General features: G+C 68.4%; 47 protein-coding genes and 1 tRNA gene. 22 read left to right on the top strand and 26 right to left on the bottom strand.

Annotated elements, in window-relative coordinates:
• The 5 genes from BLR03_RS24545 to ssd form a co-directional block, all read right to left on the bottom strand.
• A partial coding sequence (locus tag BLR03_RS24545; RefSeq protein ID WP_217639817.1) for a polysaccharide lyase occupies positions 1-1,219 on the bottom strand: 1,219 nt, incomplete at its 3' end.
• Between the two features lie 355 nt (positions 1,220-1,574).
• On the bottom strand, positions 1,575-2,186 hold the full coding sequence (locus BLR03_RS20365) for a type II secretion system F family protein (RefSeq protein WP_254788614.1): 612 nt from the start codon (positions 2,184-2,186) through the stop codon (positions 1,575-1,577).
• A 13-nt stretch (positions 2,187-2,199) separates the two neighbouring features.
• Positions 2,200-2,907, bottom strand: a complete 708-nt coding sequence (locus BLR03_RS20360) for a type II secretion system F family protein (RefSeq protein ID WP_368086988.1) — start codon at positions 2,905-2,907, stop codon at positions 2,200-2,202.
• A 239-nt stretch (positions 2,908-3,146) separates the two neighbouring features.
• The gene (locus BLR03_RS20355; protein WP_091256055.1) at positions 3,147-4,484 is read right to left on the bottom strand and encodes a TadA family conjugal transfer-associated ATPase; all 1,338 of its coding nucleotides are present in this window, start codon (positions 4,482-4,484) and stop codon (positions 3,147-3,149) included.
• Positions 4,484-5,590, bottom strand: a complete 1,107-nt coding sequence (gene ssd, locus BLR03_RS20350; RefSeq protein WP_091256053.1) for a septum site-determining protein Ssd — start codon at positions 5,588-5,590, stop codon at positions 4,484-4,486. Before ssd ends, BLR03_RS20355 begins: the two co-directional genes overlap by 1 nt.
• Before the next feature lie 136 nt (positions 5,591-5,726).
• Here ssd and BLR03_RS20345 point away from each other — a divergent pair, with 136 nt between their 5' ends.
• Together BLR03_RS20345 and BLR03_RS20340 are read left to right on the top strand one after the other, a co-directional pair.
• Positions 5,727-7,481 (top strand): bifunctional 3'-5' exonuclease/DNA polymerase, encoded by a 1,755-nt coding sequence (locus tag BLR03_RS20345; RefSeq protein ID WP_091256070.1) that lies wholly within the window; start codon positions 5,727-5,729, stop codon positions 7,479-7,481.
• A 150-nt stretch (positions 7,482-7,631) separates the two neighbouring features.
• A complete protein-coding gene (locus BLR03_RS20340; protein WP_091256051.1) occupies positions 7,632-7,880 on the top strand; it encodes a YegP family protein in 249 nt (82 codons plus the stop codon).
• Between the two features lie 54 nt (positions 7,881-7,934).
• Here BLR03_RS20340 and BLR03_RS20335 read toward each other — a convergent pair whose 3' ends face one another.
• From BLR03_RS20335 to BLR03_RS20325, 3 genes are all read right to left on the bottom strand, one after another.
• Positions 7,935-8,615: an NUDIX hydrolase gene (locus tag BLR03_RS20335; protein ID WP_091256049.1), complete on the bottom strand. Its 681-nt coding sequence runs from the start codon at positions 8,613-8,615 to the stop codon at positions 7,935-7,937.
• Entirely contained in the window at positions 8,612-9,379 is a 768-nt protein-coding gene (gene nth / locus BLR03_RS20330; RefSeq protein ID WP_091256068.1) for an endonuclease III, read from the bottom strand. The genes BLR03_RS20335 and nth overlap by 4 nt, the downstream gene beginning before the upstream one ends.
• A gap of 93 nt (positions 9,380-9,472) precedes the next feature.
• Positions 9,473-10,867: a hypothetical protein gene (locus tag BLR03_RS20325; RefSeq protein ID WP_091256048.1), complete on the bottom strand. Its 1,395-nt coding sequence runs from the start codon at positions 10,865-10,867 to the stop codon at positions 9,473-9,475.
• Between the two features lie 445 nt (positions 10,868-11,312).
• On the opposite strand from BLR03_RS20325, the gene acs reads away from it, so the two are divergent.
• The 3 genes from acs to BLR03_RS20310 all read left to right on the top strand — a co-directional run bounded on the left by acs (position 11,313) and on the right by BLR03_RS20310 (position 14,295).
• Positions 11,313-13,319: an acetate--CoA ligase gene (gene acs, locus BLR03_RS20320; RefSeq protein ID WP_091256067.1), complete on the top strand. Its 2,007-nt coding sequence runs from the start codon at positions 11,313-11,315 to the stop codon at positions 13,317-13,319.
• 194 nt (positions 13,320-13,513) lie between these two features.
• A complete protein-coding gene (aroQ, locus tag BLR03_RS20315; protein WP_091256046.1) occupies positions 13,514-13,990 on the top strand; it encodes a type II 3-dehydroquinate dehydratase in 477 nt (158 codons plus the stop codon).
• A gap of 2 nt (positions 13,991-13,992) precedes the next feature.
• A complete protein-coding gene (locus BLR03_RS20310; RefSeq protein WP_091256044.1) occupies positions 13,993-14,295 on the top strand; it encodes a DUF2332 family protein in 303 nt (100 codons plus the stop codon).
• 8 nt (positions 14,296-14,303) lie between these two features.
• Here the strand turns inward: BLR03_RS20310 and BLR03_RS20305 are convergent, their stop codons facing one another.
• The gene (locus BLR03_RS20305) at positions 14,304-15,488 is read right to left on the bottom strand and encodes a MarP family serine protease (RefSeq protein WP_091256042.1); all 1,185 of its coding nucleotides are present in this window, start codon (positions 15,486-15,488) and stop codon (positions 14,304-14,306) included.
• A 219-nt stretch (positions 15,489-15,707) separates the two neighbouring features.
• Between BLR03_RS20305 and BLR03_RS20300 the strand changes: the two genes are divergently transcribed.
• Positions 15,708-16,385: a Crp/Fnr family transcriptional regulator gene (locus BLR03_RS20300; RefSeq protein WP_011693220.1), complete on the top strand. Its 678-nt coding sequence runs from the start codon at positions 15,708-15,710 to the stop codon at positions 16,383-16,385.
• Positions 16,386-16,658: 273 nt separating this feature from the next.
• Here BLR03_RS20300 and BLR03_RS20295 read toward each other — a convergent pair whose 3' ends face one another.
• Genes BLR03_RS20295 through BLR03_RS20285 form a run of 3 tightly spaced genes read right to left on the bottom strand, consistent with a single transcriptional unit; the run spans position 16,659 to position 18,347 of the window.
• Positions 16,659-17,570, bottom strand: coding sequence for an NUDIX hydrolase (locus tag BLR03_RS20295; protein WP_091256040.1), 912 nt, complete (start codon positions 17,568-17,570; stop codon positions 16,659-16,661).
• A 16-nt stretch (positions 17,571-17,586) separates the two neighbouring features.
• On the bottom strand, positions 17,587-18,189 hold the full coding sequence (locus tag BLR03_RS20290; RefSeq protein ID WP_091256039.1) for a RidA family protein: 603 nt from the start codon (positions 18,187-18,189) through the stop codon (positions 17,587-17,589).
• Positions 18,190-18,191: 2 nt separating this feature from the next.
• On the bottom strand, positions 18,192-18,347 hold the full coding sequence (locus tag BLR03_RS20285) for a Sp36 family protein (RefSeq protein WP_009359196.1): 156 nt from the start codon (positions 18,345-18,347) through the stop codon (positions 18,192-18,194).
• Between the two features lie 37 nt (positions 18,348-18,384).
• On the opposite strand from BLR03_RS20285, the gene BLR03_RS20280 reads away from it, so the two are divergent.
• The 5 genes from BLR03_RS20280 to BLR03_RS20260 all read left to right on the top strand — a co-directional run bounded on the left by BLR03_RS20280 (position 18,385) and on the right by BLR03_RS20260 (position 26,012).
• The gene (locus tag BLR03_RS20280) at positions 18,385-20,679 is read left to right on the top strand and encodes a transglycosylase domain-containing protein (protein ID WP_091256037.1); all 2,295 of its coding nucleotides are present in this window, start codon (positions 18,385-18,387) and stop codon (positions 20,677-20,679) included.
• A 3-nt stretch (positions 20,680-20,682) separates the two neighbouring features.
• Positions 20,683-21,630, top strand: a complete 948-nt coding sequence (locus BLR03_RS20275; protein WP_091256035.1) for a metallophosphoesterase — start codon at positions 20,683-20,685, stop codon at positions 21,628-21,630.
• A 403-nt stretch (positions 21,631-22,033) separates the two neighbouring features.
• A complete protein-coding gene (locus BLR03_RS20270; RefSeq protein ID WP_091256033.1) occupies positions 22,034-23,857 on the top strand; it encodes an ABC transporter ATP-binding protein in 1,824 nt (607 codons plus the stop codon).
• Entirely contained in the window at positions 23,854-25,749 is a 1,896-nt protein-coding gene (locus tag BLR03_RS20265; protein WP_091256032.1) for an ABC transporter ATP-binding protein, read from the top strand. Before BLR03_RS20270 ends, BLR03_RS20265 begins: the two co-directional genes overlap by 4 nt.
• A gap of 186 nt (positions 25,750-25,935) precedes the next feature.
• Positions 25,936-26,012, top strand: a tRNA-Pro gene (locus BLR03_RS20260).
• 224 nt (positions 26,013-26,236) lie between these two features.
• Here the strand turns inward: BLR03_RS20260 and BLR03_RS20255 are convergent.
• Positions 26,237-26,455, bottom strand: a complete 219-nt coding sequence (locus BLR03_RS20255) for a hypothetical protein (protein WP_091256030.1) — start codon at positions 26,453-26,455, stop codon at positions 26,237-26,239.
• A gap of 130 nt (positions 26,456-26,585) precedes the next feature.
• Here BLR03_RS20255 and BLR03_RS20250 point away from each other — a divergent pair, with 130 nt between their 5' ends.
• Positions 26,586-27,851, top strand: a complete 1,266-nt coding sequence (locus BLR03_RS20250; protein WP_091256028.1) for a helix-turn-helix domain-containing protein — start codon at positions 26,586-26,588, stop codon at positions 27,849-27,851.
• Between the two features lie 68 nt (positions 27,852-27,919).
• On the opposite strand, the gene BLR03_RS20245 is transcribed toward BLR03_RS20250, so the two are convergent.
• Positions 27,920-28,900 carry a phosphoribosylaminoimidazolesuccinocarboxamide synthase gene (locus BLR03_RS20245; protein WP_254788613.1) on the bottom strand — a complete coding sequence of 327 codons (981 nt, stop codon included), beginning with the start codon at positions 28,898-28,900 and terminating at the stop codon, positions 27,920-27,922.
• Positions 28,897-30,207: a phosphoribosylamine--glycine ligase gene (purD, locus tag BLR03_RS20240; RefSeq protein ID WP_091256064.1), complete on the bottom strand. Its 1,311-nt coding sequence runs from the start codon at positions 30,205-30,207 to the stop codon at positions 28,897-28,899. Before purD ends, BLR03_RS20245 begins: the two co-directional genes overlap by 4 nt.
• 538 nt (positions 30,208-30,745) lie before the next feature.
• On the opposite strand from purD, the gene BLR03_RS20235 reads away from it, so the two are divergent.
• The 3 genes from BLR03_RS20235 (at position 30,746) to BLR03_RS20225 (ending at position 33,990) form a co-directional block, all read left to right on the top strand.
• Positions 30,746-32,335 (top strand): molybdopterin-dependent oxidoreductase, encoded by a 1,590-nt coding sequence (locus BLR03_RS20235; protein WP_091256027.1) that lies wholly within the window; start codon positions 30,746-30,748, stop codon positions 32,333-32,335.
• Positions 32,336-32,371: 36 nt separating this feature from the next.
• Positions 32,372-33,388 carry an asparaginase gene (locus tag BLR03_RS20230; RefSeq protein ID WP_091256025.1) on the top strand — a complete coding sequence of 339 codons (1,017 nt, stop codon included), beginning with the start codon at positions 32,372-32,374 and terminating at the stop codon, positions 33,386-33,388.
• Between the two features lie 182 nt (positions 33,389-33,570).
• Complete coding sequence (locus BLR03_RS20225) at positions 33,571-33,990, top strand: sterol carrier family protein (protein WP_091256023.1); 420 nt, start codon at positions 33,571-33,573, stop codon at positions 33,988-33,990.
• Positions 33,991-34,007: 17 nt separating this feature from the next.
• Here the strand turns inward: BLR03_RS20225 and BLR03_RS20220 are convergent, their stop codons facing one another.
• The 3 genes from BLR03_RS20220 to BLR03_RS20210 all read right to left on the bottom strand — a co-directional run bounded on the left by BLR03_RS20220 (position 34,008) and on the right by BLR03_RS20210 (position 36,000).
• Entirely contained in the window at positions 34,008-34,631 is a 624-nt protein-coding gene (locus tag BLR03_RS20220) for a dihydrofolate reductase family protein (RefSeq protein ID WP_091256022.1), read from the bottom strand.
• A gap of 127 nt (positions 34,632-34,758) precedes the next feature.
• The gene (locus BLR03_RS20215) at positions 34,759-35,520 is read right to left on the bottom strand and encodes an SDR family oxidoreductase (protein ID WP_091256020.1); all 762 of its coding nucleotides are present in this window, start codon (positions 35,518-35,520) and stop codon (positions 34,759-34,761) included.
• Positions 35,521-35,652: 132 nt separating this feature from the next.
• The gene (locus BLR03_RS20210) at positions 35,653-36,000 is read right to left on the bottom strand and encodes a hypothetical protein (protein ID WP_091256019.1); all 348 of its coding nucleotides are present in this window, start codon (positions 35,998-36,000) and stop codon (positions 35,653-35,655) included.
• Between the two features lie 63 nt (positions 36,001-36,063).
• On the opposite strand from BLR03_RS20210, the gene BLR03_RS20205 reads away from it, so the two are divergent.
• On the top strand, positions 36,064-36,981 hold the full coding sequence (locus tag BLR03_RS20205) for a CHAD domain-containing protein (protein ID WP_091256017.1): 918 nt from the start codon (positions 36,064-36,066) through the stop codon (positions 36,979-36,981).
• A 46-nt stretch (positions 36,982-37,027) separates the two neighbouring features.
• On the opposite strand, the gene BLR03_RS20200 is transcribed toward BLR03_RS20205, so the two are convergent.
• Both BLR03_RS20200 and BLR03_RS20195 read right to left on the bottom strand, forming a co-directional pair.
• Positions 37,028-37,336, bottom strand: coding sequence for a hypothetical protein (locus BLR03_RS20200; RefSeq protein ID WP_091256016.1), 309 nt, complete (start codon positions 37,334-37,336; stop codon positions 37,028-37,030).
• Between the two features lie 252 nt (positions 37,337-37,588).
• Positions 37,589-39,478 carry a glycoside hydrolase family 15 protein gene (locus tag BLR03_RS20195; protein WP_254788612.1) on the bottom strand — a complete coding sequence of 630 codons (1,890 nt, stop codon included), beginning with the start codon at positions 39,476-39,478 and terminating at the stop codon, positions 37,589-37,591.
• A 160-nt stretch (positions 39,479-39,638) separates the two neighbouring features.
• On the opposite strand from BLR03_RS20195, the gene BLR03_RS20190 reads away from it, so the two are divergent.
• The 3 genes from BLR03_RS20190 to BLR03_RS20180 all read left to right on the top strand — a co-directional run bounded on the left by BLR03_RS20190 (position 39,639) and on the right by BLR03_RS20180 (position 42,502).
• Complete coding sequence (locus tag BLR03_RS20190) at positions 39,639-40,520, top strand: aldo/keto reductase (RefSeq protein ID WP_091256014.1); 882 nt, start codon at positions 39,639-39,641, stop codon at positions 40,518-40,520.
• Between the two features lie 50 nt (positions 40,521-40,570).
• Entirely contained in the window at positions 40,571-41,329 is a 759-nt protein-coding gene (locus BLR03_RS20185) for a DUF72 domain-containing protein (protein WP_091256061.1), read from the top strand.
• 105 nt (positions 41,330-41,434) lie between these two features.
• Positions 41,435-42,502 carry an App1 family protein gene (locus BLR03_RS20180; RefSeq protein ID WP_175460632.1) on the top strand — a complete coding sequence of 356 codons (1,068 nt, stop codon included), beginning with the start codon at positions 41,435-41,437 and terminating at the stop codon, positions 42,500-42,502.
• 36 nt (positions 42,503-42,538) lie between these two features.
• Here the strand turns inward: BLR03_RS20180 and BLR03_RS20175 are convergent, their stop codons facing one another.
• Positions 42,539-44,068, bottom strand: coding sequence for a GH1 family beta-glucosidase (locus tag BLR03_RS20175; RefSeq protein WP_091256011.1), 1,530 nt, complete (start codon positions 44,066-44,068; stop codon positions 42,539-42,541).
• 116 nt (positions 44,069-44,184) lie between these two features.
• On the opposite strand from BLR03_RS20175, the gene BLR03_RS20170 reads away from it, so the two are divergent.
• Positions 44,185-44,760 (top strand): TspO/MBR family protein, encoded by a 576-nt coding sequence (locus BLR03_RS20170; RefSeq protein WP_368086987.1) that lies wholly within the window; start codon positions 44,185-44,187, stop codon positions 44,758-44,760.
• A 17-nt stretch (positions 44,761-44,777) separates the two neighbouring features.
• On the opposite strand, the gene BLR03_RS20165 is transcribed toward BLR03_RS20170, so the two are convergent.
• From BLR03_RS20165 to BLR03_RS20155, 3 genes are all read right to left on the bottom strand, one after another.
• On the bottom strand, positions 44,778-45,167 hold the full coding sequence (locus tag BLR03_RS20165) for a hypothetical protein (protein ID WP_091256009.1): 390 nt from the start codon (positions 45,165-45,167) through the stop codon (positions 44,778-44,780).
• A gap of 95 nt (positions 45,168-45,262) precedes the next feature.
• On the bottom strand, positions 45,263-45,670 hold the full coding sequence (locus BLR03_RS20160) for a J domain-containing protein (protein ID WP_091256007.1): 408 nt from the start codon (positions 45,668-45,670) through the stop codon (positions 45,263-45,265).
• Positions 45,671-45,736: 66 nt separating this feature from the next.
• Positions 45,737-46,165, bottom strand: coding sequence for an Hsp20/alpha crystallin family protein (locus tag BLR03_RS20155; protein ID WP_272914140.1), 429 nt, complete (start codon positions 46,163-46,165; stop codon positions 45,737-45,739).
• Positions 46,166-46,303: 138 nt separating this feature from the next.
• On the opposite strand from BLR03_RS20155, the gene BLR03_RS20150 reads away from it, so the two are divergent.
• Positions 46,304-46,591: a MerR family transcriptional regulator gene (locus BLR03_RS20150; protein ID WP_091256005.1), complete on the top strand. Its 288-nt coding sequence runs from the start codon at positions 46,304-46,306 to the stop codon at positions 46,589-46,591.
• 23 nt (positions 46,592-46,614) lie between these two features.
• Here BLR03_RS20150 and BLR03_RS20145 read toward each other — a convergent pair whose 3' ends face one another.
• A complete protein-coding gene (locus tag BLR03_RS20145; RefSeq protein WP_091256004.1) occupies positions 46,615-47,397 on the bottom strand; it encodes a phosphatase PAP2 family protein in 783 nt (260 codons plus the stop codon).
• Positions 47,398-47,745: 348 nt separating this feature from the next.
• On the opposite strand from BLR03_RS20145, the gene BLR03_RS20140 reads away from it, so the two are divergent.
• Complete coding sequence (locus tag BLR03_RS20140) at positions 47,746-47,955, top strand: hypothetical protein (protein ID WP_091256002.1); 210 nt, start codon at positions 47,746-47,748, stop codon at positions 47,953-47,955.
• Between the two features lie 104 nt (positions 47,956-48,059).
• Here BLR03_RS20140 and BLR03_RS20135 read toward each other — a convergent pair.
• On the bottom strand, positions 48,060-48,935 hold an 876-nt coding region (locus BLR03_RS20135; protein ID WP_091256000.1), incomplete at its 5' end, for a D-galactonate dehydratase family protein.

The raw sequence follows: 48,935 nt of genomic DNA, 5'->3' as shown, positions 1-48,935 counted from the left end.
GTCCGGCGGAGAAGTTCAGGTTCGACGCATTGGGCCGGGCCGCACCGGACGCGTACGCGGTTACGAAGCCCAGGGACTTCGCCTGGGTCACCGTCAGGTTGAACACCACCGCCGCGACCGAGGCGGGGATTCCGTTGGCCCCCGCGACCTGGAAGGAGACCGCGGAATTCGCGCCGACTGCCGAGGAGTTCCTGGTGTCCAGGAGCCGGGCCGGCGAGAGGCTCTTGAAGGAACCCGCCGTCGCCGGCGTTCCGGTGACGTAATAGCCCGTCACGTCAGCGATCAGCTGGGAGGACCCGGAGGAACTGTTGAACAGGGTGACCTTGCCGTCGGCCCCGACCGGGACGGTGACCAGGTTCGGCACCGTCTGGCCGGCGGAGAAGTTCAGGTTGGACGCGTTGGGCCGCGCGGCGCCGGAGGCGTAGGCCGTGATGAACCCGAGGGACCGCGGCTGGGTCACCGTCAGGTTGAACACCACCGCCGAGACCTTCGCCGGGATCCCGTTGACCCCCGCGACCTGGAACGACACCGCGGAATTCGCACCCACCGGTGTGCTGTTCCGGGTATCAAGGGCCCGGGTGGGAGCGGTGGGGTTGAAGGTTCCGGGAAGCTGGCCACCGGCCTTGCCGGCTTTGATGACGACGTCGTCAATGTAGCTGTCGCCTGCCTGCCGTCGGTGCTCTGCGCCGAGCTGCATCTGGGTGACCGCGGTGAAGCCCGTGGCGACCTGCTTGCTGGAATAGAGGAGCTGGCCGTCGAACCACACCTCAATGGTGGAGGAGGCGCCGTTGGGGATGACGTGCATGACCAGGTGGTGCCACGTTCCGAGCGGGACGTTCACTTTCATCGGGGTGTAGCCGAGCGTGCCGTCGGGCGCCGCTACGCGCAGCCACAGGGGGCCGGCGCCGCCGTTGGAGCGGTAGACGTCCACGAACCGGGTGGCTCCGTTGAAGAACCGGAACATGGGGACGTTGTTGCCCGCGACGCCTTCCTTTGTGACGTTGAACCATCCGTCGGCGTAGACTTCATTGCTGCCGGCTGGAAGCGGTGCGGCAAAATTGGCCAGGGAGCCAGCATCCGTGGTCACGTGAACATAGGCTGAGCAGCGGCCCGAGTGTTGTTCAGCCGAGGAGACGTCGGCTGTCCCGGTCCCGGCCGTGACGGGGGCGTTGAAGCCCGAAGCCGTGATGCTTCCCGACTCGAAGTTGGTCGCAATCACCGCTGTGCCCGGGTATTGGTTGGTTGGTTGAGGCGCCCCCGGCTGACAAGTCGGCGTTGCGGCCGAGGCCGGACCGGCCCCCACCGCCGAACCCGCCATCACCAATAGGCTCAGCGCTGCAATCACGCCCGCCCTTTGCAATCGAATCATTGATCTGCCCCCCTGCGTGGCTTTCACTCGATACGAAATCCCAGAAACCCTGGGGATTCGAGGCGCCACAGAAGCGCTGTGAGTAGCCGACGCACGAGACCGCTCATACTCCGACGGTGCCTGCCCCCAAGGTATCCCCCAGCAACTTGAATAAACCTTGGACCAGCGGCGATACGGTGTCGGGGCCGCCGGCCGCCCGCGGGCATCAGGCCGGGAGCAGCCCCAGGAGCACGGGCACGACGCCGAGGCAGACAAACGCCGGCAGGGAGCACAAGCCCAGCGGCACGACCAGCTTCACGCCTAGCGCCGCGGCACGCTGCTCGGCAGCCCGGTTCCGTTCGCGGCGCAGCCGGGCCGCTTGGGCATAGAGGAGGGCCGAGGACGGGGCGCCCGTGAGGGCGGCGAACGTGAGGGTGTCGCGCAGAGCAAGAAGTTCGGACGCCTGGGCACCTGAACCGTGCCATGCCGTGTCCCAGTCCGCGCCAATGGCAAGGGCTGACACCACCGGCCGCAGCTGCCGCCCGAGTTCCTGCGGCACCAGGGCGGCAATGAGTTCCAGGGACCGGCCCAGTCCGGCTCCCGCCTCCAGCATGGCGCCGATGAGTTCCAGCATCATGGCGGTGTCCCGCAGACCCGGATAGCCGGGATGTCCGGGCTGGCGGCCGGCTGGAGTCCCCCGACGCCGTCCGGACCCGTCCGCCGGGGCCAGAAAATGACGCCGGAGTCTTCGGCGGACGCGGCCGGAGTCTGCGAGGACCATAATGGCTGCACCGGCAAGGCTGGCGGCCACCACGACTCCGGTGAGGCCGAGACTCACGGCGGCAGTGGAGTCACGAGTGCGCTCCCGCCGCGGCGCGGACGAGCTTCGAAGACCACATCCGGCCGGCGGCGGTCAAGACCACCCCTGCGGCCAACGCCAAGAGGCCCCACGGATTTCCCAGGAGCGTCGCCACCGGGTCCACTCCCAGCAGCAAGCCGAGCCCCAAACCCGACGCCGGCAGCCAGGTCAGCAAGCGGACGGTTGCCCGGGGCCCCGCCAAAGCCGTCTGCCGGGCACCTTCGGCGTCGTCCTCCGCCTCAAGGTGCCCGGCAAAGCGCGCCAGCACGTCAGCCAGCGGGCAACCGCTGGCCTCCGCGGTGTCGAAGCATGCGGCGAGCTCGCCCCACACCCGGAGGTCGCGCCCGGCCCCGACGCTCACGGCGCCGCCAAGGGCGGCTCCAGCGCCGGGCCGTTCGCCTGCCGCCCCGCCGGATACCGCACGACGGATCGCCACGGCCACAGAGGACCCGCCCAGGGCGGCCGCACGTGCGGCCGCGAGGACTCTGAGGGACTCCGAGTCAAGTACCAACCCGGACATGACTTGGGTACCGTCGCGGCCCGCGCCGCGGACCGAGGCGTCGACAGCTCTGTTGACCGCGGCCCCTTGCTCAGCAGCGTCCCCGCCGTACAGCACCCACAGTTCATCCCACAGCCGGGCGGGGGTGCGTCCGCCCTTCAGCAGCGCGGCCAGCTGCTGGACCACAACCGTCGTAGGCACGCCCCCCGCCCCCGCGGAGCCTCCAGCCAACACACGGCCGAGACCTGGGACGGCTCTCCGGCCACGACTGCGCAGGCCTGTTGACCGACCCGGGCTCGGAAGGCTGGATGGCTGCTCTCGGGGCGGGAAACTCCGCGGGCCGGCGCCGTGCAAGGCCTTGCGGGTGCGGTGGCCTGCCGCACGCGGGGAGGGAAAGGCCAGCCACAGGGCCAGGATCAGGACGATGATCAGGAGCGCCGTCATCGCGGGGTCCATGACTGCGGGTGTTCGGCTCCCGAACCCGGCGGGCGTGCTTCGGGCGCCGAGCGAGCCCCGGCGTTGGTTCCATCGGCTACTGCTGGATCCAGGCCGAGCCTGTCCGCCAGCCGCGGCCAGGCCGGACCGAACCGGGCCCGGTCCCTCAGTACTTCCAGTGCAGCGGTGACAGCCAGCCCGGATTCCTGTGCTTCCATGATTCCGATGCTCGTGACCTGGCGCCCGGTCCCGCTCCGCTCGACATGCACGACGGCGTCGATCGCACTCGCCACCTGCAAGCGCACGGCGTCCTGGCCCATGCCGGCGAGCGCGCCGAGCGCCGCCAACCGGGCAGGGACGGCCGCCGCCGCATTGGCGTGAATCGTCCCGCCGCCTCCGGTATGCCCGGTATTCATGGCCGACAGCAACTCCCGGACCTCCGCTCCGCGGCATTCACCCACCACCAGCCGGTCCGGCCGCATCCTCAGGGCCTGACGAACCAGTTCGCCCAGGTCCACGGCACCCCCGCCTTCCAGGTTTCCGTGCCGGGATTCCAGCGAGACGACATGCGGGTGCACCGGATTCAGTTCCGCGGCGTCCTCAATCAGGACGAGACGTTCTCCCGGGCCGCACAACCCCAGCAGCGTCGCCAGCAGCGTGGTTTTCCCCGAGCCGGTGGCGCCGCTGATGAGGAAACTCAGCCTGCACCCGACCATCCGTTCGAGCACGGACTCGACGAGCCCGCCGCATGCCCCGGTCCCGAACATGCCCTTGCGCCGCAGCTCGGGCATTGTAAAGACCGAAGTCCGGCGGATTCGCACGCTCAAGAGGGTCCCGACCGTGGAAATCGGCGGCAACACCGCATGCACCCGGTAACCGCCGTCGAGCCTGACATCGACGCACGGCGAGCTGTCATCCAGGCGGCGGCCGCCGGCTGCCACCAGCCTCGTCGCGAGAGCCCGGATCTGCGGTTCCCCGGAAAAGAGGACGGGCGCCTTTTCCAGGCCGTTGCCGCGGTCCAGCCAGACCGAGTCCGGTCCGTTCACAAAGATGTCCGTCACAGCAGGATCCCGGGTCAGCGGCTGCAGGGGACCCAAGCCACTCAGCTCCGCGCTGATGCTTTCCACAGCTGCCAGGGCGCCGGCCGTGCCAAGCAGCCGTCCGCTTGCCTGGACGGCCGCCGCTACCCGCGACGGGGTCACCGGAGCGGGATCGGCCATGACTGACTCGCGCACGGATTCCAGCAACGTCGGGTCCAGAAATCCCTGCGAGCGGCGGCGGCCCGGCGGCCGCCAGGTGGGCCGTTCCGGTTCGGCGGGGTCCGCGTCCGAATGAGCGCTCATCAGACGTTACCCCAGTCCAGATCAAGGAGCCCGGCGGTCAGACGGCGGACCGAGCGCTGCCGGCCGGCTTCCAAGAGGCGGCCGAGTTCCGTGGCCGCCGCCAGACCCTTGATTTCCGGCATGATCCCGTGGAGGGGAAGCCCAACGGACTCCGCAATCAGAGGCGCATCCAAGGCGGCGCCGGGACTGGCCCGAACCACCAGCGCCGTATCTACCGGCGGAAGCTCCTGCGCCAACCTGGCTGTGGCGACGGCCGCCCGCAGCCGGGCCGGCGCCACGACCACGATCCGGTCGCATTCCCAGGCGAAGGACCGCAAAGCCTCCCGTCCCCGGCCGATGTCCAGCACGACCAGCTCGCTGCCCCGCCGGGCGGCGTCGAGAACCACGGCCACCGAGGTTGCGTCCACACCGGCTGCACCGTCCCGGGTGCCCGGCCACGACAGGAAGGAGAATCCCCCGGCCCTCGGGAGCGCATCGTCGAGCTGGGCGGGATCGATACTGCCGCTCGCCCCGGCCAGATCCGGCCAGCGGAGCCCGTGAGCGTCCTCGGCGGCCAACGCCAGTTCCAGGCCGCCGCCCCAGGGGTCGCCGTCGATCAGCACCACCCGCGCCCCGAGCCCGGCGGCCGCCTGCGCGACCCAGATGGCGGCGGTCGTTGCCCCTGCACCGCCGCAGCCGCCTGTCACGCCAACAACGAGTCCGCCGGCTTCCGGCGCGCGGGACCGGCTAAGGTACTCCGCCAGCCAGGCGGTGGCATCCGGCAGCACGGCGACGCGTTCAGCCCCGATGGCGGCGGCCAGTTGCCACAGGCCGTCGCCGTCCTCCTTGACTCCTACGAGCACCGCCGGCGCCCTCCTTCGAAGTGGCAACTCCCGGATGTCGCTGCCAACCAGCACGGCGCCCGCGGCGTCCCAGAAGGGCGCGGCTTGGGCCACGTCCCGGGCTGTCCGCAGGTGGCCCCCGGCAGCGGCGACAATGCGCTCCACCTCGCCGCGCAGCACATCGGCGCCGGTGACGAGCAGAGTCTCCGCGGACTCTCCGGGAATCCACGGTCCCCCGTCCTGCGGGGGCGACGAGTCCGGGCCGGGTGGCTGGTGCCTGTTCATGCTGCCACTGTGCCGGTCCGGGAAGCACAGCGTAACCGCCGTCGTCAGCTATGTGGACAAACCGGGCACGGCCCCCTGCAGCCCCCGCCAGGCAGTGCGCACCGAGCACGCCCCGGAGCAGGGCAGAATTGACACTATGTACCTCCTGCTTGCCGCCCACGCCGACGGCGCGGCTATCCAGGAACTCACGGCCGATGGCCTCCCCGCACCGTCCAATCCGCAGCCACGGGTGGTCAGCACCGACGACCTCGCCGGCGTCGTCCGCGGGCTTGAAAAGCGGCGCCCGCGCTGGATCTGGCACCGCACGCAGGACTGGTATCCGTCGCTGCTGCGGGCCGGCGTGGAGCTCGAGCGCTGCTACGACCTGACTTTGTGCGGTTCGATTCTGGCCCACTCGGAGTTCACCGCCCACACCGGCTATGCCCGGGCGGCGGAGAAGCTCACACAGGACGATGAATTGCACCAGCCGCCGCGGGCCCTGCAGCCTCCTCCCCCGCCGCCGGAGCAGGGTGCACTCTTCGATGCCCCGGCCAGGAGCCAGCGCCCCGGTCAGTCCCTTGAGGATCTCCGTGCCGAGTATGCAGCCCAGCAGGAGGCGCTCCGCCAAGCGGGAGGCGTCCCGGCAACTTCCCCCGGTTCGGCCGGCGGTTCGGCCGGTGCCCCCGACGCCAACCGGCGCCAACGGCTCCAGCTGCTGCTCGCGGCCGAATCCGCGGGCGCCCTGATCGCCGCCGAAATGCAATATACGGGTGTGCCCTGGCGTGAGGAACTGCACGAGCAGATCCTCGCGGACCACCTCGGTCCCCGCCCGGCTCCGGGCCAGCGCCCCGCCAAACTCGAAGCGCTCACCGCCGAGCTCAGGCAGCTGCTGCGCTCACCCGCGCTGAACCCGGACTCGCCGCAGGAGCTCATGCGCGCCCTGCACCGCAACGGCATCGAGGTGAAGACCACCCGCCAATGGGAGCTGAAGGAATCCAGCCACCCCGCGATCGAGCCGCTGCTGGCCTACAAGAAGCTGGCCCGCCTCCACACGGCCAACGGCTGGGTGTGGCTTGATGCGTGGGTCAAGAACGGCAGGTTCCAGCCCGAGTACGTGGTGGGCGGCGTGGTGTCGGGGCGGTGGGCGTCGCGCGGCGGAGGGGCGCTGCAAATTCCGCGCCAGATCCGCGGCGCCGTCCACGCCGATCCCGGCCACAAACTGATCGTTGCCGATGCCTCGCAGCTGGAACCGCGGGTGCTTGTGGCGCTCGCGCAGGATTCCAAAATGGCCGAGGCCGCCCGGGACAAGGACCTCTACGCTGGCATCGCGGCACAGGGTTTCGGCGGTGACCGGGCAAAAGCCAAGGTGGCCCTCCTCGGGGCAATCTACGGCGCAACCACGGGCGAGTCCGGGCGCCTGATGCCCCAGCTCGCCCGCACGTATCCCCGCGCCGTGGGCTTCGTAGAGCAGGCTGCCCGCGACGGCGAAGCCGGAAGGACCGTCACCTCGCGCCTGGGCCGGAGCAGCCCGCCGCCGTCGGATCGCTGGCTGCGCAGCCAGCACTCCACTACCGCGGAAGAACAGCGCCGGGCGGATTCGATCGCCCGCTCCCGCGGGCGATTCACCCGGAACTTCGTGGTGCAGGGCTCGGCCGCCGACTGGGCTGCCTGCTGGCTGGCGGAACTGCGACGGCGGCTGCGCGACCTGCGGTCGGACGGGACCGCCGCGGCTGAACTGGTCTTCTTCCTGCACGATGAAGTGATGGTGCACTGCCCCGATGGCGCCGTCGAGGACTGTATCCGGGCGATCGAGGACTCAGCAGCTGCCGCCAAAGAGCTCTTGTTCGGCCGGATTCCGGTGGAATTTCCAGTCAGCGTGGCGGTCGTGGACTCGTACGACAACGCCAAATGAGTGACCTCGGACACCCTCCGTAACGTACCCGTCGGTAGCGTTGTGTGGGCTCCATCACCCGGCTAGGCTCGAAAAGTCCGGCGGATTACCGTTCTTTCCGCCGGCTATTGCAACGATGCAAGGAATTGGGGAGGCACAGATTTGGCTGGCATGTTTGAAATCGCACAAGCTGGAGACAAGGCGTATTTTTTTCGGCTGACGGCACCGGATGGAACGGTCGTCGCCGTTTCGCCGCTGTTCAGCTCCATCAAGAGCGCGGCGGCGGGCATCACCGCTGTGCGTGAGAACGCCGCGACCGGTCTGATTGTGGATCGTTCCAGCACTCACCGGCGAGCCGCCAGTCATTCGGCAGCGGTGGCCCCTGGGGTCCTGGTGAGCAGCGGCGTGGGGGCCAGCTAGCGGATCAACCGGCAGGCCGGTGTTGTACGGGGTGAACGTATCGCCAGGCGGGACTCACACATCGATCCCGTACAGCCGCGCGCGGTCCCAGGGAACTGCCCAGTCCAGCTGTTCGAACAACTGGTTCAGAATCATCCCGGTAAACCCCCACACGACCACGCCGTTGACGGTGAACGCGGGGCTCTGGAACGTCTGGCCGGCCCGGCTGACCGTGGCCATCACCCGGTTGTCCGGATCCAGCAGATCCCGGACCGGAACCCGGAACACCTGCGCGGATTCGCCGTAATCCACCACCCGGACGGGCGACTGGGCGGCCCACCAGGCCAGGACCGGGGTGACGAGGAAATTCCCCCGCGGCAGGGCCAGCTCGGGCATCACCCCGAGGACGTCCACACCCGCCGGGTTCAGACCCGTCTCCTCTTCCGCCTCTCGAAGGGCCGCGGCGACCACCGACTCGCCCGGATCGATGCCCCCGCCCGGAAAGGCGACTTGTCCTGGATGGTCATCCAGGGTCTGCGCCCGCTGCAGCAGCAGAACGTCCAGATCGGCCGGAGCCAGCAGCTTCTCGGACACCGCCGGGACGTTGTCCAGCGCGCCGAACAGCATCAGCACGGCGGCTTTGCGAACCCGTTCGCCGGGCTCGACGGCGAGTTCCCGCCAGCGAGGATCCGGCGCGGGCGCCGTGCCCGCCACGACGGCGGCAACGAGGTCGACGAGGTCCTGGCGCGCGGTCACGGCTGCTTCCTCTGCGATTCCATCCGGATTTCGGCGGCGCGGTGCGTCTCGGCCAGCAGCCGGGCCAGCAGTGCCTCCTGCCCCGGGGCGAGCTCGTACTTCAACAATTTCCTGGCCTTCTCAGGGTCGGTCTCGCCGGCGCCGTAGCTGGGGCACCAGTTCGCGACCGCGCAGGCGCCGCACGCCGGCTTGCGGGCGTGACAGACGCGGCGGCCGTGGAAGACGACGCGGTGCGAGAGCATGGTCCAGTCCTTCGGCTCGAACAGTTCGGCGACATCGGACTCGATCCGGACCGGATCATCCGCGTCCGTCCAGCCAAAGCGCCGGGCCAGGCGGCCGAAGTGGGTGTCCACGGTGATGCCCGGAATGCCGAAGGCATTGCCCAGCACCACGTTCGCGGTTTTCCGCCCGACGCCGGGCAGTGTCACCAGGTCCTCCAGCCGGCCCGGCACCTCGCCGTCGTACTCATCCACGAGCCGGTTGCACAGCGCCAGGAGGTTCCTGGCCTTGGCGCGAAAGAAGCCGGTGGGCTTGATGATGGCCTCGAGCTCGGCCGGTTCCGCCTCCGCCATCCGCCGCGCGTCCGGGTAGCGCGCGAACAGCAGGGGCGTGATCTGGTTGACCAGCACATCCGTGGTCTGGGCGGACAGCACCGTAGCCACCACGAGCTCAAACGGGCTGCGGAAATCCAGTTCCGCGTGGGCATAGGGGTACTGTTCCGCGAGGGCCCGACTGATCCGGCGGGCCCGGCGCTTGAGCGCCAGGAGGGACTCCGACGCGCGCGGGGCACCGGGCTTGGTGCCGCCGGGGGCCTTGCCGCCGGATTCCTTGGTGCCGGATTCCGTGGTCACGGACGGCTAACCGCGTTCGATGTTGCTGAGGTCCCGCAGCACGCCGAGCCGCCCGTCCGTGTGCTGGACCAGGAATTCGTTGCCGCGGTCTTCAAGGGCCAGGACCCAGCCGCCGGGCTCGATGACGAATGCCGGGGCCCCGGTGCGCTCGTCGACGGCGGTGCGGGGCTGTGCGACGGCGAACCAGAAGGCCTCGTGCACGGGGTGGACGTCGTCCTCGGCGGCGCGGCTGGCGGGATCGACGGTGGCTCCGATGGGTTCCTGCGGCCGGACCTGTTCCTGTGGCCGGACCTGAGGATGGACCGTGGTGGGGGCGCTGCCGCCGGCGGCAGCCGGAACGCCGGCGGCCTGGGTCTGGTCCGCGGCGGCGCCGGTGGAAGCGGCCTGGGCAACGAAAGGAGTCGACGCAGCAGCACCGGCCACGACGCCGGCGGCCTGGGTTTGTTCCGCGGCGGACGCCGGCTCAGCGGAGGGAGCCGGCTTCGGGGACGGAGCCGACGCTGATGTGGCGGAAACCGCGGATGGCGCAGCGCCAGCCGTGCCACCCGCGCCAGCGGGCGGTACGACGCCGGAAATCTGGGTTGCCGGCGCGCTGGAAGCCGCAGCGCTCGTCGCTGCAACGGACGCTGCCCCCGCCGAAGCTACGCCGGGCGACGGTACAACCGGTGAAGGTGCTGCCGGCACGGCGGTCTGGCCGGCGGTGGCAGGGCGATTGTCCCAGCCTGCGGCCGCCCCGGAGGCGGCCGCCTTGGATTCGCCGGTTCCCGCGGCACCCTTGGCCGGTTTGGGTGCCTTCGGCGTCTTGGGCGCACGGGGCTTTTGCACCGGCGCAACTGCTTCACGAGCCACCACGTGGGCAGTCGCTTCCTCCCGGCCCAGGAAGTCGCCGGCAAAGAACGGGATCCAGCGGGCCAGGACCGTGGCCGCGAAGAGACCCACGGCGCCCAGGAGTGCTATCAGCATGCTCGGCACGAAGGCCCCGGCCGCGGCGAGAAAGAAAAAGGCGAGCGTAAAGGACGCCACGACGGACGCGAACTGATCAATCGACAGCGATCCGACCCGGATTTTCGTCCCCGGGCTGAGCCGGCGCGCCACGAACAAGACGGTCACAATGAGCGGCAGCACAATGCCCAGGCCCAGAAAGAACAGGCTGCCCAGGTTCCACAGGTTGTAGGAGAAGGCAAACATCGGAATGAGGGAGGCGATGAAGAGAAGCAGCGTGGAACCGAACACAGTCAGATCCCGGATGGTGAAGGGACCCAGAACGGCTTCGTTCTTCTTCGCCGTCTTCTTGTCCACCGTGAAGCGCGGCGCGTCCCCGAACCCGGCAGGCCCCGGCTGCGCCGCGCCGCCCTGGTTCTGGGCGGGCGCCCGGAGTTGCCCGTTGTCTTGCTCGTTCATTCCGTATCTCCTTAGCATGGCGGCGCCCTGGACAGCGCCGTCTAACGGCAGGCAAGGAAAGGACCGCTAACGGGTCCCGCCGCCTCCATCGGATGTCACAACTTCATCTCAGCCTAGCCAAGTGCATGGCCGATCACTAGCTGACAAGCCGAGGCCGGACACAGCAGAATTCTCTGTATTTTCGGTTCCCCGTCGCCTGCGCCGGGGAAGGCGGGAACGGGCACGTCCGATCGCCGAACAGACCACTCGGCGCTTAACAAACACCGTTCACGGCGCTCTTTGTGACGGGGCGCACGTTTGGTCGGACCTGCGTATTAGTGTTTATTGCAGAACAGCTCTTGCGGCACTGCCGTGATCTGCCGCCGCCCGACGTCGCACATGCGGCCCGGCGCGGAGGCGGCACGAACGTCCGCTCAGCACGGATCGATGAATGATGAGGTTCACCATGTCCCAGCAGACACCCGGCACCACTGCCACGCAGTCGCCCCAGGGCGATGCTTTCGAAAATCTGTCCCAGGAGAACCGCCGTTTCGCGCCGTCGGCCGAGTTCGCGGCGAATGCCGTGGCCACCGCCGCTGACTACGCCGAGGCCGACGCCGACCGTCCCGCCTTCTGGGCGAAGCAGGCCCGCGAGCTGCTGAGCTGGTCCAAGGACTTCACCCAGACGCTGGACTGGTCCAACCCGCCATTCGCGAAGTGGTTCGTAGGCGGCGAGGTCAATGCGGCCTATAACGCCCTGGACCGGCACGTCGAGGCCGGCAACGGGGACCGGGTGGCCATCTACTTCGAGGGCGAGCCCGGCGACACCCGCACCTACACTTACGCGCAGCTGACCGAAGAAGTGAAGAAGGCCGCGAACGCCTTCGAGTCCCTGGGCGTGGCCAAGGGCGACCGTGTGGCCGTCTACCTGCCTATGATTCCCGAGGCCGTCATCACCCTGCTGGCCTGCGCCCGGATCGGCGCGATCCACTCCGTGGTCTTCGGCGGTTTCTCTGCCGAGGCCCTGCGGTCCCGGATCGACGACGCCGAGGCCAAGCTCGTGGTCACGGCCGACGGCACCTACCGCCGCGGCAAGCCCAGCGCCCTGAAGCCCGCGGTCGATGAGGCCCTGGCCCACGACGGCCACACCGTGCAGAACGTCGTGGTGGTCAAGCGCAACGGCCAGGACGTCGACTTGCACGAGGGCCGGGACCACTGGTGGGCCGACACCGTCGGCGCCGCGTCCGCCGAGCACACCGCCGTCGGGCACGACTCCGAACACCCGCTCTTCATCCTCTACACCTCCGGCACCACGGGCAAGCCCAAGGGCATCCTGCACACCACCGGCGGCTACCTCACCCAGGGCGCCTACACGCACAAGGCCGTCTTCGACCTCCACCCGGAAACCGACGTCTACTGGTGCACCGCCGACGTCGGCTGGATCACCGGGCACTCCTACGTCGCCTACGCCCCGCTCATCAACGGCGCCACCCAGGTCATGTACGAAGGCACCCCGGACTCCCCGCACCAGGGCCGCTGGTGGGAGATCGTGGAGAAATACAAGGTCTCCATCCTCTACACCGCCCCCACCGCCATCCGCACCTTCATGAAATGGGGCAAGGAGATCCCGGCCAAGTCCGATCTCTCCTCGATCCGGGTCCTGGGCTCGGTGGGCGAACCCATCAACCCCGAGGCCTGGATGTGGTACCGCGAGGTCATCGGCGCCGACAGCGGCCGCAAGGCGATCCCCGCGCCGATCGTGGACACCTGGTGGCAGACCGAGACCGGGGCGCAGATGATCGCCCCGCTGCCCGGCATCACGGCCACCAAGCCCGGTTCGGCCCAGGTCCCGCTGCCCGGCATCGCGGTGGACGTCGTGGACGAACTCGGCGAATCCGTGCCCAACGGCTCCGGCGGCTACCTCGTCATCCGCGAACCCTGGCCGGCCATGCTCCGCGGCATCTGGGGCGATCCGGAACGGTTCAAGGAAACTTACTGGTCCCGTTTCGAGACCATGTACTTCGCCGGCGACGGCGCCAAGAGGGACGAGGACGGCGACATCTGGCTCCTGGGCCGCGTCGATGACGTCATGAACGTCTCCGGCCACCGCCTGTCCACCGCGGAGATCGAATCCGCCCTCGTGTCCCACCCGGCCGTCGCCGAAGCCGCCGTCGTGGGCGCCGCGGACGAAACCACCGGCCAGGCCGTCGTGGCTTTCGTGATCCTGCGCGGCGACGCCGTGGACTCCGGTGACGCGATCGTCCAGGAACTCCGCAACCACGTCGGCAAGGAGATCGGACCGATCGCCAAGCCCAAGACCATCCTCGTAGTGCCGGAACTGCCTAAAACCCGCTCCGGCAAGATCATGCGGCGGCTCCTCAAAGATGTCGCGGAAGGCCGCGAGGTCGGCGACGCCACCACCCTCGCGGACAACACCGTCATGGCCCAGATCGCGCATTCGCTGAAGAAATAGCGCAGAAACAGCCGGGGCGCCGGAGTCTTTCGACACCGGCGCATGGACGACGACGGCGCCTCCCACCCGGTGGGAGGCGCCGTCGTCGTTAGTGTTGTCCGCGGATTTTGGCGCGGCAGGCAAAATCAGCAGTAACGAAGGGCGTGGCAGTAACGAACAGCGCACACGGGCCGGGGCGCGATAGATTTGCTGACATGACTGAAGCCTCCCCCGCCAGCGCTGCCGGCCGCGGCACCATCCTTGTTCTCAACGGACCCAATTTGAACCTGCTCGGCACCCGCGAGCCCGAGAAGTACGGGACGGCGACCCTGGCCGACGTCGAACAGCTCGCAAAAGATGCCGGTGCGGCGCACGGGCTGGACGTCGAATGCTTCCAGTCCAACCATGAAGGGGCCCTCGTGGACGCCATCCACGCCGCACGCGGGAAGGCGGTGGGAATCGTGCTCAACGCCGGCGCCTACACACACACGTCCGTCGCCATCCGGGACGCCATTTCCGCCGTCGCGCTGCCCACGGTCGAGGTGCACATCACGAATGTGCACGCCCGCGAACAGTTCCGGCACCATTCCTACCTGTCGGACATCAGCAAGGCCGTGATTGCCGGCGCCGGGATCCTGGGCTACCGGTTCGCAGTGGAATACCTCGCAGGACTGCACGCAGCCAAGGACTGAGCATGTCCCCTGCGGGGGCCGCGTCCGGAGTAGGTCCGTGTCCGGGCACGCTCCCGGTCCTGCGCTGCGTTGCCTCCGGACCGGTGCCGCTGCCGGCGGAACTTCCCCCCGTGGTGTGGCGGGCCCGCATCGACCTCAATCCTGTGGATGTGCGCAGCCCTGACGACGTCCTCCGGCCGGAAGCCCTCGTCCGGCCGGAGCAGGAGTTCCACGTCAAACGGTTACTCCCGGGCGATCGTGATCGCCCGGGAGTAACCTCGCGAGTGCCAGTGGCCGGCAACCGCAGAGAACAGCTCGTGGCGTAAATGCCCGGCTATTTCTTGACGCAATGTCCGGACGAGACGGCGCCGCCCAGACCCGGCGCCTGGGCCGCAACGGGGCCGAGGTCGGCCATGGTGATGGCGAATCCGAGCGAGGACTCAGCGGTGGCCTTGGCAAAGACCACCCCCGCCACCTGCCCGTCCGTGGTCAGAAGCGGGCCGCCGGAGTTACCCGGCTGCACGTCGGCGGCGAGCCGGTACACGTTCTCGGGCGCGGCATTGTTGCCGTAGATGTCGGGGACCAGCACGGTGGTGATGTCCTGGACGGTGGCCGGCTTGGACTGGAAGGGACCGCCATGTGGATAGCCGGCGAAGGCCGCGGCGCTGCCGGACGGCAGGTCAGAGGTCAGGGGAAGGGGCGCCGACTGCAGGCCATCCACCGCCACGACGGCGAGGTCGTGCTGGGTGTCAAAGTACACAACGCGCCCAGGCAGGGCGCCGCCGCCGGGCGTTTCCACCACCGGCTGATCGACGCCAGCGACCACGTGGGCGTTGGTCACCACGCGTCGGGGGGCGACGACAAAGCCGGTGCCGGTCTGGTTCTGGCCGCACTGGTAGGCGGTTCCGGCGATCTTGAGGACCGACGCGGCTGCTTTGTTCAGTGCCGGGGTATCCGTGCTCGTGTCCGGAATGGCGACCGGCTGGCCCTGGCCGATGCCGTCCAGCAGGGTGGGGATGCCCTCGCCGATCACTGCGGAGCGCAACTGGGCCATGGACGCCTTGACCGGGGTGGGCGTCACGCCGTCGATGAAGCCGATGACTTTGGATTCGGCGATCTGCTGGGACACGAAGGGCACCCCCAGGGCCCCGATGCTGAATGCCAGCATCGACATCACCAGTGCGGACACGACGACGTTCACGCCTCCGCCCACGAGACGGTCCGCCGCACGCAGGGGGCTGAACGGCATGACGCTGCGGATTCGCCGGCCGATCATGGTGCCTAGCCCGTTCCCCACGATCATCAGCAGGATGGCCGTGGCAACGATGGCGGTCAGACGCCAGCCGCTGTCTTCCACGAGCCCGCTGACGATGGGAACGGACACGAATGCGGCGACCGCGCCCGCAGCGAATCCCGCGATGCCTCCGAGCGTCACAAGGAAGCCGTTGCGAAGGCCGTGGATCAGGTAGGACAAAAGCGCCACAACCAACACCAGGTCCAAAATGGTCAAGCCAAACACCGGGGCTCCTCACAGACAGTTCAGCCACGATTCTAGCGGTGTAAGCTGAACGTTTGCCGATCGGCCGCCAGCCTGCCGGGTCTTCCGCGATCGGCGGGACTTCCGGGAGCCTGCTTTCGAGCCCTTCGGGCGTTTCAGTGCCAACTACGTCACAGACGCGCCAAAATTCTGAAAGAATGGCTGAAGCGCCCCAGCCGACACAGCTAGTCAGGAGATTTCATGGATATCGAGGTATTGCGCCGCGCACCCCTTTTCGCCACGCTCGACGACGAGGCGTTCCGTCTGCTGACGGACGAACTCACCGAGGTGGACCTTTCACGCGGTGCCTCGGTATTCCGGGAAGGCGATCAGGGTGACCAGCTTTACTTCATCGTCTCCGGCAAGGTGAAGCTCGGCCGCACGTCGCCGGACGGCCGCGAATCGCTGCTTGCCATCCTCGGCCCGGGCGAACTCTTCGGCGAAATGGCGCTCTTTGACCCCAGCCCGCGAACGGCGACGGCTACGGCAGTTTCGGAGACCCGTCTGGCCGGGCTCAAGAACGAAAGCCTCAATGCGCTGCTGCGCACTCGTCCCGAGGTCTCGGCCCAGCTGCTGCAGGCCTTGGCGCGCCGCCTGCGCCGTACCAACGATTCCCTGTCCGACCTCGTCTTCTCCGACGTTCCGGGCCGCGTGGCCAAGGCGCTGCTGGATCTGGCCGACCGCTTCGGCCGCCCCGCTACCGACGGCGTCCTGGTCGCCCACGAACTGACGCAGGAAGAGCTCGCCCAGCTGGTCGGCGCCTCCCGCGAAACGGTCAACAAGGCCCTCGCTGAATTCGTCCAGCGCGGCTGGCTTCGCCTGGAAGCCCGCGCGGTCGTCATCCTCGACATGCAGCGACTGCGCCAGCGTTCCCGCTAGGAATCCTGAGCAGCAACCACGAAGGCCGGCCCCGGAAAATGAACGGGACCGGCCTTCGGTCGTTGGTGCCCACTCGTCCGAGGGACATGCCCATTCTTCACATACCCATGGCCGGGACATGCCCAGCCTCGCAAGCGAGGAATGGACATAATGCCACCATGTCCAACGGCCAGCGCCAACGGAGAGCATGTCCCCCACGAGCCAGCCACGTCAAGCAGCCACAACCCTCCGGCAAGTCGCAAGCACGAGCCACGCGGACCACGCCGTGGGGGCTTAGCGCTCCCGCTGGGGTTCGCCGGCCACCGTCTTCGCGGCCTCGACTTCGAGCATGAGCCGGCCTTCTTCCTCGACGAGCTTCGGCTGGTAGACGTGGGCCTTGCGCTTGTAGCTGAGGTAGGCGATGCAGCCGTTGGCCTTGGACATCTTCTCGAGCATGATCTCCGAGCCAGGAACCAGGAGTTCACCCAGGGTGCGGCCCGCGGTGTTCTCCTGCCCCACCTCGTCGCCAAGCACCGTGGTGTCCCGTTCGCTGACGACCTTGCGGACGCAGACCCAGCGGCCCCAGACGCCCTTGCTGGCGAGCAGGGACGGCTGTTGGTTCACGGGCAGGGTGGCGGCGAAATAGCGGGTGTTGAACCGGCGGTGCGCGAAGTCGGGGCTGAGCCAGTTGACCAGGGGCTTGAGTAGATCGGTCCGCAAGGAGAGCCCGCGCTTGGCCAGCACGTCGGTGAAGGATTTCTCCTGGTCCGCCACGGCTTCGCGGGCGCGCATCCATTCCGCGCTGGAGGTCGACTCCACCGTAGTGGACAGGTCCGGGCCGGCCAGCAGGATGCCGGTCTCCTCGAACAGCTCACGGATGGCGCCAACCACATGGCGGCGCGCCAGGCCGACGTCGGAGGTCCCCATCTGCTCGGCCCAGTGCTGGGGCGAGGGACCAAGCCAGCCGACGGCGTCGTCGTCGGACGTTTCGAGAGATCCGCCGGGGAATGCCAGGACACCGAGCGGGGAGGACCCCGTCCGGTATCCGAGCCAGGTCTCCAGACCCGTGGGCGAGTCCCGCAGGAGGATCACCGAGGAGGCGAAGCGCGGGGCGCGGGGCGTGCGTTCACCGTGTTCAAGCCAGCTGCGTGCTGCTCCTTCAAGATCGGGGGGCAGAACGAACAGGCGACGTGCTAACTGAGGCAAAGAACTAACCGGCCTTCTAAGCGAATTCGGCGATCAGTTCGACTTCAACAGGAGAGTCGAGCGGCAGGACGGATACCCCGACGGCGGAACGGGCGTGCTGGCCGGCATCGCCGAGGACCTGGCCCAGCAGCTCCGAGGCGCCGTTGATGACACCGGGCTGGCCGGTGAACGAAGGATCGGAGGATACAAATCCGACCACCTTGACGATCCGCGTGATGCGGTCGAGGTCCCCGATCACACTCTTGACCGCCGCCAGGGCGTTGACGGCGCAGACGGCGGCGTACTTCTTCGCGGCTTCCGGGGACACCGTGGATTCGTCCGAGGCGGCTTCGGAGCCGGTGGACACCTTGCCGGTGGCTTCGAGCTTGCCGTTGATGAACGGCAGCTGCCCGGAGGTGTAGACGTGGTTGCCTGAGATGACAGCCGGAACGTAGGCCGCCACGGGGGCCGCCACCTCGGGCAGGGTCAGGCCCAGCTCCGCCAGGCGCTGTTCGACAGCGGACGACGCGCCCGTGCCGCCGGTTTGGCCTGCTGCGCCGGCCGTCGAGGCAACGGTGCCTTCGGCGAGGTTTTCCGGGTTTGCCGGCGTGGCCGGGGTGGCTTCAGAGGGGGTGCTCATGGCTACTGCTTCTCCCGCTTCAGGTAGGCAACAAGGCCGTTTCCGTCAGGGCCCGGAACAACTTGGACGAGCTCCCAGCCGTCCTCGCCCCACTGGTCCAGGATCTGCTTTGTGGCATGGATGATGAGCGGAATCGTGGCGTACTCCCATTTGGTCATGACCTAAAGCCTAGTCGTTGCCGGTAAAGTGGAAAACATGGCGACTGGTAAGAACCCTTTATTCGACACGGCCACCACCCTCGGAAAGATCCTTCTTTTCCTGGGCGTGAGCGCCATTTGTGGCGTCCTGGTGGCGGGACTCCTGGTCCCCGCTGCGGCCGTTTCGGGCAGCGCGGCGAGCGGTTCGATCCAGTTTTTTGACACCCTTCCGGCAGAGCTGAAGGTCGATCCGCCGAGTCAGGCGACAACCGTCCTCGCGGCCGACGGCAGCGTCATCGCCAATCTCTATACGGAAAACCGGACACGCGTCTCGCTGGACCAGATGTCCCCCAACATCAAGAACGCGATCGTCGCCATAGAGGACAACCGCTTCTACGAGCACGGCGGCGTGGACACCACCGGCATCCTGCGCGCCCTCGTCAGCACCGCCCGCGGCCAGAAGCAGGGCGCGTCCACGATTACGCAGCAGTACGTGAACAACGTCATCAACTCCTCGTTGGAGGCCGAAGGTAAGGGTGACGAGGTCCTCCTCAACGGCGTCAACAAGGGTGTCGGCGACAAGCTCCGGGAAATGAAGCTGGCCATCGCCTTGGAGAAGAAGTTCACCAAGGACCAGATCCTTGAGGGCTACCTGAACATCGTGTTCTTCAACCGTGACGCCTACGGTATTGAAGCCGCCTCCAGGTTCTTCTTCAGCACCACGGCCAAGGACCTGACCCTGCCGCAGGCCGCACTGCTGGCCGGCGTGGTGAACAGCCCGTCCTTCTACGACCCGATCGCGCACCCGGACAACGCCAAGGTCCGTCGCGACCTCGTGCTCAAGGCGATGCTGACCCAGGGCAAGATCAAGCAGGCCGACTACGACGCCGCCGTCGCGACGCCGGTGGAAACCAAAGTCACCCAGCCGCATCAGGGCTGCCCGTATGCGACGACGGCGCCGTACTTCTGCGACTACGTGGTTCACCTGTTGCTGAACGACCCGGCCTACGGGGCCGACGCCGCGGAGCGGGAGCGGAAGATCTTCCGCGGTGGCCTGACCATCAAGACCACGCTGGACCCGCACGCGCAGGCCGTGGCCCAGGCTCAGGTTGATGCTTCGGCCGGCGCAAACCCGGACAAGTGGGGCGCCTCGCTGGTGTCGGTGCAGCCGGGCTCCGGCAAGATCGTCTCCATGGCCCAGAACACCGTCTTCATTCCCGAGCCCGGCAAATTCGACCAGACCCAGAACTTCAACGTGGACAGCCAGGACGCCAAGGGCAACGACCTCAACGGTCTGGGCGGCTTCCAGCCCGGCTCCACCATGAAGCCCTTCACGTTCGCGGAATGGCTCAATGAGGGCAAGTCCATGAGCACGCTGCTCAATGGCGCCGTGCGCCGATATCCGCAGAATTTCCCCTGGAGGAACACCTGCCCGGCCCCGACCGTCGGCTGGTATGACGCGACCAACGGCACGCATGACCTGCAGAACGCGGAAGAGGGCTACTACAAGTACATGTCCGTCCTCGACGGGCTTGCCAACTCCATCAACACGATCACCTTCGCCACGGCGGCCCAGGTGGATCTCTGCGGGATCCAGAAGATCGTCGACGCCGTCGGCATCCACGGCGGCCTGCCGAGCACGGACAACCCCAATCCCCAGGTGCCGATGACCACCCTCGGTAACCTCATCGGCTCCACCCAGACGGCGCCGCTGACCATGGCCAGCGCGTTCGCCACGTTCGCCAATGACGGCAAGTACTGCGAACCGATCGCCATCGATTCGGTGACGGACGCCACCGGCGCCCAGCTGCCGGCCCAGACGCCCAACTGCCGGGACGCGATCAATCCGGATGTCGCCCACGGCGTCGCGTACGCCATGCAGGAAGTGCTCAACCGCGGTTCTGGCGCGCTGATTGTGCCCCGGATTTCGACCAAGACCACCTTCCCGATCGCGGCCAAGACCGGAACCAACGACTCCAACAGCTCCACGTGGGTGGCCGGTTACACCAGCGGCCTGGCGACGGCCACGTGGTTTGGCGATCCCCTGGGCAACCAGCAGCGGGCCGGCCAGAACGTCACCATCAACGGCAAGTTCTACAGGGGCATCGACGGCTACATGATTGCCGGGCCGCAGTTCTCGAACTACATGGCCCAGGTGGCGCCGGCCTACGGCACCAATCCGTTCCCGGCACCGCCGTCGAACCTGCTGAACGCGCCCGCCCCGGTCGCGCCGCCGCGGATGACCATCCCGACGACCCAGAGCACCGATCCGGCCACGGCCCCCTCCGCCGACCCGTCAGCGGCCCCGACGCAGGCGCCTGCTCCGGCTCCGACGAAATCCAGCAAGAAGTAACCGATGATCCGGGGGAATGATCTGGCGAGCCGCGTTCGAAGCATCGGACGCGGCTTTGCCGTGACCGCCGCGGCCGGCACCGCAGCAGGGGCGGCCGTCACCGGTTACGGAATCTGGGAGAAGAACCAGTTCGTGCTCCGGGAGGAAACTCTCCCCATCCTGCCGGCCGGCTTCGGCCCGTTCCGGGTGCTGCACCTCTCCGACATCCACTTCGTGCCGGGCCAGCACCGGAAGGCCGAGTGGCTGTCCTCCCTGGCCGAGCTGAGGCCGGACCTCGTGGTGAACACCGGCGACAACCTCAGCCATCCCAAGGGCGTGGCCCCCCTCGTGGAGGCCCTGCGCCCTCTCCTGGAATTCCCCGGCGTGTTCGTTCCCGGCTCGAACGACTACTTCGGCCCGCGCCTGAAGAACCCCGCCTCGTATCTGTTCGGGCCCTCCGGCCAGCGCAAAGACCCGCAGAAGCTCGACTGGCCGCTGCTGCGGTCCGAGTTCGGCATGTCGGGCTGGGTGGACCTGACCAACCGCTGCCAGTCCCTGGTGCTCAAGGGCATGCGCTTCGACTTCTCCGGCGTCGACGATCCCCACCTGCGCCTCGAACGGTACGCGGGCTGGCCCCGCGGCACCAAGGGCCGGGACGCCGATCCGCACCTGCGCGTCGCCGTCGCGCACGCACCCTACCAGCGCGTCCTCGACCACTTCACCCAGGACGGCGCCGACCTCATCCTGGCCGGCCACACCCACGGCGGGCAGATCTGCATCCCGGGCTACGGGGCGCTGGTCACCAACTGCGACCTTCCCACTTGGCGGGCCCGCGGCCTGCACACCTGGGAAAGCAACGGCAGGGCGACTCCGGTCAACGTCTCCGGCGGCATCGGCACCTCCCGGTTCGCCCCGGTCCGCATCGCCTGCCGGCCCGAAGCCGTCCTGCTCACGCTGACCTCCCGCGCCTGAACCCGACTCCCCGGCGGCCCGACGGAGGGACATGCCCTCCCCCGGCGCTGCCGTCCGCGGGACATGCCCTCCGGTGGCTCGCCTGCCCGTAGGACATGCCCTCCCCTGATCGCGAGCAATGAGCATGGTGGCATCATGTCCACTCCACGGAGCCTGGACTGGACATGTCCCGTGGGGTCCGAGCCTGGACTGGACATGTCCCGTGGGGTCCGAGCCAGGACTGGACATGTCCCGTGGGGCCCGGGGCGCGGTACCCTGACTTCATTGCGGATCATAATGACTGTCCGAGATCACAGGACCGTCCCATGCCGGGTGAATGCGGTCACATGATGGCCTAGGGTAGTTGCTATAGGAAACTACATTCAACGGTGCTCTGTAGGCACGGGCGTTTTAAGAAGCAGGCATGGCCAAGCAGACTTCATTCTTTACCTCCATCAGCCGTCTCTATCCGCACGTCAGACCGATCCTGCCCCGGCTGGTCATGGGCCTGCTCTCCGCACTGCTGGCGAGCGTGATGGCGCTGGCCATCCCCCAGGTGCTGCGCGTGCTGGTCAATGAATCCCTCAAGCCCGGAGGCAGCGCGGATGCTGTGTGGACCGCCTCGCTCGTGATCCTGGTCCTGGGCATCGCCGAGGCCGTTCTCGTGGCCCTGCGCCGCCAGTTCGTCATCAATCCCGCCACCACCGTGGAGACCCGGATGCGGATCTCCCTGTACGGGCATCTGCAGGACCTCACGGTGGCCTTCCATGACCGCTGGGGCTCCGGGCAGCTGCTCTCCCGCGCCATGACGGACCTGAATTTCCTGCGCCGCTGGATGGCCTTCGGCGCCATCATGCTGGTGGTCACCACGCTCACCGTGGTGATCGGCGTCGCGGTGATGTTCTCGATGAGCTGGCAGCTGGCCCTGATCTTCCTGGCCGCCGCGGTGCCGATCATGATCTACGGATTCCGCTTCCGCACCCGGTTCAGCAAGGTGGCCCGCCGCAGCCAGGACCAGACCGGGGACCTCGCCACGACGGTCGAGGAATCCGTGCACGGCATCCGCGTCCTGAAGGCCTTCGGCCGGAGCCGCGAGGCGCTCGAGAACTTCAACGAACAGGCCCAGGAGCTCCGGGAGACCGAGATCGCCAAAGCCAAACACCTGGCGACCTTCAGCCTGGTCGTGACGCTGCTGCCCGAGCTCGCCCTCGGCGCCGGGCTGGTCGTCGGGATTCTCCTTGCCTCCACAGACCAGCTCTCCATCGGATCCCTCGTGGCCTTCTTCGCCACCGCGGCCGTCGTGGCCGCGCCGGTCGAGTTCTGCGGCATGCTGCTGGCGATGGCCCTCACGGCGAAGTCCGCCGTCGACCGGCACTTCGAGGTCATGGACGCGCAGAACACGATCACCAGCCCGGACAAGCCGCGCCGGCCCGCTGAACTCAAAGGTGCCCTGAGCTTCAGGGATGCCTCGTTCGCGTTCGAGGATGCCCCGGACAAGCCGATCCTCAAGAACATCAGCCTGGACATCCGGCCCGGGGAGACCATGGCTCTGGTGGGCATCACGGGCAGCGGCAAGAGCGCCCTGCTCCAGCTGGTCCCCCGCCTCTACGAGGTCACCGGCGGTGCCATCACGATCGACGGCGTGGACCTGCGCGAGTTCAGCGTGGAGGATCTGCGCACCGTGGTTGCCGTGGCGTTCGAGGACACCACCTTGTTCTCCAGTTCCGTCCGTGACAACGTCCTGCTCGGCGCGCCCGACGCCGGTTCGGCGGAAGGCCGCGACGCGGCGCTGGAGGAAGCCCTCGACGTCGCCCAGGCCCACTTCGGCTATTCGCTGCCGGACGGGGTGGACACCCTGATCGGCGAGGAGGGCCTGAGCCTCTCGGGCGGCCAGCGCCAGCGCATCGCCCTGGCCCGCGCCATCGCTGCGAAACCGGCCGTGCTGGTCCTGGACGACCCCCTTTCGGCCCTGGACGTAAACACCGAGGTCCTCGTCGAGGCCCGGCTCCGCGAGGTCCTCGCGGACACCACCACGCTGATCGTGGCCCACCGGCCCTCGACGGTGGCACTCGCCGACCGCGTGGCGCTGCTCGAAGAGGGCCGGATCACCGCCGTCGGAACCCACGCGGAGCTGCTCGCCAACAACAGCCACTACCGCTACGTGATCGCCAGCCTCGACCATGAACCGCGGGACCTGGATTCAGAACTGTCCGCCTTCGAGGACCAGTCCGAGGAGATTTCCCGATGAGCAGCGCAACGTTCGGCACCGCCAATGAGGACAACGCGCACCTCACCAGGAACGAGAGCAGGGCCGTCCGGCGGCGTTCCCTCGCCCTGCTGGGCTCCCTGGTCCGCCCGGTCCGGGCGCGTTTCTGGCTGACGATCGGCGCCGTCGTCCTGTCCCAGGCGGCCCGCGTGGCCGGACCGGCGCTGATAGCCTTCGGAATCGACCACGCGCTCCCGGCCCTGCGGGCCGGCAACAGCCTGCCGCTCGCGTTCGCCGGCGTCGCGTACCTGGCAGCGGCCGCCGGAACAGCGGGCTTGACCGCGCTCTACGTGACGTCCACAGCCAGGCTCAGCCAGGCGATGCTGCTGGATCTTCGCGTCCGGGTCTTCCGCCACACGCAGCGGCTGAGCCTGGAATTCCACGAGAAGTACACCTCCGGCCGGATCATCGCCCGGCAGACCTCGGATCTGGAGGCCTTGCGCGAACTGCTGGATTCCGGCGTGAGCTCGCTGGCCTCGGGAGTGCTGTTCATGGCGTTCACAGCCATCACGGTGTTCGCCTTGGACTGGCGCAGCGGCGCGCTGGTGCTGGCCGCGGGCGTACCCATGTACTTCCTGGCCCGCTGGTACCAGAAGCATTCCCAGATCGCGTTCCGCGAATCCCGGGTGGTCTCGGCCCGGCTGATCGTGCACTTCGTGGAGACCATGACCGGCATCCGCGCGGTGAAGGCATTCCGCAAGGAACGCGAGAATGCCGCGCGCTACGCCGAACTCTCCGAGGACTACCGGCGCGCAACCGTCCGCTCCATCAACCTCAACGGCATCTTCCAGCCCGGACTGGTGCTGATCGGCAACGTCTGCGTCGCCGTCGTACTGCTCACGGGCGGGTTCCGGGTCCTCAGCAGCGAGCTGGCGGTGGGCGTGCTCCTGGCCCTGATCCTGTCCACCAAGCGCTTCTTCCAGCCGGTGGACCAGATGGCCATGTTCTACAACTCCTTCCAAAGCGCCCAGGCGGCCCTGGAAAAAGTCTCGGGCCTGCTCGAGGAAGTCCCCACGGTCCGGCCGCCGCAGACCCCCGTGGCCCTGCCCGACGCGCGGGGCAGCATCGACTTCACCGGCGTCGAATTCCGCTACGGCGACGGTCCGGTCATCATCCCGCGACTGGACCTGCACATCCCCGCCGGACAGACGGTCGCTCTCGTCGGGCAAACCGGCGCCGGCAAGTCCACCCTGGCGAAGCTGATCGCCCGCTTCTACGACGTCTCCGCCGGATCCGTCACGCTCGACGGCGTGGATCTGCGCCAGCTGAGCACCGAAGACCTGCGCCGCAACGTCGTCATGGTCACCCAGGAGGCGTTCCTGTTCAGCGGCTCGGTCGCGGACAACATCGCCCTGGGCCGGCCCGGGGCCTCCCGCGAGGAAATTGAGGACGCGGCCCGGGCCGTGGGGGCGCACGCGTTCATCACGGACCTCCCGGACGGCTACGACACCGACGTCAACAAACGCGGCGGCCGCGTCTCCGCCGGACAGCGCCAGCTGATCAGCTTCGCCCGGGCCTTCCTGGCCCGCCCGGCGGTCCTGATCCTGGACGAGGCAACGTCCTCGCTGGACATCCCCTCGGAACGGATGGTCCAGCAGGGCCTCGCCGGCCTGCTGCGCGGCACGCGGGAGGCCGGCACGCGGGAGGCCGGCACGCGGGAGGCCGGCACGGGGGAAGCCGGCCCGGACGGGGCGCACGGCGCCGGACGGACCGCGCTCATCATCGCCCACCGGCTCTCCACCGTGGAGACCGCGGACCGGGTCCTGGTGGTGCACGACGGTCGTGTCGTCGAGGACGGCACGCCCGAGCAGCTGATCGGCGACGGCGGAGCTTTTGCCCGCCTCCACGGCGCCTGGAAAGACTCGCTCGTCTGATCCGCTCCGGCGGGGTTCGCACGCCGGGCGCCTGACATCGGGCGCCGGTGCCCGGCGTCGTGCCGCCCTAACCGCGTCCCCAAGCCCGGCCCCCAAACCCCGCCCCCGCACAAGGGCGTCACCCCCGATTTCACATCCGGGGCCATGATCGGATACTCTTGTGAAGTTGCTTTTGAAGCAACGGATCGGGATGTGGCGCAGCTTGGTAGCGCGCGTCGTTCGGGACGACGAGGTCGCAGGTTCAAATCCTGTCATCCCGACCATAGATAAAAGAGGGCCCTCCATGCGGAGGGTCCTCTTTTTGTTTCCCGGCTTCTTGTTTCCCCCGCTTTTGATCCTCCGGGACCGCCCCCAGGCCGGGGATCCTTGCGCCGGACGCAGCACAGCCCCGGGAGATAGATCCCGGGGCTGTGCTGGATTTGTGTGAGGAGGATGCCGGCAGGTGCTGCGCCGGATCCGTCACACCTGAGCCGTTAGAGCCGAGCTGTTACATGGGGTCGGGCCAGTTGCCGACGTTGAGCGAAGCGGTCATGGGATCGGGCCAGTTGCCGACCGCCTGCGCGGTGCGCATTGGATCCGGCCAGTTGCCGACCGCGGCAACGTGTGAGACATCGGTAAGTGAAGCAGCGGACAGCACGGCCGGAGCCGCGGCAGAGAATGCCAGTGCGCCCGCCAGAACGGCGCCGGCTGCAATCTTCTTCAACATAGAGTTCCTCAATAAGAGTCGGGGTCCTTAACCAAGTCAGCACTACCCTTGTTGACACACATTGTAAAATGATTTCCACAGAGACTGTCAAGCATTTAGTACAAAGAATGTCCGGAATTAGGAGGTGTCCGTGGGGAACGGATTTGGGGAGAAGCTGCGCGCGGAACGGCTCGAACGGGGCCTGACGCAAGCGGAACTGGGCCGTGACCTGTACTCCCCCAGCTATATCTCGCTACTGGAAACCGGACGCCGCGAGCCCACTGCCGATGTCATCGAAGAGCTTGCGCGCCGGCTCGAACTGGCCCCCAAAGCGCTCGAAGCCTGGAGCCAGCCGGTGTCCGTCAGCGACGCCGAATATGTGCTCGCGGGACTGTACGCCCGGCAGGCCTGGGACCTCCGCGACTACCCCGTGGCCGCCGCCCACGCCGCCGCCGCCGCCAAGATCGCCCTGGACGCCAAGAACACCAGCGCCTGGTGGAACATGACCTACATGCAGGCCGAGTGCCTGATCAAGCAGGGCCTCTGGCAGGAGTGCAAGGACGTCGTCCGGAATCTCCTGGAGCACCCGATGGCCGCGGAATCGGCCGGTCTCGGCGTCCGCGCCCAACAGATGCTCGCCGCCGCCTCGCAGGGGCAGGGCCAACTGACGGCCGCCGTCGAACATGCGCAGGAAGCGGTGCGGCTCTGCGCCCAGCTGCCCAAGGGCTCCACGATGATCATCGGCGCCCTGCGGGCGCTCATCGGCGCCCTGGCCGAGAGCGGCCGGCTGGACGAGGCCTGGGAGTACTGCCAGGCCATGAACGACCAGATGGATGACCACTCCATGTCCCAGCTCGCCGGCGAGGTGGCCTGGGTGATCGGCAACGTGGCGTTCATGCGCCACGACTACGCCGAGGGCATCAAGTACCACGAGCGTGCCGGCCGGCTGCTCTCCCCGGCGAACGACATCGACCTGTGGGCCCGGTTCAACAAGGCCTCGGCGGCGGTCCGGCTCTCCTCTGGAATCGTCGAACCCGAAACCCTGTCCTCGATCGAACGCGCCGAACTGGCCCTCTCGATTGTGGGCGGCAACAAGACCGACCAGCTGGAAGTCGCCTTCATCCGGGCCCGCTGGCTCTACCTCACCGGAGACATCGTGGCGGCCGTCCAGAAGCTGCGCGAAATCCACGCGGAGCGCCAGTCACTGGCCCGGCACACGGCCGGCGAGGTGTCCCTGCTGCTGGGCAAGGCCCTCAAGGCCGCCGGGGAATCCACCGAGGCACTGGTCTATCTCGAGGAAGCGCAGAAGGAATTCAGCGCGGCGGGAGCTTCGGACCGGGTCCAGCAGGCACTGGATGCCGTGCTCGAGATCCGGCTCGCCCAGCGGCGCGCCGAGGCAGCGTCCGCCGAAGCCTAGCCGCCGCACAGGCCGTGCCGCCGGGCCCCGTGATGGGCCCGGCGCACGGTGCCGGCGGGGCCGCCGGATTAGGCGAACGTCCGCCCGGTGAGCTTCTCGTAGGCCTCCACGTAGCGGCTGCGCGTGCGTGCCACGACGTCGGCCGGAAGGGCCGGCGGGGGCGTGTCGGAGGCCTTGTCCCAGCCGGACTCCGGCGAGGTCAGCCAGTCGCGCACGTACTGCTTGTCATAGGACGGCTGGGCCTGCCCGGGCCGGTACGTGGCCGCATCCCAGAAGCGTGAGGAATCCGGGGTCAGCACCTCGTCGCCCAGGGTGATCACGCCGGTCGCAGCGTCGACGCCGAACTCCACTTTGGTGTCGGCCAGGATGATGCCGCGGCCGCGCGCGATGTCCTCGGCCTTGGTGTAGATCTCCAGGGTGAGCTCGCTGAGCTTGGCCGCGACCTCCTCACCGACGAGGCCAACGACGGCGTCGTAGGTGATGTTCTCGTCGTGCTCGCCCACCTCGGCCTTCGCCGACGGCGTGAAGAGGGCTTCATCCAGCCGCGATCCGTCCACGAGGCCGGCGGGCAGCGGGATGCTGCATACGGTGCCGGACTCGCGGTACTCCAGGAGCCCGGAGCCGGTGAGGTAGCCGCGGGCGATGCACTCGACGGGGAACATGTCCAGTTTCTTGCAGATCATCGCCCGGCCCTCGACGGCGGCGGGAACACCGCCGTCGACCGTGGAGGCGAGGACGTGGTGCGCGACGCCGAGCTGTTCGAACCACCACAGGCTCAGCTGGGTCAGGATGCGTCCCTTGTCCGGGATCTCGCTGGCCAGTACATGGTCGTAGGCGCTGATGCGGTCGCTGGCCACCACCAGGACGCAGTCCTGGCCGAAGCGCTGTGTGATGGCCGTGTCCGCGGGGACGTAGAGGTCACGGACCTTGCCGGAATAGACGTGCTGCCAGCCCGGCAGGTCCAGCGTCGCGGTGTCCAGCCCGCCCTTGGGCGGGGTCCCGGACTGTGCGGGGCCGGGGGTCGAAGCTGCGGGATGCGTCACGGTCATGCCTTCGCTTTCGACGCGGCCGGGGCGCCCGCCGTCGTCACCTGGATTTGACCGCGGGCAGCCTTGCGGCCGATGTCGGTGCGGAACTGGCTGCCGTCCAGCTGGACGAGTTCGACGCCGTCGTACGCCCGCTCGCGGGCCTCGACGAGGTCGGTGCCCAGCGCCACCACCGCCAGGACGCGGCCGCCGGCGGAGACCACCCGGCCTTCCTCGTCCAGCTTCGTGCCGGCGTGGATGATGTGGACGCCTTCCAGCGCGTCAACCTTCTTCAGGCCCCGGATGCGGTCGCCAGTCCGCGGGGTGCCGGGGTAGTTCTCGGCGGCCACGACGACGGCGACGGCGGTGTCCTTGGACCAGCGCAGCGGCTGCACCTTGTCCAGTTCGCCCTTCGCGGCGGCCATGAGTAGCCCGCCGAGGGGTGTCTTGAGCCGGGCGAGGACGGCCTGGGTTTCGGGATCGCCGAACCGGACGTTGAATTCGATAACCCGGGTGCCGCGCGAGGTCAGTGCCAGGCCGACGAACAGGACGCCGACGAACGGCGTGCCGCGGTGGGCCATCTGGTTGACCGTGGGCTGGGCGACGCGGTCGATGACTTCCTGGACTAGGCCTTCGGGGGCCCATTCCAGGGGTGTGTACGCGCCCATGCCGCCGGTGTTGGGGCCTTCGTCGTTGTCGAAGATGCGCTTGAAATCCTGTGCCGGGGACAGGGCGACGGTGTTCCGGCCGTCGCAGAGGACGAACACGGAGACCTCGGGGCCGTCCAGGAACTCCTCGATGACCACGGTGCCGCCGGCGTCGAAGCAGCTCTGGGCGTGTGCCAGGGCCTCGTCGCGGTTGGAGGTGACCACAACACCCTTGCCGGCGGCGAGCCCGTCATCCTTGACGACGTAGGGGGCGCCGAAGGTGTCGAGGGCGTCGGCGGCTTCCTCGGCGTTGGAAGCCACACGGGCCATCGCCGTGGGGACGCCGGCCTCGGCCATGACCTCCTTGGCGAAGGCCTTGGACGCTTCCAGCTGGGCTGCGGCCTTGCTCGGCCCGAAGACCGGGATGCCGGCGGCTCGGACGGCGTCGGACACTCCGGCGGCGAGCGGCGCCTCCGGTCCGACCACCACCAGGTCCACGGTGAGTTTGACGGCGAGCGCGGCGACGGCGTCGGGATCGTTCGCGTCGATCGCGTATGTGGGGACCAGCGCGCTGATGCCGGCGTTGCCCGGGGCCGCGTGGACCTCGGACACGTTGGGGTCTGCAAGCAAGGATCGGACAATGGCGTGTTCGCGGCCGCCGGGGCCGATGACAAGTACCTTCACAGTCTCCAAGGGTACGTGGTGCACCCCGCAGGCTCCTAAGCTGTGTCGGCCGCTGGACATGCTCAATCTTCCGCCCGGGACATGCCCGGACGTGCCCAGGCACCGCGTAATCCGTGGGACATGCCCAGTCCCGGCCGCAGCCACTGGACATAATGCCACCATGTCCTCTCCCGGATACCAAGGCTGGACATGTCCTCCGGGCCGAGGAGCATGCCCATTCCCCGGGACGCGGCCAAGGAGCATGTCCATTCGCTGCCGGGTGGCCGCGGAGCATGCCCTTCGGCCAGGCATGACATCACTCCTCGGCCCACGCCGTTGCCCAGAAACTCCCCCGGACATGCCCAGTCCCGGCCGCAGCCACTGGACATAATGCCACCATGTCCTCTCCCGGATACCAGGGCTGGACATGTCCCCCGGGCCAAGGAGCATGTCCAATCCCCGGCAGGTGGCCGCGGAGCGTGTTCCTTTCGACGGGTCGCCGGGGAGCATGTCCACTCGCTAGACAAATCCGGCGGGCCTGCGGCTACGAATGGCCTGTATGACAAAGCCCAGCATGAAGCCCAGCAAGCGGTCCCGCGGCGCCACAGCCCTGGCCGCGGTGGCCGGAGTGGCCGCCGCCGCCGTCGTCCTGTCCGTCGCGGAACTGATTGGTGCCTTCTTCACCACGCGGGCAACGCCCCTGATTGCCTTGGGCTCGACGTTCATCGACTTCACGCCGCTATGGATGAAGAACTTTGCCGTTGAAACGTTCGGCACCAACGACAAGGCGGCGCTGTTTGTCGGCATGGGCGTCACGATCCTGCTCCTGGCGTGCGTGCTCGGCATCGTGGCCTACCGGAAGTGGGCCTTGGGCGTGGCGGGAGTGCTGCTGATGGGCGCCGTGATCGTCGGCAGCGTGGTGACGCGGGCCAGTGTCAAGCCGATCGACGCCATCCCGTCCCTGATCGGCACCGCGGCCGGGCTCGTGGTACTCCGGCTCCTGATCACGCGGCTGTGGCGGATGCAGGAATGGCCGGACGAGGCGGCCGACCTCGCGGCGAAGGAACCCGAGCGCCCGGCGACCACCCGGCGCGGATTCTTCGCCGCCGCCGGCATCACCGCGGCCGCCTCGGCCATTGCCGCCACCGGCGGCCGGATGCTCAGCGCCGCCCGCAGCAACGTGGCGGCGGCGCGTGAGTCGCTGCAACTGCCCGCACCTGCCAAGGCCGCCGCCGCGGTCCCGGCCGGTGTGCAGTCCAAGGCCCCCGGCGTCACTCCGTGGCTGACCCCGAACAAGGATTTCTACCGAATCGACACGGCCCTCAGTGTGCCGGAGATCAATGCCCAGGACTGGGAGCTGCGCATCCACGGCCTCGTGGAACAGGAGGTCCGGCTCACCTTCCAGGACCTCCTCGACGCCCGGCTCATCGAATCCCATGTCTCCTTGACCTGCGTGTCCAACCCGGTCGGCGGCAACCTCGCCGGCAACGCCAAGTGGCTGGGCATGCCCATCCGCGACGTCCTGAAGATGGCCCGGCCCACGCAGGGCGCGGACATGGTGCTGTCCACGTCGGTTGACGGCTTCAGCGCCTCCACCCCTTTGGAGGTCCTCCAGGACGACCGCGACGCGATGCTGGCGATCGGCATGAACGGCGAACCTCTCCCGCTCGAACACGGCTACCCGGTCCGGATGGTGGTCCCGGGGCTCTACGGCTTCGTCTCGGCCACCAAGTGGGTGGTCGACCTGGAAGTGACCCGGTTCGCCGACAACAAGGCGTACTGGACCCAGCGGGGCTGGTCCGAACGGGGTCCGATCAAAACCATGGCCCGGGTGGAAGTGCCCAAGTCCTTCGCCAAGGTCCCGGCCGGGAAGGTCGCGCTCGGGGGCACCGCATGGGCCCAGACCCGCGGCATCACCAAGGTCGAGGTGCAGATCGACAACGGTCCGTGGACCGAGGCTGTGCTCTCCGATGAGGCCTCGCTCATCACGTGGCGGCAGTGGTCCCTGGACTGGGATGCCACGCCCGGCCCGCACTACATCAAGGTCCGCGCCACGGACGGCACCGGCCAGGTGCAAACGGACAAGCGGGCGGATCCGGTGCCGGACGGCGCCTCCGGCTGGCAGTCGGTCATGGTGACCGTGGAATAACCGGGGTATCCGCACCCGGCACCATACACTTGCTGCATGGCTTTGAACCCGCATGCAACTTTCACAGTCGACTCCGCCGTCGAACTGGCAGTCATCGAACGCAGCGGCTTCGTGGAGTCCCGCCACATCGGTTCGGCTGTTGTGATGGCCGCGGACGGAACCGTGGTGATCGAGCTCGGCGATGTCACCGCCCCCATCTTTGCCCGGTCCACGCTCAAGCCGCTGCAGGCCCTGGCCTCGATGCAGTCCGGCGTGCCTCTGCGGGGTGCCCAGGTGGCCATTGCGTGCGGCAGCCACATCGGATCCCTTGACCACATGGATGTGGTGGAAGGCATGCTCAAGGCGGCCGGAGCCAAGGAAGACCAGCTGCAGTGCCCGGCCGACTGGCCGCAGGACGAGACGGCCCGGAACTGGCTCGTCCAGACCGAGCGCGGCAAGTCCAGGCTTGCCTTCAACTGCTCGGGCAAGCACGCGGCGTTCCTGTGGGCGTGCACGGAGAACGGGTGGGACAAGAACAGCTACCTCGAACCCAACCACCCGCTGCAGCAGCGCATCCGCTCGGTTATCGAGGAGTACTGCGGTGAACGCATTGTGCATCTCGGGATCGACGGCTGCGGCGCACCGGTTGCCGCCGTCTCTCTGACCGGTCTGGCCCGGGCCTACTCGAAGCTTGCCAAGGCTCCGGGCGACAAGAACTCCAACGCGCGCGCCGCCACGATCGCCACCTCCATGCTGGACTACCCTTGGGCCGTCCAGGGCCGTGGACAGACCAACACGATCGTCATGGACGAACTCGGCATCCTGGCCAAGATCGGCGCCGAAGGTGTGCTGGTCATGGCCACCCGGCAGGGAGTCTCCGTCGCCATCAAGATGCTCGACGGCAACATCCGGGCCACGACCCTCGTCGGGCTGACCCTGCTCGCCGCCTCGGGCGCCGTCGAAATCCCCGAAGTGTCCAGCGTGCTGGACAAAGTGGTTGACCCCGTTCTGGGCGGCGGACGCCCCGTCGGCAAGATCCGGCTCGGCCGGGCCGTCGCGGCACTGTTGGACTGACAACGCTCGACTGACACTGCTGGACTGACACTGTCGGACTGGGACTTCCGCTCCGGTCCGAGGCTGCCCGGCGGCCGGCCACGGCCGGCCACGGACCCTTCCGGACCGGTCCTGCCGGTGGCATAGGCTGGTGGGAGGCCGCCGAGCGGCGGCCGTGACATCGCCAGGCTGGAGGCAGGAACGTGGCCGTATCGCGCCGACGCATCGCCGTGGACGAGGGCCGCGCGGCGCTCGCCGCATGGCAGGACGCCACCCTGGCAGTGCCGGGAGCCACAGTGCCGGGAGCAACAGTGCCGGGAAGCGGGGCCGCCGGCACCGTCCCGCGCAGCACGATCGCGACGGCGGTGCGCTACTCGCTGGAGGAGGTCACCGCGCGGGCCCCTGGCAACTCCGTGGAAGTGCGCGTCCCGCCGTTCGGCGTCACGCAATGCGTGGAGGGCCCGCGGCACACGCGCGGCACTCCCCCCAACGTCATCGAGTGCGACGCCGCCACCTGGCTGGCGATGGTCAGCGGGCAGCTGAGCTGGGCGGATGCCGTCGCGGCCGGCAAAGTGGCCGCTTCGGGACTGCGCGCGGACCTCTCCGCGCTCCTGCCCCTCTAGGGCGTGAAAAACCCGCCCTAGCCTTCCTGGTTGCGGGCCGCCATATCGCCGACGCCAGGCGTGCCGTCCGCGAGCGCGTAGCGCTGCAGCACCGCACCTTTCGGTGAGGCGACGACCGGCTCGATGAGTGTGAGGTTCGTCGGAACGACCCCGTCGGCAAAGACCTTCTTTCCAGTGCCGAGGAGGATCGGATACACCCAGAGCGTGAGCCGATCGAAGAGCCGCTCGGCGAACAGGGTCTGCACGAAGTCGAGACTGCCGATGACGTGGATGTTGGCGTGCCGGTCGCGCAGTTCGCGCACGGCGGCGACGACATCAGGACCGAGCAGGGCGGAGTCGGCCCATTCGAGGGTCGGCGTCTGGCGCGAAGCCACGTACTTCGGGAGGCGGTTGAACAGCCGCGCGATGCCCCCGTCCGCGTGCGGCCAGTACGCGGCGAAAATGTCGTAGGTCCTGCGCCCCAGCAGCAGCGCGTCCATCCCCGCCATCCCGGATTCGACCTGCTCGCCGACGACCTCGTCCAAGAGAGGCGCCTGCCAGCCGCCAAACGTGAAACCGCCGTCGGCGTCCTCGTCCGGGCCGCCGGGCGCCTGCGCGACGCCGTCGAGTGTGGTGAAGAGGTCGATATGGATGAGTCCCATGCCGGGCTCCTTCTCTGTCGCCCGTCGTCGCCCCGGCGACGGGATCACTTCGAGGCTGTCACAGGATCCGCCTGCGAAACAACAGGGATCGACGGCTCGACACGAGTCCCGCTGCGCATGCGGCCCCTCAGCCCCGGCCGATGAACGGCATGCCGGCGGCTGTGACCACGAGGGATCCCACATTGGCCGACGCCGGCATCCCGGCCATGAGCAGCACGGCCTGGGCGGCGTCCTGCACCGGAAATGTCGGCTCGGCCCTGCGGCTGCCGTCGGCTTGCACGGCCCCGGAGCCCACTCCGATCTCGTCCATGAGATCCGTGGCCGCATTGCCGATATCGATTTGTCCGCAGGTGATGCCGAACCCGCGTCCGTCGAGCTCAATGCTCTTGGTGAGCCCGGTAATCGCGTGCTTGGTCACCGTGTAGGCCACGGTCTTGGGCCTGGGCGAATGGGCCGCGATGGAGCCGTTATTGATGATCCGGCCACCCTGGGGCGACTGGGCCTTCATGGCACGGACGGCGGCGGCGGCGCAGAGGAGAGATCCCGTGAGGTTTACCGCTACGGTCGCGTTCCAGTCCGCCACCGTAATCTCGTCCACCGCGGCGGCGGGGCCGAACACGCCGGCGTTGTTGAACAGCACGTCCACCCGCTCCCACTGCTCCAGTGCCGCGGCGAAGAGCCGTTCGACGTCGGCGGGGACGGTGACATCGCACGGTACCGCGAGCGCCTGGCGGTGGCCGGCCGCGGTCTCGAGCAGCGGATCTTCCCGCCGGCCTGCCAGGACCACACGGTAGCCCTCGGCCAGCATGAGCCGGGCCACCGCCCGGCCAATGCCGGATCCGGCTCCGGTGACGACGGCAACCCGTCCGGGGGTGTGGTGCTGGCTCATGGGGGTCCTCCTCGACTGGTGCGCGCGTGCGCCGTTGCCCGGCCAGCCTACCGCCGAGTGGGCCGGTCACGGCAGTGTTGCGCGCCCGGACTGCCGCGAACTGCCCACTCCTGAGGTCGGGCGGACGCGGCCCTAGCGGGAGTCGTCGTCGCGGTCCCGGACCTGCCCGTCCCCGATCCGCCCGTCCCGGATCTGCCGGCCCGCGCGGTAGCCGGACCAGAACGCCAGGACCAGCAGGCCGGCGCCGATCAGGGCAACGCCGGTCCAGGTCTCGGGGCCCATGAAGACCAGCCCCTGCGGCACGACGGGCCGGGAGGCCAGCGGGGCATAAGCGAACCAGCCGAAGTCTTCCTGCGGCACCGGCTGGGCAAGCAGGACCAGGCCCGCGAGCAGCATCGCCAGGGCAATGAGCGGCACCGCCAGCCGGCCCAGCAGACGCGCTCCGGCAGGGCCGGCGTCCCGATTCCCCCGCGGATCCATGGCCCTACTGTAACCGGTACGAAGGGCTCTGTGCGGGCACCGGGGAAGTCAGTACAGTAAAGCATGGCGACCACCACGGGGGATGTTCTGCAGGCCTATCTGGGACAACAACTGGGCGAGTTGCGCCGACACGGCCCCGGGGCCAGGGCCGGGCAGGCGGAAGCCATCCACCAGATGCGCGTCGCGGCCCGGCGGCTCCGTTCGCTGCTGGCCACGGGACGAACGCTCTTTGCCGCCGGCGCCGCTGATGACGTCCGCACCGAGCTCCAGTGGATCTCCGGGGTGCTCGGCGCCGCCCGGGACCCGACGGTGGTCCAGGACCGGCTCAGGGAACTGCTCGCCGAAGAGCCCCCGGGGCTGGTTATCGGTCCGGCGGCCGAACGGATCGACGAAACTTTGGATGCCTCCGCCGCCGCGGGCATGAAGAATGTGATCGTGGCCCTCGACGGCGAACGCTACGCCCTCCTGCTCGGCCGGCTGGCGGAGTTTGTCACCGCTGCCCCGCTGACCGCCAAGGCCTCCCGGCCTCCGCATAAGACTGTGCGGAAACTCGTGGCCAAGGATGAGGCACGGCTCAGGCGCTCGGTGGACAGGCTGGCTCCGCGGGCCGGCGGAGAACCGGGTGCCCCTTCCGACGCTGAAACCGAGTCCCGGGATGAAGGTCTGCATGAGGTCCGCAAATCGGCCAAACGTCTGCGCTATGCCGCCGAGTTCGCCACTACCGTGGCCGGGAAGGGGGACGCGAAGAGGCTTTCCCGGATGGCCCTGGCGGCGCGGCACATTCAAACCGCGCTGGGCCTGCACCAGGACAGCGTGGCGGCACAGACCCTGCTGAGTGAACTCGGACGGCGTGCTGCGGGCAGCGGCGAACCCGGGTTCACCTTCGGGCGGCTGCACGCCCGCGAGGGCCAGTTGGCCGCCCAAGCCGAGGCGGACTTCGCTAAGGCCTGGAAGAAGTTCCCCGGACCACGGGACAGGTAGCCGGACTACGCACAGTGGGTTCAGCGCCCCATCCGTTCAGCATCCATCAGTGGCGGGCACGCGCCCTCTTCCCCGCCGCCAGCGAGCCGCCGGTCGCGGGCGCTGAGCGCCCGGCGGTGCCGAGGGCCCGCCGGATCACCCGCGGCGTCGAGCCGTGCCGGGCGGCCGGGGCATCGGAACTGCGGTCCCTGATCAGGCCGGTTCCGGCGATCTCCCGCGCCTGGGCGACGCCGGCCACCGCCGCCCTCTTGCTGGGAAAGGTGATCGAGACCGCCATCAGCTCGCCCGCACCGTCCAACATCCGAATGCGGTAGCCGCCCTCGGGCGCGTCCACGAGCTCGAAATATCCCGCCATTGCACACTCCTCGTTCCATGTATCCCCCGCCATATCCCGTGCCGGGATATTAGTAAGTATACTTACTTGACGGCCGTGCGAAAGCCCCGAAGGCTTCGCCGGCCGCACGCCCGGACGCGCACCGGAACGCCGCCGGGCCCGCCATGGCGCACGGCTCAGGCGCCCCGCCGCGCCGCAGCTCAAGCGCCCGCCGTGGGGCACAGTTCAGGGGCGCGGTTGACGGGCGCGGATTAGGCGCGTCTCAGCGGCGGATCAAGGGCGCGGGGTCCCGCCGTGAGCCGGGTGTCCCGCCAGCCCGGGGTGTTCGGCTGGTCCGGGGTGTTCGGCTGGCCCGGGGTGGCGCGCGGCGCCGCCCGCGTCCAGCGGGGTGTCGCTGCGGCGGACACCGTCGTCATGGAGCTCCAGTGCACTCAGGATGAGGGCGAAGTGGCTGAACGCCTGCGGCGTGTTGCCCAGCTGCCGGCCGGCCTCGACGCCCCACTCCTCACTAAGGAGTCCGACGTCGTTGCGCAGCGCCAGCAGGCGTTCGAACAGTTCCCGGGCCTCATGGCGCCGGCCCGCCCCGATCAGGGCCTCCACCAGCCAGAAGGAGCACGCCAGGAACACCCCCTCCTCGCCAGGAAGCCCGTCGTCGCTCTCCGTTGGCAGGTAGCGGCGCAGGAAGCCGTCGTGCGTCAGCTCGCGCTGGACGGCGTCGATGGTTCCGATGATGCGCGGATCATCCGGCGGAAGGAAGCCGACCCGGGGCAGCAGCAGCAGGCTCGCGTCCAGTTCCGGCCGCCCGTAGGACTGCACGAACGTGTTGCGTTCGGCGTCGAACCCGTTGGCCATGACCTCGGCATGGATGGTGTCACGCAGCTCCTCCCATCGGTCCGCCGGGCCGGTCAGGCCGAAGTCCCGGACACCCTTGACCATGCGGTCCGCCGCCACCCATGCCATGACCTTGGAGTGCGTGAAGTGGCGCTGCGGCCCGCGCATTTCCCACAACCCGTTGTCCGGTTGGCGCCATGCCGTCTCGAGGTGTTCCATGAGGGCCACCTGGACGTCCCAGGCGTCGTCGGTGTGCTTCAGCAGGGAGTTCCGTGTCAGGGACAGGCAATCGAGCACCTCGCCCCAGACGTCCAGCTGCAGCTGCCCTGCCGCGCCGTTCCCGGTGCGCACGGGAGCGGAATTTTCGTACCCCTTGAGCCAGGGAAGTTCGGTCTCCGGCAAGCGGCGCTCCCCGTGGAGTCCATACATGATCTGCAGATCGGCGGGATCCCCGGCGACGGCGCGGAGCAGCCAGTCACGCCATGCACCGGCCTCCTGCGTGTAGCCTGCGGCCAGCAACGCCTGCAGCGTCAGGGTGGCGTCGCGGAGCCAGCAGAAGCGGTAATCCCAGTTCCGGGTGCCCCCGATCTCCTCCGGCAGGGACGTCGTGACGGCGGCGACAATGCCGCCGGTGGGGGCAAAGGTCAAGGCCTTGAGCGTGATCAGCGAGCGCTGGACCGCGTCGCGGTACGGCCCGGTGATCGTGCACTTGGCAGACCAGCTGTGCCAGAACTCCTCAGTGGACACCAAGACCGCTTCCGGGTCCACGGTGCGCGGCCGGGCGAGGTGGCTGGGGCTCCAGGTCAGCACGAAGGGAACGCGCTCCCCGGCCGTGACGGTGAAGTCGCTGACCGTGTGCATCCGCTCGCCGCGCAGCGGCGCCTCGGTCACGAGGTAGACGGCGTCGGGCCCCGCAACGGCGTGGATGCCGTGCTCGTCGTGGCGGACCCACGGCACAATGTGGCCGTAGTCGAACCTCAGCGCCAGCTCGCCGCGCATCCGCACGGTGCCGCGGACGCCCACCACGATCCGCACGATGTCCGCCACTTCGTCACGTGGTGGCATGAAGTCAATGATCCTGACCGCACCCTCGCGCGTCTCCCATTCGGTCTCCAGGATCAGGGTGTCTTCGCGGTAGCGGCGCCGGGTGCATTCACCGCCGCCTGCCGGCGCCAGCAGCCACCGCCCGGCCGCGGCCGTGTCGAGCAGCGCGTTGAAACAGGCGGGCGAGTCGAAACGCGGCAGGCAGAGCCAGTCGATGGAACCTTCTGTACTGATTAGGGCGGCGGTGTGCAGATCGCCGACCATTGCGTAATCCTCGATGCGTGCCATGACACTTACAGTGCCACACCGGCTCTCCGGGTTCGAGGAGGCGGGACGACGAGGGGCCCGACGACGGCGCGCGACGGCGGGGCGCACCGGGGCTGCGCGGGAGCGGCGCAGGGCCTTCCCGGTTTGCGGAAGGCCGGGCCCGCGGGACTAGGATCCATCCATGCTGAAACGGAACTTCGGATCATCGTCCCTGCAGGTCTCCGCCCTGGGCTTCGGCGCCGGCCACATCGGCTACGACGACGTGACAGAGCACCAGGCCCATGCGCTCCTGGACCGGGCACTGGAGCTGGGCATCAACTTCATCGACACGGCCCGGGGCTACGGGTTGTCCGAGGAACGCATCGGCTCCTGGCTCCCGGCGCACCGCAACGACGTCGTCCTGTCCACAAAGGTGGGCTACGGCGTCGAGGGCGTCCCGGATTGGAGCGCCACCGCGGTGACCCGTGGCGTCGACGAGGCGCTGGCCACTCTCGGCACTGACACGATCGACGTCGTCTTCCTGCATTCCTGCCCGCTCGCGGTGCTGGAGCGGGGCGATGCCGTGCAGGCGCTGCTTGCCTGCGTGGACGCGGGCAAGGTCCGGGTGCCGGGGTACAGCGGCGAGAACGAGGCCCTCGCCTGGGCCGCCTCGGCCGGCGTCTTCGGCGCCGTACAGTCCTCCGTGAACCTGGCAGACCAGCGTTCCCTCCGTGAGGTGCTGCCCGGTGCGGCGCGGAGCGGACTGGGCGCGGTTGCCAAGCGCCCCCTGGCCAACGCGCCGTGGCGGCACGCGGACCGCCCCACCGGGGTGTACGGCGAGACATACTGGGACCGGCTTCGTGAGATGGGCCTGGAGCCGGAGGCCGATGACTGGCAGGGCACGGCACTGCGGTTCTCGGCATTCAGCCCCGGCGTCTCCACGGCGATCGTCGGAACCTCGCAGCCGGCCAATCTGGACGCGGCGGCAGCCGCCGTCGTGCGCGGGCCGCTGCCCGACGCCGAGCGGCAGCGCTGGGAGGCGGCGGTCGCCACGCATGCCGGCGACTGGGCCGGCGAGGTCTAGGCGGGCCGGGGCACGGACGCGGAGGGGCACGGACCGGTATGGCAGAGCACATGAATACTGACCGCACGGGCACTGTGCGGATCGGGACGTCAGGCTGGAGCTATGACCATTGGGAAGGGGTCCTCTACCCGCCGGGCCTGCCGGCCCGGGACCGGCTGGCGCACTACGCGGCCCGCTTCGACACCGTGGAACTGAACGCCAGCTTCTACCGCTGGCCCAGGGAAGACGCGTTCGCCGGCTGGCGGCGCCGCCTGCCCGATGGCTTCGCCATGTCCGTCAAGGCCCCGCGCGGCCTGACCCACGGCAAGAAGCTCTACGCCCCGGAGGCGTGGGTGGAGCGCATCACCCGGTGCTGGCACGAACTCGGCGACAAGCGGGCCGTCCTGCTCGTCCAGCTGCCGCCGGACTTCGGGCGGGACGACGCCCGGCTGGACTATTTTCTCGCCGCGCTGCCCGGGTGGATCCGCGTCAGCGTGGAGTTCCGCCACCCGAGCTGGGATGATACGGGAGTGTATGCCCTGCTGGAGCGGCACGGCGCGGCGTACTGCATCATGAGCGGTGCCGGCCTCCCGTGCGTCCTGCGCGCGACGGCCCCGTTCGTCTACATCCGGCTGCACGGCCCGGACCGCGACGCCCTCTACGCCGGTTCATACCCGGACGAGGACCTGCAGTGGTGGGCTGCGCGAATTGGCGAATGGCGGGCGGACGGCAAGGACGTGTTCGCTTATTTCAACAACGACGGCGGCGGCAACGCCGTGCGCAACGCCGCCGCACTGAGCCGGCTGTTGGGCGAGTCGCTTCCCTGGTAGGCCGTGCGTCGCGGCGCGTCCGGCTCCGGGACCGCCGTCGCGGTACTACGGCCGCGGGCTAGTCACACGCACGGCGGGCGTCCGGCGCTGTGGGAGAGTGGGGGCATGGAATTGGCGTCACAACCAGCGCAGCAGCAGCCCGTGTCCGGCACCAGGGCCTTTCGGCTCGCCCACTGGGTGTCGGACACCGTCAATGGGCTGCGCCTCAAGACGGCCCGACGCTGGAAGTTCATCCCGCAGACCGTCGCCTATCAGGGCTACGGCTCTACCGAGTGGGTCCGGGTCCTGGGCCGGGTGGTCCTCACCAGCAAGCCCGTGCCGGGCAGCAAGGCAGAGCGACTTGTCCAGAACGGCAACCAGAACTTCCGCGGCTGGCGCGCCTTCACAAGCGTCCCCGTCCAGTTCACCGAGGTGGAGATCCGGCTCGGCGGCGTCACCACCCGCGTCCGTGCGGACCGCGGCGGCCTGGTCGACACCGTGGTTCCCGTGGCGTTGACCCCGGGCTGGCATACGGCCACGCTGCGGGCCGAGGGAACGGAACCGGTCGAGGCCAGGATTTTCGTGATCTCAGCGGACACCAAGCTCGGCATTGTCTCGGACATTGACGACACCATCATGGTCACGGCGCTCCCGCGGCCTTTCCTGGCGCTGTGGAATACCTTCGTCCTGAACGAACGCGCCCGGATGGCGACGCCCGGCATGGCTGTTCTGATGGACAGGCTCAAGGTCGAGCACCCCGAGGCCCCGGTGCTGTACCTGTCCACCGGACCGTGGAACGCGGCGCCCACCCTGGCCCGCTTCATCGCCCGGAACCTCTATCCCTCGGGCGCTCTGCTGCTCACGGACTGGGGCCTGACCCACGACCGCTGGTTCCGCAGCGGCCAGGAACACAAGCGGCGGAACCTTGAACTCCTGGCCCAGGAGTTCCCGAACATGCGCTGGCTGCTGTTCGGCGACAACGGCCAGCACGATGAAGAAATCTACTCCGGCTTTGCCCAGGAGCACCCGGACCGGGTGGCCGCGATCGGGATCCGGCAGCTTTCGGCCAGCGAGGCCGTCCTCGCCGGCGGCCACTCCGATTCCGGCGACCACTCGGGATCCTCAGTTCCCTGGATCTACTCTCCCGATGGCGCCGGACTCGCCAAAGGCCTGCAGGACCTGGACCTGCTCTGAGGTAGGTCTGCGCTGACGTTGATCCGGGTAAGGGCCTCAGCCCGCCGGGCGGGACGGTTCGACGTCGGCGGCTGGCTCCTGCGGTCCGACCGCGGCGGCCCCGGGCACGTGCGCGGCGGACGCCGCGTTCCGGGCGGCGATCACCTCCTGCAGCCAGTAGTACGAGGCCTTCGGCGTGCGGACCTGGGTGTCGAAATCGACGTGGACCAGGCCGAATGGCTGCTTGTACCCGGCGGACCACTCGAAGTTGTCCATGAGGGACCACACGTAATAGCCGCGAAGGTCCACGGACTCGGCGGCGCCACCGGGAAGCGTGGCTTCCAGAGCCGTGCCGATGTGGTCCGCCAGGTACCGCACGCGGCGTTCATCCGGGATGATCCGCCGGTCCGCCGCGGCATCCCGGACCACGACGTCCTCGAAGCTCGCCCCGCCCTCGGTGATGTAGACCGGCGGCAGGTCCGGGTAGCGCTCGGCCATCTCGGCCAGGGCGACGGCCATGTATTCGGGCTTGACCGGCCAGCCGTAGGCCGTGGTCTCCGTGTCCGGGAACGACGCAATGTGGAAGGGCGCCCCGGGCGTCCCGCTGAGGTCATCCCCCATGGCCTCCGCCATGCCCGGCGGCACGGCCCCCTCGCCCGGGCCCGAGCCGACACGGGTGGGCATGTAGTAGTTCAGGCCGTAGAAATCCAAAGGCTGGGAGATCAGGTCCATGTCCTCGCTGGAGGGGCTGAACGAGGAGGAGAAGAACGTGGCTGCCCTGATGACGTCGGGGTACTTGCCGAGCAGCACGGGATCCGCGTAGAGCCGGTTCTGTGCCACGTCCATGAGTCCGGCGCTGAGCTTGTCCAGCGGGTTTGCGGTGGCGGGGACCATCGGCGAGTAGACGTTGGTCATGCCGATTTCACCGCGCACCTTGGCGCCACGCAGCGCCCGGAGCGCCAGGCCGTGGCCCAGCAGCTGGTGGTGCACGCTGGGCAGCGCTTTGAGCATGAGCTCTTCGCCGGGCGCGTGCATGCCCAGGGCGTAGCCGTTGGTGGTGACGGTGGCAGGCTCATTGACCGTCACCCAGCGTTCTACGCGGTCCCCGAAGGCGGCCGCGGCGATGGCGGCGAACTCGCCCAGCCGGTACGCCGTGTCGCGGTTCATCCAGCCGCCGGCCTTCTCCAGCGGCAACGGGGTGTCCCAATGGTAGACAGTGGCCATGGGGGAAATCCCGTTTTCAAGCAACAGGTCGATCAGCCGGTCATAGAAGCCCAGCCCGGCCGGGTTGACGGGTCCGCTGCCGGCGGGCTGGATCCGGGGCCAGGACAGCGAGAACCGATAGGAATCGATCCCGAGGTCCCTCATGAGGGCCACGTCCTCGGGCATCCGGTGGTAGTGGTCGCAGGAGACCGCGGGGCTCTGGTCCTCCACGATCGCTCCGGGCTTCGCGGCGAAGACGTCCCATCCGGAGGGGCCGCGGCCGTCCTCATCGAGCGCGCCCTCGATCTGGAAGGCGGACGTCGCCACGCCCAAGGCAAAACCGGGCGGAAGAAGGGCGGCCAACTCCTTGGCGGAAGCGTTCATCGACAGGACCCCTATGTAGTTTCTGTGGTGGTTGACTGATCTTAGGCCTCGCCCCGGAGCGGGCGCCACGACCTCGCCGGTTTGACGGACGCCGGGGCATTGGCCAGTGTTGATCCGTGCACGTGAAAATTGAACACGCCGCCGACCGCCGGCCGTCGGCGCGGTCCGGGCCGCGGCGGCAGGGTGCGGCCCTCGTCGGTTTCCTCGCGGTTTCCCACGCGGTGGCCTACCTCGCCTCGCAGGTCATCATCAGCAACGCCGGCGGCTGGTATGCGGCGGCGGACAAGGCTCCGTGGACTCCGCCGGGCTGGGCCTTCGGATCGGTCTGGATGATGCTTTACACGGCTATGGCCGTGGCTGCATGGCTGGTATGGCGGCAGCGCTCCGGGCCGGGCGCCGGGGTGAAATCCGCGCCGGCCGCCGGGCGGCACAACGGCGCCATGACGGTCTACGGCATCCTCCTGCTCCTGAACCTGGCCTGGGCGCCGCTGTTCTTCGGCATGTATCCGATGATCGGCACGGCAGCCCTCTGGCTTGCCCTCCTGGTCATCGTGGCGCACGCCGTGGCCGCTTCGGCAACCACTGTCCTGTTCGGCCTCGCCAGCCGGGCGGCAGGCCTGCTCATGCTGCCCTACGTCTCGTGGATCGTGTTCTCCTGCAGCCTCAACGTCTACGCGGCCGCCAACAACTGAGCCCGGCACCCGGCGGCTCAGAAAACCGATGTCTCCGGCCCGAAGAGGAAGTCCTTGGCGTGAGCCACCGCCTTCCGGAAGGCGTCGTTCCGTAGGCCGATAAGCTGCTCCGCCTCGTCCGCCGAAGGCTCCAGGTACTCGGTGAAGCCGGGCCTCAGCACCCAGATATCACCCGCGGGCGGCAGGTAGAACACGCCAAAGGAACGGTGCTGGTTGTCCTCGGCGGTCCAGACCGGAACCACCGCCAGCGCCGCGCCGGTATCGACGTTGATCCATTGGGCCCGGGGCAGCGGGGCCTCGTGCGCCTCCGGATCCAGGAACGGTGCCGTGCCTTGGCCCCAGCGCTTCTCGAAGCGTTCGTGGAACACCGGCATCAGGTGTGAATCGTAACGGCGCCATGCACTCATGGACGTTCTCCTCCTACGTGGGAGTGGCTGATGATTGGGGTCGGCGGCCAGGCCCGCGGTCTCTGCTCAGTGAACCCTAATTCAGTGACCCCTGCTCAGCGACCTCTGTGTGGGGGCTGCTCCGGGCGGCTCTCTGGTTCCCAGCGGACGGGGAAGACCCGCAGAAGCGGTTCCCGGCGCCGGATGATGCGCACCGGGATGTCACGGCCGCCGTGTCCGGCGCCGCCTTTCCACGTGCCGGCCTGGTCGACTGCCCGGCGGCGGCCGGCGTCGTAGTCGGCCCGCGTCCTGGGGTCCCGCAGCACGGCGAAGGCTTCCAGGATCGCGCTCACCTCGCCGGCACCGGAATCGCCGGGACCGCGACCGGCCCCGGAGTTTCCGGCGTCGGGATGGTGCCGGCGCATCAGCGCCCGAAAGGCGCGGCCAATTTCCTGCCGGCTCGCGTCCGGAGGCACGTGCAGGAGTGCGTAGTAGCCGCAGGGGTCGGGGTTGTTCGAGGGCATTCTTGGGCTCCGCCGTGTGAAGCCGGAGCCTGCGCCGGGCCCGGTGCCCGGCGCAGGCTCCCGGGACTACTTGCCGATCTCCTGCAGGTTGTCCTGCGAATGGGTGATTTCAATCTTCCGCGGCTTGGCCTGTTCCTTCACGGGGACGCGGAGGGTCAGGACACCGTCGGCGTAGTGGGCCTTGACGTTCTCGGTGTCCAGGGTCTCGCCGAGGATCAGTTGGCGGCTGAATACACCGCGGGGGCGCTCGGAGACCGTCAGTTCCACATTGGGCTGCACGGGGTCCCGCCGTTCCGCCCGGACCGTCAGGACGTTGCGTTCAATATCGAGCCCGATCGAGTCAACGTTGACGCCCGGGAGGTCAAAGGCGACGACGAATTCGCCGTCCTCCTGCCACGCGTCCATGGGCATGGCGGCGGGGCGCGCCGTCGTTCCGAAGACCTGCTGGGCGAACCGGTCAAAGTCACGGAACGGGTCCGTCCGAATTAACATCATTTCCCACTCCTTCAGCGCGAGTTGGCTCCATTTTCTCCATCACCCGTCGCCGTTTTTCTATGGTGACGGGTATAGATTTTTTATAGCACTGGTGACACACTGCTGCAAGGCCGAAACCGCAGGAACGGGAGGAAAACCATGGCGGAGAGCGGGTCGGAGGCAGGTCTTTACGCCATCTCCGTGGTGGCACATCTGGTGGGCACGGGACAGCAGAACATCCGGCTCTACGAGCGGCGGGGACTGCTCACCCCGGACCGTACCGCAGGCGGTACACGGCAGTACAGCGACGCTGACCTCGCGGTGCTGCGGCGGATCGGCGAACTCCTGGAAGAGGGCCTGAACCTGGCCGGGGTGGCCAAGGTGATGGAACTCGAGGCCGCCAATGCGCGGCTGCGCGCCGAACTCAAACGGGCGCGCAGCCGCTAAGGGGGCTTAGTCCGTACCGGGGCTTAGTCCGTGCCGGCGTCGGCGGTGGACAGCGTTCCGGTGACCCGCTCCCCCGGAATCCGGGCCGTCCGCCAGGTATCCAGCGCAATGACCCCGCCCAGGACCACGAGCGAGATCGAGAAGGCGCCCAGGGCATCGGTCATCCAGTGGTAGCCGAGGTAGAGGCGGCTGACTGCCGCGAAGAAGATCCCGATCCCCGCCACGATGAAGGCGATGATGGCCGACCGCGGGTTCTTCCGGCGCGAAAAGACCAGGTACGTGGTGACCAGCAGAAAATCGCACGCGCCCAGGACATGGCCGGACGGAAAGGAAAAGGTGGTGTCGGCGCCGAAGAGCATCAGGTCCACAGGAGGGCGGTGGCGCTCCACGATCCGGCCAATGACCTGCGCCAGGATCACGCCGGTCAGCATGGCGCCGGCCAGGAGCATGGGCCGCCATGCATGCTTGGCGGCCAATCCCCAGGCCACGGTGACGATCAGGACGATGATCGGCAGGCCGATGGGGCCGAATACGATCGCCAGGATGATCATGATGGTGGTTGCGGGTTCACCGCGCAGGGTCACGAGCCAGGACCGCACGGGCTCGTCGGCCGCCGAGATGCCGCCATGCTGCAGGACACCTGTCAGGATCACGACGAACAGGACGACGCCGACGATCATCAGCCCGACGGCGGTGCGGTAGAGATTCCGGCGCGCCGACACGCTCATGAACCGTTCCTCGACGACGAACTTCTCGTGGAAGGTCCGCCACCGGCCCTGCGACTTATCCGATTGTGCTTCTGCCATGGTGCCGTGCCGCCTTTGCGCCGTTTGTGGACATTCTCTGCAGAAGATTATCCCCGTTGTCCGGCATTCGATACGCAGAATGTCCGGGCGGCGCCACTAACGGCCGTCCTCTCGCGGGCGCGGGCAGGCGCTCCGGCAGCCATTTCGCCCGTTCGCCTCGCGCGGAATCTGTCCAGTGCCGAAGGTCCCGGGTTGAAAAGGATCCGCAGGTCCAGGCCGCGGCGCTCCCCCGGACCGCATTTTAAGGACCGGAAGTCGCCGTCCGGGGACTTGACGCCCGGATAAATATGACGTTATCGTCCATTCAACTATTGGGGCCAAGAAAAGAACTCCAAGAAAGACTGTGCTATGACCCAAGTTACCCCGACCATTGAGATCCAGGTCGACAGCCGCAAAGTCCTCGACGACCGACTCAACGACGCCGTCCTCGGCCTTCAGCGGCTCGCGATGACCGCCGGAACCCACGGCATCCTGCTGACGCGGCACAGGCCGGGCCACTACACGGCGGCCCTATCCGACCAGGTGCCCTTCGGCATGACCCGCGAGCTCGTTCACTGAGCCGCCTGAAGGTCAGGCGCTGAGAACAGGCCTTAAAACGGCTAGGTCCCGGGCGGCAGAGCATCGACTCGCCGCCCGGGACTTTTTTGGCATTTCAGGGACGGTCACCAGTCATGGACGGTGCCGTCGACGAGGCGGTTGTAGGGCAGGTAGGCCTGCTGGTACGGGAACGCGGCCGCGGCCTCTTCGTTGAATTCGACGCCGATGCCGGGCTTGTCGCCCGGGTGCAGGTAGCCGTCCACGAACGTCATGGACTGCTCGAAGACCTCGTTGGTCTTGTCCGAGTGCTGCATGTATTCCTGGATGCCGTAGTTGTGGATGGCCAGCCCGACGTGCAGCTGCGCGGCGAACCCGACCGGGGAGATGTCGGTGGGGCCGTGGAAGCCGGACTTGATCTGGTACTGCGCGGCGAAGTCCATGACCTTCTTCAGCGGCGAAATCCCGCCGAAGTGCGTGGACGCGGCCCGCACGTAGTCGATCAGCTGTTCCTTGATGATGGTCTGGTAGTCGTACACGGTGTTGAAGATTTCCCCGATCGCCAGCGGGGTGGTGGTGTGCTGGCGGACCAGGCGGAGCGCTTCCTGGTTCTCGGCCGGGGTGCAGTCCTCGAGCCAGAAAAGGTCATAGGGTTCCAGGGCCTTGCCGAGCTTGGCGGCCTGGATCGGGGTCATCCGGTGGTGCCCGTCGTGCAGCAGCGGGATTTCCGGGCCGAACTCGTTGCGCACAGCCTCGAACACGGTCGGCAGGTGACGCAGGTACGCGCGGGTGTCCCAGTCCTCCTCCTGCGGGAACGCGCCGCGGCCGGCGGGCTCGTAGTCATACCGCTCCCCCGAGGCCTGTGCCTGCGCGGCGACCCCGTAGACGGCCTTGATGCCGGGGATGGCGGTCTGGATCCGGATGGACTTGTACCCGAGCTCCAGGTGCTCCCGGACCGAGTCGAAGAGCGAGGGGATGTCCGCACCGGAGGCGTGGCCGTAGGC

The sequence above is a fragment of the Arthrobacter sp. ok909 genome, from assembly GCF_900104405.1.
GTDB lineage: Bacteria > Actinomycetota > Actinomycetes > Actinomycetales > Micrococcaceae > Arthrobacter > Arthrobacter humicola.
The sequence above is the reverse complement of the archived record's forward strand: the minus strand, read 5'-3'. Positions and strand labels throughout refer to the sequence as shown.

What these genes read in the sequence shown, in the direction of transcription:
- BLR03_RS20355 (WP_091256055.1), bottom strand. Translation starts at nt 4,484, where the DNA reads ATGAGCGCTCATTCGGACGCGGACCCCGCCGAACCGGAACGGCCCACC.
- ssd (WP_091256053.1), bottom strand. Translation starts at nt 5,590, where the DNA reads ATGAACAGGCACCAGCCACCCGGCCCGGACTCGTCGCCCCCGCAGGAC.
- BLR03_RS20345 (WP_091256070.1), top strand. Translation starts at nt 5,727, where the DNA reads ATGTACCTCCTGCTTGCCGCCCACGCCGACGGCGCGGCTATCCAGGAA.
- BLR03_RS20340 (WP_091256051.1), top strand. Translation starts at nt 7,632, where the DNA reads ATGTTTGAAATCGCACAAGCTGGAGACAAGGCGTATTTTTTTCGGCTG.
- BLR03_RS20325 (WP_091256048.1), bottom strand. Translation starts at nt 10,867, where the DNA reads ATGAACGAGCAAGACAACGGGCAACTCCGGGCGCCCGCCCAGAACCAG.
- acs (WP_091256067.1), top strand. Translation starts at nt 11,313, where the DNA reads ATGTCCCAGCAGACACCCGGCACCACTGCCACGCAGTCGCCCCAGGGC.
- aroQ (WP_091256046.1), top strand. Translation starts at nt 13,514, where the DNA reads ATGACTGAAGCCTCCCCCGCCAGCGCTGCCGGCCGCGGCACCATCCTT.
- BLR03_RS20310 (WP_091256044.1), top strand. Translation starts at nt 13,993, where the DNA reads ATGTCCCCTGCGGGGGCCGCGTCCGGAGTAGGTCCGTGTCCGGGCACG.
- BLR03_RS20300 (WP_011693220.1), top strand. Translation starts at nt 15,708, where the DNA reads ATGGATATCGAGGTATTGCGCCGCGCACCCCTTTTCGCCACGCTCGAC.
- BLR03_RS20290 (WP_091256039.1), bottom strand. Translation starts at nt 18,189, where the DNA reads ATGAGCACCCCCTCTGAAGCCACCCCGGCCACGCCGGCAAACCCGGAA.
- BLR03_RS20285 (WP_009359196.1), bottom strand. Translation starts at nt 18,347, where the DNA reads ATGACCAAATGGGAGTACGCCACGATTCCGCTCATCATCCATGCCACA.
- BLR03_RS20280 (WP_091256037.1), top strand. Translation starts at nt 18,385, where the DNA reads ATGGCGACTGGTAAGAACCCTTTATTCGACACGGCCACCACCCTCGGA.
- BLR03_RS20275 (WP_091256035.1), top strand. Translation starts at nt 20,683, where the DNA reads ATGATCCGGGGGAATGATCTGGCGAGCCGCGTTCGAAGCATCGGACGC.
- BLR03_RS20270 (WP_091256033.1), top strand. Translation starts at nt 22,034, where the DNA reads ATGGCCAAGCAGACTTCATTCTTTACCTCCATCAGCCGTCTCTATCCG.
- BLR03_RS20265 (WP_091256032.1), top strand. Translation starts at nt 23,854, where the DNA reads ATGAGCAGCGCAACGTTCGGCACCGCCAATGAGGACAACGCGCACCTC.
- BLR03_RS20255 (WP_091256030.1), bottom strand. Translation starts at nt 26,455, where the DNA reads ATGTTGAAGAAGATTGCAGCCGGCGCCGTTCTGGCGGGCGCACTGGCA.
- BLR03_RS20245 (WP_254788613.1), bottom strand. Translation starts at nt 28,900, where the DNA reads ATGACCGTGACGCATCCCGCAGCTTCGACCCCCGGCCCCGCACAGTCC.
- BLR03_RS20235 (WP_091256027.1), top strand. Translation starts at nt 30,746, where the DNA reads ATGACAAAGCCCAGCATGAAGCCCAGCAAGCGGTCCCGCGGCGCCACA.
- BLR03_RS20230 (WP_091256025.1), top strand. Translation starts at nt 32,372, where the DNA reads ATGGCTTTGAACCCGCATGCAACTTTCACAGTCGACTCCGCCGTCGAA.
- BLR03_RS20220 (WP_091256022.1), bottom strand. Translation starts at nt 34,631, where the DNA reads ATGGGACTCATCCATATCGACCTCTTCACCACACTCGACGGCGTCGCG.
- BLR03_RS20215 (WP_091256020.1), bottom strand. Translation starts at nt 35,520, where the DNA reads ATGAGCCAGCACCACACCCCCGGACGGGTTGCCGTCGTCACCGGAGCC.
- BLR03_RS20210 (WP_091256019.1), bottom strand. Translation starts at nt 36,000, where the DNA reads ATGGATCCGCGGGGGAATCGGGACGCCGGCCCTGCCGGAGCGCGTCTG.
- BLR03_RS20205 (WP_091256017.1), top strand. Translation starts at nt 36,064, where the DNA reads ATGGCGACCACCACGGGGGATGTTCTGCAGGCCTATCTGGGACAACAA.
- BLR03_RS20200 (WP_091256016.1), bottom strand. Translation starts at nt 37,336, where the DNA reads ATGGCGGGATATTTCGAGCTCGTGGACGCGCCCGAGGGCGGCTACCGC.
- BLR03_RS20195 (WP_254788612.1), bottom strand. Translation starts at nt 39,478, where the DNA reads ATGGCACGCATCGAGGATTACGCAATGGTCGGCGATCTGCACACCGCC.
- BLR03_RS20190 (WP_091256014.1), top strand. Translation starts at nt 39,639, where the DNA reads ATGCTGAAACGGAACTTCGGATCATCGTCCCTGCAGGTCTCCGCCCTG.
- BLR03_RS20185 (WP_091256061.1), top strand. Translation starts at nt 40,571, where the DNA reads ATGAATACTGACCGCACGGGCACTGTGCGGATCGGGACGTCAGGCTGG.
- BLR03_RS20180 (WP_175460632.1), top strand. Translation starts at nt 41,435, where the DNA reads ATGGAATTGGCGTCACAACCAGCGCAGCAGCAGCCCGTGTCCGGCACC.
- BLR03_RS20175 (WP_091256011.1), bottom strand. Translation starts at nt 44,068, where the DNA reads ATGAACGCTTCCGCCAAGGAGTTGGCCGCCCTTCTTCCGCCCGGTTTT.
- BLR03_RS20165 (WP_091256009.1), bottom strand. Translation starts at nt 45,167, where the DNA reads ATGAGTGCATGGCGCCGTTACGATTCACACCTGATGCCGGTGTTCCAC.
- BLR03_RS20160 (WP_091256007.1), bottom strand. Translation starts at nt 45,670, where the DNA reads ATGCCCTCGAACAACCCCGACCCCTGCGGCTACTACGCACTCCTGCAC.
- BLR03_RS20155 (WP_272914140.1), bottom strand. Translation starts at nt 46,165, where the DNA reads ATGATGTTAATTCGGACGGACCCGTTCCGTGACTTTGACCGGTTCGCC.
- BLR03_RS20150 (WP_091256005.1), top strand. Translation starts at nt 46,304, where the DNA reads ATGGCGGAGAGCGGGTCGGAGGCAGGTCTTTACGCCATCTCCGTGGTG.
- BLR03_RS20145 (WP_091256004.1), bottom strand. Translation starts at nt 47,397, where the DNA reads ATGGCAGAAGCACAATCGGATAAGTCGCAGGGCCGGTGGCGGACCTTC.
- BLR03_RS20140 (WP_091256002.1), top strand. Translation starts at nt 47,746, where the DNA reads ATGACCCAAGTTACCCCGACCATTGAGATCCAGGTCGACAGCCGCAAA.